The sequence below is a fragment of the Stenotrophomonas beteli genome (assembly GCF_001431665.1).
Lineage (GTDB): Bacteria > Pseudomonadota > Gammaproteobacteria > Xanthomonadales > Xanthomonadaceae > Stenotrophomonas > Stenotrophomonas beteli.
In genome coordinates, this window is sequence record NZ_LLXV01000057.1 from 1 (window position 1) to 57,671 (window position 57,671).

General features: G+C 61.8%; 47 protein-coding genes and 3 pseudogenes (1 of these 50 running past the window's edge). 37 read left to right on the plus strand and 13 right to left on the minus strand.

What is annotated here, in order from left to right; all coding sequences use genetic code 11:
- The 8 genes and pseudogenes from ARC23_RS15315 to ARC23_RS15350 form a co-directional block, all read left to right on the plus strand.
- Window positions 1-439 (plus strand): energy transducer TonB (locus ARC23_RS15315; RefSeq protein ID WP_057497999.1); only part of this gene is annotated, 439 nt, incomplete at its 5' end.
- Window positions 440-532: 93 nt separating this feature from the next.
- Complete coding sequence (gene exbB / locus ARC23_RS15320; protein ID WP_057498000.1) at window positions 533-1,294, plus strand: TonB-system energizer ExbB; 762 nt, start codon at window positions 533-535, stop codon at window positions 1,292-1,294.
- 62 nt (window positions 1,295-1,356) lie between these two features.
- Window positions 1,357-1,782, plus strand: coding sequence for an ExbD/TolR family protein (locus ARC23_RS15325; RefSeq protein WP_005411739.1), 426 nt, complete (start codon window positions 1,357-1,359; stop codon window positions 1,780-1,782).
- A gap of 3 nt (window positions 1,783-1,785) precedes the next feature.
- Window positions 1,786-2,199, plus strand: a complete 414-nt coding sequence (locus tag ARC23_RS15330) for an ExbD/TolR family protein (RefSeq protein ID WP_005411740.1) — start codon at window positions 1,786-1,788, stop codon at window positions 2,197-2,199.
- Between the two features lie 166 nt (window positions 2,200-2,365).
- Window positions 2,366-3,826, plus strand: coding sequence for a cardiolipin synthase (gene cls, locus ARC23_RS15335; RefSeq protein WP_057498001.1), 1,461 nt, complete (start codon window positions 2,366-2,368; stop codon window positions 3,824-3,826).
- 40 nt (window positions 3,827-3,866) lie between these two features.
- Window positions 3,867-4,142: a hypothetical protein gene (locus ARC23_RS15340; RefSeq protein WP_057498002.1), complete on the plus strand. Its 276-nt coding sequence runs from the start codon at window positions 3,867-3,869 to the stop codon at window positions 4,140-4,142.
- Between the two features lie 9 nt (window positions 4,143-4,151).
- On the plus strand, window positions 4,152-4,895 hold the full coding sequence (locus ARC23_RS15345; RefSeq protein WP_057498003.1) for a pyridoxine 5'-phosphate synthase: 744 nt from the start codon (window positions 4,152-4,154) through the stop codon (window positions 4,893-4,895).
- A 78-nt stretch (window positions 4,896-4,973) separates the two neighbouring features.
- Window positions 4,974-5,210: pseudogene (locus tag ARC23_RS15350) on the plus strand (radical SAM protein); the annotation flags it as partial.
- 155 nt (window positions 5,211-5,365) lie between these two features.
- On the opposite strand, the gene ARC23_RS15355 reads toward ARC23_RS15350, so the two are convergent.
- Complete coding sequence (locus ARC23_RS15355; protein ID WP_049412847.1) at window positions 5,366-5,590, minus strand: helix-turn-helix domain-containing protein; 225 nt, start codon at window positions 5,588-5,590, stop codon at window positions 5,366-5,368.
- An 80-nt stretch (window positions 5,591-5,670) separates the two neighbouring features.
- On the opposite strand from ARC23_RS15355, the gene ARC23_RS15360 reads away from it, so the two are divergent.
- From ARC23_RS15360 to ARC23_RS15390, 7 genes are all read left to right on the plus strand, one after another.
- Complete coding sequence (locus ARC23_RS15360) at window positions 5,671-6,006, plus strand: hypothetical protein (RefSeq protein WP_057498004.1); 336 nt, start codon at window positions 5,671-5,673, stop codon at window positions 6,004-6,006.
- A gap of 149 nt (window positions 6,007-6,155) precedes the next feature.
- Window positions 6,156-7,247: a PA0069 family radical SAM protein gene (locus ARC23_RS15365; protein ID WP_057498005.1), complete on the plus strand. Its 1,092-nt coding sequence runs from the start codon at window positions 6,156-6,158 to the stop codon at window positions 7,245-7,247.
- 298 nt (window positions 7,248-7,545) lie between these two features.
- Entirely contained in the window at window positions 7,546-8,334 is a 789-nt protein-coding gene (locus ARC23_RS15370) for a hypothetical protein (RefSeq protein WP_238985253.1), read from the plus strand.
- A gap of 117 nt (window positions 8,335-8,451) precedes the next feature.
- The gene (locus ARC23_RS15375) at window positions 8,452-8,919 is read left to right on the plus strand and encodes an NIF family HAD-type phosphatase (protein ID WP_057498007.1); all 468 of its coding nucleotides are present in this window, start codon (window positions 8,452-8,454) and stop codon (window positions 8,917-8,919) included.
- Between the two features lie 629 nt (window positions 8,920-9,548).
- Window positions 9,549-10,859, plus strand: coding sequence for a tyrosine-type recombinase/integrase (locus ARC23_RS15380; RefSeq protein ID WP_057498008.1), 1,311 nt, complete (start codon window positions 9,549-9,551; stop codon window positions 10,857-10,859).
- Window positions 10,860-10,878: 19 nt separating this feature from the next.
- A complete protein-coding gene (locus ARC23_RS15385) occupies window positions 10,879-12,780 on the plus strand; it encodes a hypothetical protein (protein ID WP_238985254.1) in 1,902 nt (633 codons plus the stop codon).
- 45 nt (window positions 12,781-12,825) lie between these two features.
- Window positions 12,826-14,892: a hypothetical protein gene (locus ARC23_RS15390; RefSeq protein WP_057498009.1), complete on the plus strand. Its 2,067-nt coding sequence runs from the start codon at window positions 12,826-12,828 to the stop codon at window positions 14,890-14,892.
- Here ARC23_RS15390 and ARC23_RS20850 read toward each other — a convergent pair.
- Window positions 14,855-15,280, minus strand: a complete 426-nt coding sequence (locus tag ARC23_RS20850) for a hypothetical protein (RefSeq protein ID WP_152985278.1) — start codon at window positions 15,278-15,280, stop codon at window positions 14,855-14,857. The genes ARC23_RS15390 and ARC23_RS20850 overlap by 38 nt on opposite strands.
- Window positions 15,281-15,564: 284 nt before the next feature.
- On the opposite strand from ARC23_RS20850, the gene ARC23_RS15395 reads away from it, so the two are divergent.
- Entirely contained in the window at window positions 15,565-15,894 is a 330-nt protein-coding gene (locus tag ARC23_RS15395; protein WP_057498010.1) for an SDR family NAD(P)-dependent oxidoreductase, read from the plus strand.
- Here ARC23_RS15395 and ARC23_RS15400 read toward each other — a convergent pair.
- A protein-coding gene (locus tag ARC23_RS15400) for an IS3 family transposase (RefSeq protein ID WP_238985255.1) occupies window positions 15,891-16,996 on the minus strand; the annotation gives its coding sequence in 2 pieces (ribosomal slippage) (window positions 15,891-16,738 and window positions 16,738-16,996; 1,107 coding nt in all). The two genes, ARC23_RS15395 and ARC23_RS15400, sit on opposite strands and share 4 nt — an antisense overlap.
- Before the next feature lie 70 nt (window positions 16,997-17,066).
- On the opposite strand from ARC23_RS15400, the pseudogene ARC23_RS21245 reads away from it, so the two are divergent.
- Together ARC23_RS21245 and ARC23_RS20550 are read left to right on the plus strand one after the other, a co-directional pair.
- Window positions 17,067-17,243, plus strand: a pseudogene (locus ARC23_RS21245) (IS3 family transposase); the annotation flags it as partial.
- 179 nt (window positions 17,244-17,422) lie between these two features.
- On the plus strand, window positions 17,423-18,352 hold the full coding sequence (locus tag ARC23_RS20550) for a PhzF family phenazine biosynthesis protein (RefSeq protein ID WP_080393091.1): 930 nt from the start codon (window positions 17,423-17,425) through the stop codon (window positions 18,350-18,352).
- Window positions 18,353-18,470: 118 nt separating this feature from the next.
- On the opposite strand, the gene ARC23_RS15410 is transcribed toward ARC23_RS20550, so the two are convergent.
- On the minus strand, window positions 18,471-19,112 hold the full coding sequence (locus tag ARC23_RS15410; RefSeq protein WP_057498013.1) for a response regulator: 642 nt from the start codon (window positions 19,110-19,112) through the stop codon (window positions 18,471-18,473).
- Window positions 19,113-19,180: 68 nt separating this feature from the next.
- On the opposite strand from ARC23_RS15410, the gene ARC23_RS15415 reads away from it, so the two are divergent.
- The 5 genes from ARC23_RS15415 (at window position 19,181) to ARC23_RS15435 (ending at window position 30,603) form a co-directional block, all read left to right on the plus strand.
- Complete coding sequence (locus ARC23_RS15415) at window positions 19,181-22,798, plus strand: ATP-binding protein (protein ID WP_057498073.1); 3,618 nt, start codon at window positions 19,181-19,183, stop codon at window positions 22,796-22,798.
- Between the two features lie 93 nt (window positions 22,799-22,891).
- On the plus strand, window positions 22,892-23,212 hold the full coding sequence (locus ARC23_RS15420) for a hypothetical protein (RefSeq protein WP_152985281.1): 321 nt from the start codon (window positions 22,892-22,894) through the stop codon (window positions 23,210-23,212).
- A gap of 137 nt (window positions 23,213-23,349) precedes the next feature.
- The gene (locus ARC23_RS15425; protein ID WP_152985282.1) at window positions 23,350-24,657 is read left to right on the plus strand and encodes a DUF389 domain-containing protein; all 1,308 of its coding nucleotides are present in this window, start codon (window positions 23,350-23,352) and stop codon (window positions 24,655-24,657) included.
- A 98-nt stretch (window positions 24,658-24,755) separates the two neighbouring features.
- On the plus strand, window positions 24,756-26,267 hold the full coding sequence (locus ARC23_RS15430) for a putative bifunctional diguanylate cyclase/phosphodiesterase (protein WP_160321665.1): 1,512 nt from the start codon (window positions 24,756-24,758) through the stop codon (window positions 26,265-26,267).
- A 727-nt stretch (window positions 26,268-26,994) separates the two neighbouring features.
- Window positions 26,995-30,603 carry an autotransporter outer membrane beta-barrel domain-containing protein gene (locus ARC23_RS15435; protein ID WP_080393093.1) on the plus strand — a complete coding sequence of 1,203 codons (3,609 nt, stop codon included), beginning with the start codon at window positions 26,995-26,997 and terminating at the stop codon, window positions 30,601-30,603.
- A gap of 969 nt (window positions 30,604-31,572) precedes the next feature.
- Here ARC23_RS15435 and ARC23_RS15445 read toward each other — a convergent pair.
- Window positions 31,573-32,001, minus strand: a complete 429-nt coding sequence (locus ARC23_RS15445) for a hypothetical protein (protein WP_057498019.1) — start codon at window positions 31,999-32,001, stop codon at window positions 31,573-31,575.
- 262 nt (window positions 32,002-32,263) lie between these two features.
- On the opposite strand from ARC23_RS15445, the gene ARC23_RS15450 reads away from it, so the two are divergent.
- The 8 genes and pseudogenes from ARC23_RS15450 (at window position 32,264) to ARC23_RS15480 (ending at window position 38,842) form a co-directional block, all read left to right on the plus strand.
- Window positions 32,264-33,700, plus strand: coding sequence for an IS1182 family transposase (locus ARC23_RS15450; RefSeq protein WP_057498074.1), 1,437 nt, complete (start codon window positions 32,264-32,266; stop codon window positions 33,698-33,700).
- 602 nt (window positions 33,701-34,302) lie between these two features.
- Window positions 34,303-34,872 (plus strand): cyclin-dependent kinase inhibitor 3 family protein, encoded by a 570-nt coding sequence (locus ARC23_RS15455; RefSeq protein ID WP_057498020.1) that lies wholly within the window; start codon window positions 34,303-34,305, stop codon window positions 34,870-34,872.
- A gap of 138 nt (window positions 34,873-35,010) precedes the next feature.
- Window positions 35,011-35,865 (plus strand): annotated as a pseudogene (locus ARC23_RS15460) (PA0069 family radical SAM protein); the annotation flags it as partial.
- Window positions 35,866-36,046: 181 nt separating this feature from the next.
- Complete coding sequence (locus ARC23_RS15465; RefSeq protein ID WP_057498021.1) at window positions 36,047-36,409, plus strand: hypothetical protein; 363 nt, start codon at window positions 36,047-36,049, stop codon at window positions 36,407-36,409.
- Window positions 36,410-36,764: 355 nt separating this feature from the next.
- On the plus strand, window positions 36,765-37,376 hold the full coding sequence (locus ARC23_RS15470; protein WP_238985256.1) for a hypothetical protein: 612 nt from the start codon (window positions 36,765-36,767) through the stop codon (window positions 37,374-37,376).
- A gap of 62 nt (window positions 37,377-37,438) precedes the next feature.
- Complete coding sequence (locus ARC23_RS15475; protein WP_238985257.1) at window positions 37,439-37,621, plus strand: hypothetical protein; 183 nt, start codon at window positions 37,439-37,441, stop codon at window positions 37,619-37,621.
- A 291-nt stretch (window positions 37,622-37,912) separates the two neighbouring features.
- Window positions 37,913-38,116, plus strand: coding sequence for a hypothetical protein (locus ARC23_RS20855; RefSeq protein ID WP_152985283.1), 204 nt, complete (start codon window positions 37,913-37,915; stop codon window positions 38,114-38,116).
- A gap of 207 nt (window positions 38,117-38,323) precedes the next feature.
- On the plus strand, window positions 38,324-38,842 hold the full coding sequence (locus ARC23_RS15480) for a hypothetical protein (protein ID WP_152985284.1): 519 nt from the start codon (window positions 38,324-38,326) through the stop codon (window positions 38,840-38,842).
- Window positions 38,843-38,938: 96 nt separating this feature from the next.
- Here the strand turns inward: ARC23_RS15480 and ARC23_RS15485 are convergent, their stop codons facing one another.
- The 3 genes from ARC23_RS15485 to ARC23_RS15495 form a co-directional block, all read right to left on the minus strand.
- Window positions 38,939-39,649, minus strand: a complete 711-nt coding sequence (locus tag ARC23_RS15485; protein ID WP_057498024.1) for a 2OG-Fe(II) oxygenase — start codon at window positions 39,647-39,649, stop codon at window positions 38,939-38,941.
- Window positions 39,650-39,757: 108 nt separating this feature from the next.
- The gene (locus ARC23_RS15490) at window positions 39,758-40,774 is read right to left on the minus strand and encodes a class 1 fructose-bisphosphatase (RefSeq protein WP_057498025.1); all 1,017 of its coding nucleotides are present in this window, start codon (window positions 40,772-40,774) and stop codon (window positions 39,758-39,760) included.
- Window positions 40,775-41,112: 338 nt separating this feature from the next.
- Window positions 41,113-42,315, minus strand: coding sequence for an amino acid aminotransferase (locus ARC23_RS15495; protein ID WP_057498026.1), 1,203 nt, complete (start codon window positions 42,313-42,315; stop codon window positions 41,113-41,115).
- 171 nt (window positions 42,316-42,486) lie between these two features.
- Here ARC23_RS15495 and ARC23_RS15500 point away from each other — a divergent pair, with 171 nt between their 5' ends.
- Complete coding sequence (locus tag ARC23_RS15500; protein ID WP_057498027.1) at window positions 42,487-44,577, plus strand: TonB-dependent receptor family protein; 2,091 nt, start codon at window positions 42,487-42,489, stop codon at window positions 44,575-44,577.
- A 79-nt stretch (window positions 44,578-44,656) separates the two neighbouring features.
- Here ARC23_RS15500 and ARC23_RS15505 read toward each other — a convergent pair whose 3' ends face one another.
- Window positions 44,657-45,001 carry a hypothetical protein gene (locus tag ARC23_RS15505; RefSeq protein WP_057498028.1) on the minus strand — a complete coding sequence of 115 codons (345 nt, stop codon included), beginning with the start codon at window positions 44,999-45,001 and terminating at the stop codon, window positions 44,657-44,659.
- A gap of 145 nt (window positions 45,002-45,146) precedes the next feature.
- On the opposite strand from ARC23_RS15505, the gene ARC23_RS15510 reads away from it, so the two are divergent.
- From ARC23_RS15510 to ligD, 3 genes are all read left to right on the plus strand, one after another.
- The gene (locus ARC23_RS15510) at window positions 45,147-45,545 is read left to right on the plus strand and encodes a hypothetical protein (RefSeq protein WP_057498029.1); all 399 of its coding nucleotides are present in this window, start codon (window positions 45,147-45,149) and stop codon (window positions 45,543-45,545) included.
- A gap of 156 nt (window positions 45,546-45,701) precedes the next feature.
- Window positions 45,702-46,622, plus strand: a complete 921-nt coding sequence (gene ku / locus ARC23_RS15515) for a non-homologous end joining protein Ku (protein WP_057498030.1) — start codon at window positions 45,702-45,704, stop codon at window positions 46,620-46,622.
- Window positions 46,623-46,625: 3 nt separating this feature from the next.
- On the plus strand, window positions 46,626-49,106 hold the full coding sequence (gene ligD / locus ARC23_RS15520) for a DNA ligase D (protein ID WP_057498031.1): 2,481 nt from the start codon (window positions 46,626-46,628) through the stop codon (window positions 49,104-49,106).
- A 75-nt stretch (window positions 49,107-49,181) separates the two neighbouring features.
- Here the strand turns inward: ligD and ARC23_RS15525 are convergent, their stop codons facing one another.
- From ARC23_RS15525 to ARC23_RS15540, 4 genes are all read right to left on the minus strand, one after another.
- Window positions 49,182-49,574, minus strand: coding sequence for a hypothetical protein (locus tag ARC23_RS15525; protein ID WP_057498032.1), 393 nt, complete (start codon window positions 49,572-49,574; stop codon window positions 49,182-49,184).
- Between the two features lie 127 nt (window positions 49,575-49,701).
- On the minus strand, window positions 49,702-50,730 hold the full coding sequence (gene adhP / locus ARC23_RS15530) for an alcohol dehydrogenase AdhP (protein WP_057498033.1): 1,029 nt from the start codon (window positions 50,728-50,730) through the stop codon (window positions 49,702-49,704).
- A 96-nt stretch (window positions 50,731-50,826) separates the two neighbouring features.
- Window positions 50,827-51,465, minus strand: coding sequence for a bifunctional 4-hydroxy-2-oxoglutarate aldolase/2-dehydro-3-deoxy-phosphogluconate aldolase (gene eda / locus ARC23_RS15535; RefSeq protein ID WP_057498034.1), 639 nt, complete (start codon window positions 51,463-51,465; stop codon window positions 50,827-50,829).
- Complete coding sequence (locus tag ARC23_RS15540; protein ID WP_080393095.1) at window positions 51,452-52,471, minus strand: sugar kinase; 1,020 nt, start codon at window positions 52,469-52,471, stop codon at window positions 51,452-51,454. Before ARC23_RS15540 ends, eda begins: the two co-directional genes overlap by 14 nt.
- Window positions 52,472-52,755: 284 nt before the next feature.
- Between ARC23_RS15540 and ARC23_RS15545 the strand changes: the two genes are divergently transcribed.
- Together ARC23_RS15545 and ARC23_RS15550 are read left to right on the plus strand one after the other, a co-directional pair.
- A complete protein-coding gene (locus ARC23_RS15545) occupies window positions 52,756-55,506 on the plus strand; it encodes a TonB-dependent receptor (protein WP_057498035.1) in 2,751 nt (916 codons plus the stop codon).
- A gap of 138 nt (window positions 55,507-55,644) precedes the next feature.
- A protein-coding gene (locus tag ARC23_RS15550) for a LamG-like jellyroll fold domain-containing protein (RefSeq protein ID WP_057498036.1) crosses the window boundary here: on the plus strand, window positions 55,645-57,671 show its 5' portion. The gene runs 1,777 nt beyond the window's last position; the window shows 2,027 of its 3,804 coding nt (coding positions 1-2,027); the start codon lies at window positions 55,645-55,647; its stop codon lies beyond the right edge, outside the window.

Genomic DNA, 57,671 nt, shown 5'->3' on the forward strand with positions numbered 1-57,671 from the left:
GACCGATACTCCGCCGCCGCCGGTGAAGAATCTGTCGCCGCCGAAGCCGTCGCCGGTCCCGCCGCCGCCGCAGGCGCCGGTCGTGGACGTGCCGGAACCGCGCCCGAACGACATCGTCACCCCGCCGTCGCCTCCGGCGCCGCCGGCCCCGGCGACCTCGATCGAGGCCAGCGTGGACATCTCCTCGAAGGCCATGAATCCGCCGCGCTACCCGCCGGCAGCCTTCCGCGCTGGTATCCAGGGCGAAGTGATCCTGATCATTGATGTCGATGCCAACGGCAACGTCACCAATGTCACGGTGGAAAAGTCCAGCCGTAACCGCGACCTGGACCGTGCTGCCATGGAAGCAGCTCGCAAGTGGCGCTTCAACGCCGCTGAATCTGGCGGTAAGAAGGCGGCAGGTCGCGTTCGCGTCCCGGTCAACTTTGCGCTGAACTGATGCGTCAGGGTGGCCGCCCGGCCACCCGCGCTCCGGTTCGATTGTTTAGCTTAGCTACACCCTTTATCACCACACACAACAAAGGTAAGCGTCATGCTGCAGGAACTTTTCATCGCCGCTGCTGCCGGGGGCAATCCGTCCAACGCCCTGTCGCAGATGGGCTTCGAGCACCTGATCCACGAAATGACCACCAAGCCGGGTGATTTCGCGGTTTCCTGGGTCGTGCTGCTGACCCTGATCGCGATGTCGGCCATGTCCTGGTACTGGACCGTCATCAACATCTTCCGCGCCACCCGCCTGAAGAGCGCCGCTGATCGCGTCGTCAGCCTGTTCTGGGACACCCCGAACGCGCAGGACGCCATCCGTGCGATGGAAGAGCAGCCGGCTTCGGAGCCGTTCTCGAAGATCGCCCTGGACGCTGCGCAGGCTGCTGCCCACCACCAGCGCGCTGAAGGCGGCGCCACCGGTGGCGTGGGCGAGAACCTGAGCCGTTCGGAGTTCGTCGACCGCGCTCTGCGCCAGGCCGTCACCCGCGAAAGCAACAAGCTGCAATCGGGCATGACCCTGCTGGCCACCGTCGGCGCGACCGCTCCGTTCGTCGGTCTGCTGGGTACCGTGTGGGGCATCTACGGCGCGCTGATCAAGATCGGTGCCACCGGCTCCGCTTCGATCGACGCCGTTGCCGGCCCGGTGGGTGAAGCGCTGATCATGACCGCGATCGGTCTGTTCGTCGCGATCCCGGCCGTGTTCGCCTTCAACTTCTTCAGCAAGATCAACAGCGCGACCATCAGCAAGTTCGATACCTTCGCGCACGACCTGCACGACTTCTTCGCCACCGGCTCGCGCGTCCGCTAATTGCGGCGCGCGTTACCCAGCGACGAACGTAAGTAGTCACCAAGATCTAGACGGAGCCCGTTATGGCTTTCAGTAGTGGTAACAGCGGCGGCCCCATGGCCGACATCAACGTTACGCCCCTCGTGGACGTGATGCTGGTGCTGCTGATCATCTTCATCATCACGGCGCCCCTGATGTCCCACAAGGTCAAGGTGGATCTGCCCGAAGCCAACCTGATCCAGAAGCCGGAAGACGCTGAGAAGCGTTCCGGACCGATCACCCTGGCAGTCAAGGAAGACGGCTCGATCTACTGGAACGACGAAGAAATCAACAAGCAGACTCTCGAGTCGCGCTTGGCGACCGCCGCCCAGCAGACCCCGCAGCCGCCGCTGAACCTGCGTGGTGACCGCACCACCAAGATGCGCGTCATCAACGACCTGACCAAGGTCGCGCAGGAACAGGGCATGTTGGACGTCGGCTTCGTCGCGACCAAAGAAAAGGGGCAATAAGCCATGGCATTCAGTAGTGGTGGTGGCAAGGGCCCCATGGCAGACATCAACGTCACGCCCCTCGTGGACGTGATGCTGGTTCTGCTGATCATCTTCATCGTGACCGCGCCGATCATGACGTACCCGATCGCCGTGGACCTGCCGCAGCGCGTGCTCAACCCACCGCCGCAGCTGGTCGAACCGCCGCCGCCGATCGAACTGAAGATCGACGCCAGCAACCAGGTCTCGTGGAACAACAGCCCGATCAATACCAGCGAGCTGCAGCAGCGGATGGAGCAGGAGGTCCAGCGTGACCCGACCAACCAGCCGGAACTGCGCATCGACGCCAGCCCGGATTCCGAGTACGACGTGATGGCCAAGGTTCTGGCCGCCGCGAAGAACGCTCAGATGAAGAAGATCGGTTTTGTGCAGCAGTAATCGCTACACCGCAACACAACAGTCATGACGCGACTGCAGGCGCCCCTGGAAACAGGGGCGTCTTTTTTTGTTCCCGCCGTGGCGCACCGGTTGCGGGGTCAGATCCCGTTTCCTGCGGAGAGGGATCTGACCCCATCAGGTGGCATGCGCCCGCTATGATCGGCGGATGCTCGCCCTCTTCGACTCCCTGCGGCACTGGCTCGACGGCGTCGCCCATCTGGGCACGATCCTGGCGGTGGCCTATCTGCTGTACCTGCTCGCGCTGACCGGCTGGATCATGCTGCAGAAGCGCGAGCCGGTGGCCACGCTGAGCTGGATCCTGTCGCTGGCACTGCTGCCCTATCTGGGCTTGTTCATCTACTACCTGCTGGGTCCGCAGAAGGTGAAGCGGCAACGCCTGCGCCGCGGACGCGCGCGCTCGGGCATGGAGCACTACAGCGACGTCTGCCCGCCGGATGCGGACTGCACCGAGCTGGCCAAGATCGCCCAGGCCACCACCGGGCTGGCACCGAGTAGTGCCACCGAAGTGACCTGGCTGGTGGATGGCGCCGCCACCTACGCGGCCCTGCTTGAGGCGGTTACGCAGGCACGCGACCACGTGCACCTGGAGTACTACATCTTCAACCCGGACCACGCCGGCACCGCGTTGCGCGACGCGCTGGTCGAGCGCGCCCGTGCCGGCGTGCAGGTGCGCCTGCTGCTGGATGCCGTGGGTTCCTCCGCCCTGCCGCGCCGCTTCCTGCAACCCCTGCTGGACGCCGGTGGCGAAGCGGTATGGTTCCATCCGCGCCAGCTGCTGAAACCCTTCAAGCGGCCCTGGCTGAACCTGCGTACCCACCGCAAGCTGGTGATCGTCGATGGCCGACTGGCCTTCACCGGCGGCATCAACATCACCGACGACGAAGACGAGAGCCGCAAGCCGGACGCCTACCGCGACCTGCACATGCGCATCCGCGGCCACGTGGTGCGCAGCCTGCAGCTGGTGTTCGCCGAGGACTGGCTCTACGCCAGCGGCCAGGATCATTCGCGCCTGGACATCGCACGCCTGTGGCCGGCCGAGATGCCGCTGCGCGCCGATGGCCCGATCAACGCGCAGGTGCTGGTCTCCGGCCCGGATTCGGGCTGGGAAACCATCCACCGCCTGCACGTGGCGGCCATCCAGGAAGCACACGAACGGGTCTGGCTGGTCACGCCCTACTTCGTACCGGGCGAGGCGGCGCGGATGGCACTCACCTCCGCCGCGCTGGGGGGCCTGGACGTGCGCCTGCTGGTGCCGAAGATGAGCGACTCCTGGTTCGTCACCCAGGCCGCCCGCTCCTACTTCGACGAGCTGCTGCATGCCGGGGTGAAGATCTACGAGTACGGCCCGCGCATGCTGCACACCAAGGCCTTCATCGCCGATGACGACGTCTGCATCGTTGGCAGCGCCAACTTCGACCACCGCAGCTTCCGCCTGAACTTCGAACTGTCGATGATGATCAGCGACCGTGACCGGGTGGCCGCCCTGGCCGGGCTGCTGCAGGGTGAATTCGACCGCGCCACGCGTGTGCATGACCAGGCCGGGCGCTCGTTGTGGCTGCACCGCCTGCCCGAGGCATTCGCCCGCCTGGCCTCGCCGCTGCTGTGAGGCAGCGCTACACTGCGGCGATCATCCGGGGAGCCCGACTATGTACTGGTTGTACCTGCTGCTGGCGCTGGGCTGCTTTGCCTTTGCGCTCAAAACCCCGAGTGTCGGTCTGATGACCGCGTGCCTGCTGGCCGCCCTCGCCTTCCTGCTGGCCTGGGTGCGTGGCCGCTACGTGGCCCGGTTCGGCGACCTGCAGCGCGACCCGGCCACCCTGATCGATGCCGACGAGCTGCGCCGCCTGCGCGAACAGGCCGAGGCCCGCCGCACCGGCGGCAGCACCGGCCACGATCACGATCCATCCCCTCTTTCCAAGTAGTTCCGTTCCATGACCCAGCTCAGCGTCAACGTCAACAAGATCGCCGTCCTGCGCAATTCGCGCGGCGGTGCCGAACCGGACGTGGTGCGCGCCGCCCAGGCCTGCCTGGATGCCGGCGCGCACGGCATCACCGTGCACCCGCGGCCGGACCGCCGCCACATCACCGCCGAGGACGTGCTGGCCCTGTCCATGCTGACCCGCACGCGGGGCGTGGAATTCAACATCGAAGGCAACCCGTTCGCACCGCCGCGTGAGGGATACCCGGGGCTGCTGCCGTTGTGCGCGCAGACCCGCCCGGCGCAGGCCACCCTGGTGCCCGACGGTGATGGCCAGATCACCTCCGACCATGGCTTCGACTTCGAACGCGACGGCGAGCGCCTGCGCCCGCTGGTGGCCGAGCTGAAGGCGATGGGCTGCCGGGTCAGCCTGTTCGTCGATGCCGGCAATCCGCTGCTGGAGCAGGCGGCAGCCGTGGGTGCCGACCGCATCGAGCTGTACACCGGCCCGTACGCCGAGGCGCATGCGGCCGGCGATGCCACTGCGATGCTGGCGTTGTTCGCCACCGCGGCGCGGCGCGCGCAGGCCGTGGGGCTGGGTGTGAATGCCGGCCATGACCTGTCACAGGACAACCTGCGCGACTTCCTGGCCCAGGTGCCGGATGTGCTGGAAGTGTCGATCGGTCATGCGCTGATCGGCGAGGCGCTGTATGACGGGCTGGACGCCACGGTGCGGGGCTACCTGGCCCTGCTGTGACCGCTCGACTCTACAAGGGGCTGAACCCTTCAGGCGGCCGTCGCAGCCCTTGAGACAGCCCCGGCATACGCTGCCGGTATGGGTATCGCGATCAAGGGCCGAGGTTCCACGTCCCACCTTGCCGGGCGTTTTGAAAGCACCGTCAGCGAGGCGGTGGATGATGGCTGGGCGGTCGACGAGAGCGAGGAGTTCCTCGCCCCGCGCCTGCGCACCGAAGTGCGCGCCGAGACCGCACGCAGCATCATCAGCCGCAACACCTCGCCGGACGTGGGCTTCAGCCAGTCGGTGAATCCGTACCGCGGTTGCGAGCATGGTATCAATACCCCCTGATTGTTGACTAGACAAATGGATATAGATCAATAGTTTAGAGGAGTATCAGTAAACACATCGGCTTGGCAGGAGCGCGCGCAGCAACGGCCAGCTCGCCCTTCTCGGACGAGCTGGCCCTCGCTCTTTAGCTGCGAAGAAAGTTAGAGACCTGCGGCGCGTAGCAAGGCTGACATCGACGTGCCCAGACCATCAGCCACGCGCTCCAAGGTAGCGAGAGTGACGTTCTTTTCGCCACGTTCGATCTTGCTGTAGTAGGCGCGGTGCATTTCGATGTGGTCAGCAAAGACTTCCTGGCTGACACCCAGAGCAATACGATGCGCGCGGATCACATCTGCAAGTTTCGCTTGATTCGTATGCTCGACCATACGAAGCAGCTTGTGGTCCCGGTACTTTAAAGACTACGCCTCTAAAGGTAGTCTACTTAAAAGTACTAATTGCCCATCTCATGAACTTTTACCTCGTATGTCCGGAACTGGAGTTCACGCTCGAGGTTCCCTTCTCGCCCATGGGCAGGGAGCAAGTTGCAAAGCAGGTGCGTCGGATGCAGGAGGAGGAAGGGCAAGGCAGGGGCTTCGAATGTCGCCTGGCGGCAGAGCTGTCAAAGCTCATCCCGCAGCTCACCGATTGGGACATCAAGCCACCCACGGGTGCCCAGATGGCATACGCGACTTCACTCTGCGCGCAGTTGGGTATTCAACTGCCTGCAGCAACCCGTCGATCGCGTGCATTGATGCAAACGTTTTTGGCTGAAGCCAAAGCGCTCCACGGCCAACGTGGATGACAAAGGCTCCACAGGCCGACGTTGTGGATAAGCTTGGGTAAAACCTTTTCGCCAGATTACCGAATGGCCTACAGCTAGCTGAATTCCAGGGTGTTGCGGCGGCTGTGGTTAGCAATAATACTAACAACTGACCTTCCCAAGTTGTTGCCATGGAACAGGATGCTCGCAAGGCCCAAGTTCCCCTCAAAGGTAGAGGGGCCGCATCGCGTGTCGCGAGCCGTTTCGATACCACTGCAACAGTGGGAATCGACGATGGCTGGGAATCGGTCTACCAGGAGATGGAAGACGCGCCGCAGTTGAGAACTCAGGTACAGGAAGAGCGAGCGCGAACGGTGATCAGCCGCAACACATCCCCCGACGTTGGCTTCAGCGCGTCGGTAAATCCGTACCGCGGCTGCGAGCATGGGTGCGTTTACTGCTTTGCCCGCCCCTCCCATTCCTACTTGAGCCTTTCACCGGGCTTGGACTTCGAGACGCGCCTATTTGCAAAGACGAATGCCCCGGAGCGGCTCAGAGCGGAAATTAGCAAGTCGAACTACAAGTGCGCCCCGATTGCTCTGGGAATAAACACAGACGGCTATCAGCCGATTGAAAGGAACTACCAAATTACACGCCAATGCCTTGAGGTGCTTGCTGATGCCAAGCATCCGGCGAGCTTCGTCACCAAGAGCGCCCTGATCACCAAGGACATCGAACTGCTGGCGTCGATGGCCAAGGACAGGTTGGTTACGGTCTACTTCTCGGTCACTACGCTCGACAGGAAGCTATCGGCAAAGCTGGAACCGCGAGCTGCCGCTCCCCACGCCAGGCTGCGAGCAATGAATCAGCTGCACGATGCAGGGGTCCCGGTTGGGGTTCTGATCGCGCCTGTCATACCCATGATCACGGACCATGACCTAGAAGCTATCCTTCAGGCCGCTCACGAACACGGTGCCCGGGCCGCTGGCTACGTGCTTCTCCGGTTACCTAACGAGATCAAAGAGATCTGGAGAGAATGGCTCGAGCTGCACTACCCTGATCGGGCCGCGCACGTGCTTAGCTTGATGCGACAGATGCATGGGGGGAAGGAGTACGACGCCAGCTTCGGCACCAGAATGTCCGGAACTGGACCGGTGGCGGACTTGATCCGTAAGCGATTTGAAAAAAAGTATCGTGAGCTCGGTTTCACAAGGCTGCCTGCACTAGCCACTCATCTGTTTCAACCTCCCCAGGAGAAGTCGCCACAAGGTCAACTTTTCTAACCAGACGGAAAGCGTGGTAGCAGCAGTTACGAGCGAAGGATCCAGTCGGAGCGGTGCTTACAGGGACAAGGAGTAACAGGCTCCCGAGTGCTGATACCATCTCCCCGAAACTGAACTAGCCCCTCCTGCGTAGTAAGCTCAGACGGCTCTCTAAACGTATTTGGTTATCCCGCTTCCTCATGACAAGGACTAGCGTATGCCCAAGCAAGTGAGAGGTTTATCAGTCTACCGAAGTACGATTGAGCGATTGCCACAATTTCGTCTCCTTAGCAGCCCACTCACAGAGGACCAGGCGGCGATGCTGGGATTTGACGGCGTTCCGCTAGCGGGTGCTTCCATTGTGCCAAGCGCCGAAGGACCCGCGACGTTCTTCAATGCCCGGGGCAAAGAGATCGTCAGAAAGGACCTTCCGATGATCACCAAGTCTCGATCGATCAACACGTCGTGGAAGGACTGGCACGGGCAAACCCACCACGGCACTCAGACGAGATCTTACGAAACCTATCCCCGGGAACACATTGCACCACCTGGTGAATTCCTCACCGCCGTGGAGACAGAAGGTGGTATCGCAATGGCTACGAGGATCATTGATCGGACGGAGCCAGAAGAGAGCATTGCAAATCTCGTCAACCTCTACCTGGAATGCTTCCCACACTTTGAAATCGTTGACCCGAGCCTTGCGGTGCCAGTCAGGGTCGAGAAGGTCAACTGGCGCATTCTTCCTCCTGGGAAGTTCCCGTTCGATCGAGCGATGCAGGTGCTGGATAACTATCTGGAGCAGCTTACCGAAAGCGATCGCGCAGCCGCTAGACAGCGCATCCGGATCATCACTCGTCACGAGCCAGACTTTATGGCAGTAGGACTAGGCGGTTTCAGTGAGTACATCGTCTTCGGGTTCACGCGAAAGAGTCGGTATGTGTTCGAGAGCCCGGAGACAGGCAACGCCACCTACATCTTCAGGAACGAATGGGAGGAGGTGTCTCAGCTCACCAAGCGCCAGATCCTCCAAGAGCAGCTACAGGAGGCCCGGATTATCCACACCTCTCGTTGGGCTATAGAAGTCTCAGAAGCAATCCAGCGGAAGTGAGTGGTCGCGGAATGCTCCAGGATGCGTAAACCGAACCAGCATAATTCGCTCTACGCAGTAGGCAGTCACCTAACGACACGATTACTCTGGGTCGAAAGATCCCAACAGGAACTCCTTATGAAGCCAACCATCCTGGCGTTGGACCTCGAAGGTACGCTCATCTCGAACGCAGTCAGTCAGATCCCTCGCCCAGGCCTATATAGGTTCCTTGAGGATGTCCGATCTCAGTTCGAGGAACTTGTGCTGTTCACCACGGTTCCCGAAGCACTCGCCCGAAGCATTGCGGGACTGCTGGCTACGGAAGGCAGTGTACCGGTATGGTTTTCCGGACTTCGCTACATCCATTGGTCTGGAAAGACAAAGGATCTCTCCTATGTCTCCCCCCACTTGGGCGACGCCCTTCTGCTGGATGACCACGGCCCATACGTGCATGACGGCCAAGAGAGCCTATGGGTCGAGATACCGTTGTTTGGCTCTCCGTACTCGGCGGACGACGACGGGTTGCAGATCGCAACTGCACGCCTGACTGATCGCATTATGCAACTGGAGAGTGCATCCAACCCGGCCCGCAGGACCGAAGGCTAGCTTCAATGACAGCGTCGTCTCGATGGCGCTTCGCAAGAGCACACATGTACGGATGGTTCTCTTCCAAAAATGGAACAGATACGGACCACCATGCGAACAAGCCTCAAGTAGGTCTTCCATAGGGTTCGTCTTGGAGACGCCGGAGACGGCAATCGAGAGGCCGCTCTCAGTGGAGGTGCTGCAGGCCTTCTACGGCACCCCTATCTGCGCCGTCAGAAACTAATGTGGAAGCGCCGCACGCACACGTCGTTCCAGCCGATACGATTCGCCGAAGGATGCGCAGTAGCAGGCGCGTCGTCTCCGATCTGCTCATGCCAACTCACTGCCAGCGCGCTTCGGTAGCCATAGACCGCGTGCTATCGACTGCAGGGTCAAGCGGAGCCCCAAGTTGGTAGCGAAAGCGAAAATCTCGAGTACGCGATGACCGAATCCGCTGGGCTTTTGCGCACTTCGCCCCCGCTAGAGTTTGGGCTGTCCTTCACATCAAGCGTACCAGAAGGCTCACGATCAGGCGTAAACCACTGAATCAAAGACACTAAAAAACAGATCTGATTCTCATTCCATTTGTTAATGTACCGTAAGGCTCACGCGCCAGAAAATTTGTCGCGTACCTGATAGGTTTCGGCGCCATGGCCTACGACGTCGAAATCTGCACCGCGCATGCGATCACTTCACCAGCGACGGTGACAACGGGTGAGCAAGGCGTGCCCTTGCCCGAGGGCTTCTGCTTTCTAATCAGCAGGTCGGACGGATCGCTTGTTCAGCCTGCTTTTGAGTTCTTTGCAGATTCTCATCTGACCATTGACCGGAATCCGAAGCTTGCATGCAGCAAGAATACGACGGCAGCAGTAGCGGCTGACCTCACCGACTTTCACCACTTTCTGGACGCAAGGAAAAAGCGCGTCTCGGACGTAGACGAGCAGCTTCTCAAAGCCTACGCGGACACATTGACGGACCTGGACTCCGCGGTGACCCTCGAGAAGTTTGCCGCCGCGACCATCCACCGAAGATGGTCGACCGTGACTAAGCTAGTCGCCTTCTGTGTGAAACGGGGCTATCTAAGGAAGCCGCCAGCGCTGCTGAGCAAGCAGACAAAGCGAGGAACTGTTCAAGTTCTCGATGTTGACGTGAATCTGCCCGGGCTGAACGACGCTGACGAGCTCATTACTGCGCTGCATCCCGAGACGGTCGTAGGCGTTCTCGACGAACTAGGCCCTAACACCGTGGTCGAAAGAAACGGTCTCGTTGAACTGGCGCTCGCGACCACGGCGCAGCGATTGATGGCTGAGCTGTGCTACCACGCCGGGTTGAGGCGGTCTGAAGTGTGCGATCTGCATGCGATCACCGTCCTTAAGACGCGCACCGAAGGGCGCGATCCGCTTTCCGCAGTTGCCATCCCAGTGGTCGGAAAGGGCAACAAGAAGCGCAATGTTCCCGTACCAGTTTGGCTACTAGAGGCGCTGAAATGCTATGCCAAGGGTACTCGGCAGGCCCTCATTGACCTCCGACTGCGGTACCGCAAGCTGGAGGATCACGGCGCACTATTCGTTCTCGACGTAAACGACCGCAGGCATGCGGGTAGTCCGATAACTCCCCAGACGTTCGATCGCCATTTCGCTCTCGCCAAAGACAGGTTGCTTAAGCGCCTTTCCAAAGAGCCCGACCTGGCGCGCTATGAATCAACGCAGCGAGAGCGGATAACCATCCACGCGCTTCGGCACACATTCGCCCTGTACACGTACATGGAGAAGCGCGCAAACGGCGACATGGATGCGATCAAGTATGTTCAGTCAGTACTAGGACACAGCCTCAGGGAGACGACCGAGTCCATCTACCTGAGAAGCGCGAATGCCTTCGAGAGCGAAACCAGAGAGTCCATCAGGCTGCACATTGAAGGTCAATCGTTTATGCAACTAGGCGTAGCGGGCGAATCGGCTTGAGTGCAGAGTTCCTCCGTTAATGGACGAGCATGACCTCACATGCAAACGACCAACCCACGCAGAAAGAATCGAATACGGAGGAGAGCAAAACGTGGCAGGAAGAAGGACCGCTCAACTCCGGCACGCCTTGGGAGATGAGGACAAGGTCAGCGCAACGAAGAAATGGGATGTACGCGAGACCGCTGATCGCCTGGAAGCGGCGTTCAGACGCGCCGGAGACCAACGCGACAACATCGTCAACCTTAGCCGGTGGAAGAGCATAGGTGCAGCGGCACCGATCTTCGCCGAAGCGTTCTGCAGAGCCCACAAAAATAGCAGAGAGACAAGTAGATCCTCTTCAGCTAACAACATGGTGAGTGGCCTGGGGCAGTACCTAGCCGCAACAAGAGTGGAGATAAACGGTCCAGATGACGTTCCGATGGACCTGGGCGAATCGTTTCTAACCTATCTGAAAGGAAAGGATGCCACGCACCCGATCACGCTCGCGGTGCAGACACAGCGTCACTACTACGGGACCTTCAAGAAGGTCGTCCTTGCGCTGCACGAGATGGATCCACGCTGGCAGGTGATCCGTATTCCCACAAAGCCGTTCGCAGGCCTGCCACGTAAGAGCAATCCTAAAGAGCTTGACCGTGCGGCTTGGGCCAACGTCATGAAGGCCGCTGTTGAAGAATGCATCTCGACAATGGATGAAGTATGGCCGCTTCTGGACAGGGTACACAGTGCTATTGCTAAGAAGAGTAAGGGCGACGCTGTATCGCTAAGCGACCCGGCGGAGGCGATTGCGCAGATCCTGGCAAACTTTGACGGTCACTTTCCTCGCCAAGCGGAGGTTCGCCAGCTCCCTGGGGTAGGAAAGATCAGTGAAAGTGAGTACTTCAGTCTGAGGAGACTTGCGCACCCCATCGGTGGTGATCTGATCCCATTCTTCCTGGTACTGGCCATGCACTCGGGGTTCAACGAGCAGCCACTTAGAACACTCACTCTGGATGGCATATCGGAGCACTACCCGCTTGGACGGAAACGAACGGTGATCAAGTCATCCAAGCACAGGGCTGGGGAGAGCGATCAGGGGGCACCACAGCGAGCGGCCTTCCCCGCCAGCGATCACCCGCTAGCCCCGGAAAGATTGATACGTTTCGTCATAGCTTGGACCAGACGAATCAGAGACTACGCTGATGGCGAGCTTGCCAATGACTTCTTCCTGCACGCAGTATCCGAAGGTGGGCGCCACAAGCGCCGAGGAATGCTCATCGATTCCTACTCATGCAGAACCGACGATGTAAACACGCGCGTGACCGGTTACATCACGCTGTTCTGCAAACGAAGGGGGCTCAAGTACTCCGGCTCACGCGCAAATAGGCTTGCGTTCTCTGAAGTGGTTGATGGACTGACCGACGGCGACGCCTTCGAGCTCCGAGCAATGCTGGGCCATCGGCTGCTGTCAACTGGTCAAGACAGCTATCAGACAACCACGATGCAGCGTCGGCAAAAGGAACAGATGGCAGGAGCCATGGCGGCCCAGGAGCGCTGGGTGACTTCAAATGGAAATATTGATACGCGCTCAACCCGGAGTGACCGTGAGCACACGGCAGCCACGCAGGGCTTCTGCTGCGCAGATCCATTCCAAAGTCCGCAACCGGGTCAGCGCCCGGGCAAACTCTGCACCAGCTATGGAGCTTGCCCTGCGTGCCCGCTCGCAGTAGCTGACTCAAACGAAGCCTACGCGCTCGCCCGCTTCCTCCAACTGCAGGAGCTATACGAAGAAGCTAGGGCAGAGCTTGGCAGCGAGATATGGCGGCGAAAGTTCGAGAACGCTTACCTAGCGATCCGCGACTCATGGATTCCCGCTGTTAGCACAAATGCGAATCGACAAGCAGCGGCGATGATCATGCTGACGTCGCTCCCCACACTTGAATAGTTCGGACCGCAGCGTTAGCAGAGCGTCCACTCTAGAGGTAAGGCTATGCCTGCAGTAAGAAAGATCAAATCAGCGCAGGCGGCAACCCTGCATCCTTCATTCCAGGTGGACTATGACAGTAATGTCTGGACGTTCGCTCAAACCACTGTCGGCCAACAGAGGGAGTTCGTCACCGTTGATTGGGCAATCCCGGTTTCGCGCGGGGAATTACTCACAGACTACAAACACAGGGGACTGCTGGATGAACTGAAGTGCTACCTCAAGACCTCCATCGTCGATGACACGGTACGCATGACGGTTGGATCTATCCCTTCTACCTACATGGGCGTGAGGGAGCTGGTGAAGTTCATGGGGGAGCGGGAAATCCGCACGCTTTTCGACATATCCACAGCTGTGAGTTGGGAGTATGTCGAAGGTCTCGAAGAGCAATACATCATGGCCGGAGGTGATGTCGGTCGAGATAGATCGTGGACGCATTCCACTGCCTACAAGCTTATTCACCCACTTACACAGATCTACGAGCTCGCGGACAGCTTGCGCGCCAGAGGTGGACAAGCACCCTGCGAAGCACCGTTTGATGGAAGAAAGACCTATGACGTTGTGACCGGGCCGCTTGGGCTCGCTCGAACGGGTGGATTGCTGCCTATCCCGGACGAGATCTCGTTGCCAATCCTCACCTACGCATATGAATGGATCGAACACGGCTCGGAAGATGTGATCAGACTTCAGGCTGAGATCATCCCGATGCTCATCGACGCAAGGAGCGCGAAGGGACCAAGACGAATCATATGTCTTCGTGAGATCAAACGGCACATCGAGGAGTTCCAGATGAGTCCGATCCCTGGAACACTAACGCCTTGGCATGAGCCGCTGCTCGCAACGGATCGGATTGATGACGCTGGGGACGAGCGCGAAATTAGCGGAACTCAGGCCCTCAGACGCCTAATCCTGATGACTCAAAGCGCATGTAGTACGTTGCTGCAGGCATGCACTGGGATTCGAGCTCATGAGCTGATAGGCCTATCCTTGGACCACGATCCGACGCTGCAGCACGGTGTGATCAAGTCAGTGACTTCTCTAGACGGACTGATGGAGGTCTTCTCCATCTGCGGCATTTCAGCCAAAAGGGAAGCGACTCGCCATGAGTGGACAGCCGGACTGCGTCCGTTGGGTACAAAGCACATGCCGATCGTTCTGAAGTCCATCGAAGTGTTGGTTCGGCTAATGGAGCCTTGGAGAGCTCTTTCTGGCAGCAGCACGCTGATGCTCAGCTTCTCCCACGCCAAGTCCCTTCCATCCGGTGCTGATGGAATTGGCCGAATGACAGCCAACCGAAACTCTCTCCTGCAGCGCGAGTTCGCCGTTGAGGCCCTCACTAAGAAGCGTGGAATCGAGATGACGCAAGCTATCTACGAGGTGAGATCCCTCCGCCCACAGCGATGGAGGATCACCTTTGCGCACTACGTCTTCCGATCCAAGCCGGAGCTTATGCCTGCACTTCGGACCCACTTCCGTCACATGAGCGAGCAGATCACGGATCAAGGGTACATCGGCAACGACGCAGCGCTGCTCGAGAATCTGGAAGGAGAGAGAGTCATGGAGACCTCCAGGTTCCTCGTTCAAATCACTCTTGGCAAGCCGATTGGGGGAGGACCGGCACAGCGGCTTCTCATGCAGCATGCCGAATCAATGGCCAAGGCACTGTCAATGATGGACGGAGAAACACTGATTGATAAGGCCGTAGCATACGTGAAGCTCACCGACCTGCGGATATGGACAGGGACGTACGCGAGTTGTCTGATCGATATGGTGCCTGATCGCTCCAGCTGCAATCCACACGCAAGCCTGCTCACCGTCCGCGCCTCGCCAGACTTCGGCGTACGATCGCCCGGCCTGTGTGCGGGGTGCAAGTGCTGCATCATCCTCCCAGAGCATCGGGACTTCTGGGAGGATCGACTTCTGAAGAATCAGGCCATTGTCCAAGCAGATCGGATCAACTCTAAAGACCAGCGATCAAAGATTGCCATGAGTCGTATCGTTCAGAGTCGAGCAGTTCTGAAGATGATATCCAAGGCTACCGGGGACGCCTCCGATCGTTCCGGCGGAAGTTGACAACATTGGCCGCTTCATCCCTGTTGGCACTTCTCTTCTGAAGCCGGGACACTGCGAGCTGAAGGGAAGCGTTGTGGATATTTGTCTTGTACAAAAGAGCCTTCAACCTTGTGTTCTCGGCTCTAAGCTTGGTGAGCTCTTCAGTCACTGAGCCGCGCTTCTCCTCCTCAGCTAGTTCTTGAATTTTGAGCCAGACATGCCCGAGTCGAGCGTGCCTTGATCCAAAGCTTCCTCTATTTACGCCCGCCTCCGCCGCGACCGAAGTTGGCGTGATGATCCGATGACCTGCGGCCATCTTTGCTTTCAGCAATTCATTCGTTGGGCGTCGCTTCACCAGACGGTCAAGAGCGGCCAACGCTTTGTCCTCTACTGAGTTGGGTCTGCTCATGCTGCTTTCCGATGATTCGTCGTAGCCAGTACATAGCCTACGCCAAATGCGCCGCCGAATCAGCTGGATGAAATCCGTCATCTCAGGTTTTTCTGCAAACAGCGATTACCAAACTACAGAAGCTGATTAGGGCAGCGTTCGCTACTCTATCCTCTACGCTCTGTTTCGACTTGCAGAAGACATCCTCCTGGATCCTACGCAACTAGCTCCCCAATACACCACGTTTAGCACGTAGATGCTTTGATTGTCAGTTCTAACGCAACAGGAGAGCGCTTACCGTGTCCATGAAGGGAAAGGTGGCATTAGTCACTGGCGGCCGCTCTGGCATTGGATTGGCGATCGCACAAAAGCTCTCAGCAGACGGTGCTCGCGTCTTCACCGCCCAGCGTCGTGCAGACACCGTCTCTGAAGGCATTGAAGCGGATTTCGCGGATCCAGCCTCTGCACAACGCGTCGTCTCAACCGTGATTGACTATGCAGGGCGTCTGGACGTTCTCATCAACAACGCGGGCGTCATGGGGGAAGCGCTTGTCGAAGAGATGTCCTTTGAGGCCTGGAACCGTACGCTGGCGGTCAACCGACGTCCCCCCGCCTTCAGTAGCGGGACTGTTTAGAGTCCGGGTTTCATCGTAGCGACTTTGGCCGCCAGCTGTTTGGCATAGGCGGCCGGGGTCAGCCCGCCCAGTGCCTTCTTCGGTCGCTCCTCGTTGTATTCGCGTCGCCAGGTCTCGATCTCGGTACGGGCGTGCAGCAGTGTCGGGAACCAGTGCTCGTTGAGGCATTCGTCGCGCAGGCGACCGTTGAAGCTCTCGATGTAGGCGTTCTGGTTCGGTTTGCCAGGCTGGATCAGGCGCAGCTGCACACCTCGCTCGTGCGCCCACGTCACCATCGTCTTGCCGCAGAACTCCTTGCCGTTCTCGGTCCGGATCACCTGCGGCAGACCGCGGGTCAGCGCCAGCCGGTCCAGCACCCGCGCCACGCCGTGGCCGGAAATTGCCCGCTCCACCTCGATGGCCACTGCCTCATGCGTGGCATCGTCAACGATGGTCAAGGCCTTGAGCACACGACCCTCGGCGGTGCGATCGAACACGAAGTCCATCGACCACACCTGGTTGGCTGCTTCGGGCCGCAGCAACGGCTGCCGATCGCCCAGGGCAACCTTCTTGCGCTTGCGCCGCCGCACCTGCAGCCGGGCCTCCTGATACAACCGTTCCACCCGCTTATAGTTCACCGGCCACCGCTCCTGCCGCAGCTTCAAATAGATCATCCCGACGCCGTAACGCTTGTGTCGCTGCGCCAGCGCCAGGATCCGCTCGCGCAGCTCGACGTTGCGGTCCGGACGCGGCTCGTAACGCAGCGCGCTGGCGCTCATCCGCACCGCCGCCAGCGCGCGCCGCTCGCTCAGGCCTCGCTCCACCAGATGCCGCACCAGCGTCCTGCGCGCCGGTGCGGTCACCACTTTTTTCGCAAGGCATCCTTGATGACGTCGTTCTCGAACAGCTGCTCGGCCAGCAACTTCTTCAGCCGGGTGTTCTCCGCCTCCAAATCCTTCAGGCGTTTGGCCTCCGGCACGGTCATCCCGCCGAACTTGCTGCGCCACAGGTAGTACGAGGCCTCGCTGAAGCCGTGCGTGCGGCACAGATCCTTGACCGGAAGTCCGGCCTCGGCCTCACGCAGGAAGCCAATGATCTGTTCTTCGGAAAAGCGCTTCTTCACGTCCAATCTCCGTCTCGTGGGGGAATGGACTCCACATCGACCTGCTACTCAAAACTGGGGGAACGTCGGTTTGAAAAAAGAACGGATTAAGAAGCAAATCTACGCAAATCTTGACGTGGCAACCTCGGACATATCCGACTACATCGATCGGTTTTACAATCCAAAAAGCCGCCACAGCCATCTAGGCGGGGTCAGTCCTGACGAGTTCGAAGCAGCGCATCGCCGCCCTCGATCAGGTGTCCACTAAAAGGTGGGAACTCCATCCTGACGAAATTTGCAAAAAGTTGTATGGATATCGGCCGCCTATAGGCCCTACCGTGGTCTCTACGACTTTACTGAACCCACAGTCCAGTTTTGACCTAAAGCTTCGTCACGGACATCGTCAGCACGAAGTCCTGTTTCCTTACACTTCGGTTTCTACCAGTCATGCTCAAGCTGCAGTACACCCAAGTTGATGTATTTTCAGCACAACCAATGCGCGGCAATCCTGTTGCGATAGTCCACTGCAATGAATTGCTCCCCGACCATTGCATGTTGGAGGTTGCCAGGTGGCTTGGTCTTAGTGAGACCGTATTCCTGCTTCCCCCCGTCGATCCCAGGGCGGACTACCGGGTACGTATCTGGTCGACTCTAGGAGAGCTTCCGTTCGCTGGCCATCCCACCCTGGGCGCTTGCCATGCTTGGCTTGAATCAGGCGGAGTACCGCGTGGTGCGCGCATTTTGCAGGAGTGCGGTGCTGGACTAGTGCATATTCGCCATGAGCAGCGGCGGCGGAAAGATATGAGCGGATGCCACCCGGAGCCAACTACCCTCAGCAAGCTGTCAGCGCAGCTGGCCTTCAAGGCTCCCCCCCTACTAAGGAACGGCCCGCTGGAGCCGGGTCTCCTGCCTCGTGTTTGCGAGGGTCTTGGTTTGGCTCCTGGGGAAGTCTTGGATGCGGCTTGGGTAGACAATGGTGCAGGTTGGCTGGCCCTCCGTCTTCGAAGTGACAGGGACGTATTGGCGGTGGTCCCGGACTACTCCAAGCTGATGGGTCTGGCGGTAGGTATTATTGCTCCTGCTCAGAATCAACCAATTACAGATGCAACGCGGTTCGAATCGCGCGCTTTCATTGCCGGCGACGCGGTGCCCGAGGACCCGGCAACCGGGAGTCTACAAGCCGGAATTGGCTGCTGGTTTGCTCAACTTGGTCTTGGCGCGGACCGATACATTGTTCAGCAAGGAACATGTTTGGGTCGCGCAGGCAGGATCTTTGTCCATCGGGAGCAGGACGAAATATGGATAGGAGGACACACCACAACCTGCATTAGTGGGGCCATTAGCTTGAACCCGCATCACATGCCGAATGAAATATAGGTGCTGCGGTAATTCTGAATGCGCTTTTATTGCACTAACGCCAACGCTTCAGGGCATGCAGAGACAATGGCTCCTAATGCACTTATATGACGGCATCAAACATCAAAAATGCGGGCGATCAGTTGGAGATGCCTTCATCGCGCAGGAACTCGAACAACTCGGCGTCATTGCTGATACCCAACTTGCGCATGGCATCGGTCTTTTGGCGGCTGATAGTAGTCTTACTGCGGTTCAGATGCATCGCTATCTCGGTAACTGACAGGCCTGAGGCCAGCAGGCGGAGTACCTCGCCCTCGCGTGGTGATGGCTGCTTGCCGCCGGCTGCCACGGTTTCGCTGCCGAGTTCGGCGATGCGTTTTTTCAATCCCTTGCTGACATATGGCGCACCGCGATGCACGACCTGCAGCGCCTGCGGCAGTTCATCAAGCGAGGAGGCCTTGTCAATTAGTCCCAATACCCTAGTGGAGACCACCATCCGCAGGATGCCCAGGTTGTTGGCCATGCTCAGGAGCAGGATTGGCAGGTTGGGGTGTCTGCGCCGGATCAACTCCAGCATCGCGAAGCCATCAGGCTGTTGACTCCCAGGCATGGAAAAATCGGTCACCAGGACGTCACAGGAATGGTCTTCCAATGCCTGCAGTAGTTCGCCCGGGTTGTTGGCCTCAGCGATCACCTCACCTACGCCACTGCCCTCAATTAGCGCCCGTGCACCGATGCGGACGATGGGGTGATCATCAGCAAGAATGACGCGAAGTCGCATGGGCTAGTATCGGATCAATAGGTGGATGGATGGGACGGACTGCTGTGGGGATTTCGTGCTGGGTGAATATGCATTTTTACCTCCGTGGTTTCTTGCTGTGCCTGGCCGCAGCGCTGGCCGTGCCTGCGCTCGCCCAAGAGGAAGCCTTGCCGTTGTCGCCGTCGCAACGCGCTTGGCTCAAGGCCCATCCCACGGTGACAGTCGGATTATACGACAACCTCTGGCTGCCTTTTGAGCGAGTTGAGGATGGCCAACCGGAGGGTCTGACCTACGATTACCTCGTCGAGGCGACCAACCAGCTGGGGCTCAAAGTGACCACCCGTCGCTACGCCAGTTGGGGCGACGTGCTGCGGGCCGCCTGCTCAGGCGAGGTGGATATTGTGATGGATGTCGCACTTACCGCCGAGCGCACGCGGTGCATGGTCTTCACCCGCGAGTACGCCGAAGCTCCTGTCGCGCTAGTAAGCCGCCTTCAGGACAGTCGCGCTGCACGAGATGCCGGCCTGGAGGGTCTGCGGGTAGTGACCGAAGGCGATTTTGCGTTCTCAGACAGCGCTCGGGAGCGATACCCAGCCGCCAAGCATGTGCAGGCCCAGACGACTTCGGAGGCGCTACAGATGGTCTCCGATGGTCAGGCCGACGTGTACTTGGGCAATGCTTATGTGGCTACCGCGCTGATCGCAGAGCTCGGTATTCCCCGTATCGGTCTGCTGCGGCCGAGCGATATGCCGCTGGATTCGCTGCACTTTGGCGTACCCAATGCCAAGCAGACGCTAGCCGAGGTGTTGGACCTGGCACTGACATCAATCCCGGAGGCGCGTAGTCACGCAATCCGAGCGCAATGGCTGCCTTCGTTGAGTTGGCTCGGCAGTGGAAAGCTGGCCCTGACGGCCAGTGAGCGTAAGGCATTGGCGCAACCACTGTTTATCGGCTTCGCATCGAAGTGGGCGCCCATCTCCTTCATTGATGAGGAGGGCCAGCCTAGCGGCATTGCCGGTGAGTATCTGCAATCTTTCCATGCCATTGGCGCTGACAAACTCAAGCTGTTGCCGTTGGATAGCTGGCGATCTATCCGCGATGCCATGCGCGATGGTCGGCTCGATGCGGTGATCGGTGTACCCAATGACACCACGGCATTCGGCGCCGACTGGGTGTTCAGCCAGCCGTTTCTGACCGTGTCCAATGTGATCGTTGTGAGAGATAGCAGCGGTCGCGTGTTGGATATGAGCGATCTCAATGAGCGCCGGGTGGCGCTTTCTGACCCAGAGAGACTGGGTTCCTTGTTGCGGGCGCAGGCACCCGATGTAGTCGTCGTGGAAGTTGCCACAGCCCAGGATGGCTTGGAACGGGTGCGCTCGGGACGGGCAGATGCGTACATCGGCAACCTCGCGGTGGTGGACCGATTCCTGCGGGACCGATACTCAGGCGAACTGCATATTGCGGCACCGGCAGGGGTCGAGGATCGGCTGGCATTGGCGGTGCGGCCGCAGCATGCAGCGCTTGCTTCGGCATTTGACCGCATGCTGATGAGCATGACGCCACGCGAGCGCGAGGCCATCCGGACCGACTGGATGGCGGTGGAGTATCGAACGGGGTTCGATTGGCAGATCTTCTTGAAGTGGGCCATCCCGCTGGTGCTAGTGCTGCTGACTGCCGGTGCAGTACACGCCGTAGGACACATACGCCTGCGGCGGGAGGTGGAGCAGCGGAGGTTGATCGAGAAGCGACTGGCAGAGGTCACCGGAAACCTGCCGGCCGTGGTCTATCAGGTCCAGCGCAGTCCAGAGGGGCAACTTTCGTTTTCATATATCGCAGGCGACATGCCATCGCTGTTTGGTCTTGAGGTGGAACAGGCGATACGCAATGAGCGCGAGCTTTTTTCGCGCGTGCACCCAGAAGATCAGCCGCTGCTTGCGACAGAGGTGGAGCGTGCAGCGGCGGCGGTCGATAACATTGTTTTGGATTTCCGAGTGCGCTCCGAAGATGGCTGGCGTTGGATCCGTTCGCGCGCCCGGCCACACCATGCCGACGACGGCGGTTTGCAGTGGAGTGGCTACTGGATTGATGTCACCCAGGTCCGCGCACAAGCGCAGGCGCTTGAAGCCGCCAAAGCCTCGGCCGAACAGGCCACAGAAGCCAAGGCAAGCTTTCTGGCCACCATGAGCCATGAAATTCGCACGCCGATGAGTGGTGTCCTGGGGATGCTTGAGATTCTTGCCCATACCGGGCTCGACAGCGAGCAACGCCGTGTGCTGGCAATTATTGAGGATTCAGCACAGATGCTGCGGCAGATCCTCGACGACATTTTGGATTTCTCCAAGATGGAGGCCGGCGCGTTGGTGTTGGAGGCCACGCCGATCAGTCTGCGGCGGACGATCGATAATACTCAGCAGATGCTGATTACGCAGGCAACCGCTAAAGGACTGCTGCTGAGCAACCGCATCGATTCACGCGTGGCTCATCAGCACATGGCCGATGGCATCCGCCTGCGCCAAGTGCTGTTCAATCTGCTGAGCAATGCGATCAAGTTCACTGCGCAGGGTCGAGTCAGCGTTCTGCTCGACCTGCTGGAGGACCGGCCGCGAGCGCAACGCATACGACTGACGGTACGGGACACCGGTATCGGTATCTCGGAGGAGCAGCGGACGTATCTGTTCAGTCCCTTCATGCAGGCTGAGGCATCTACCACCCGTCGCTATGGTGGTACCGGTTTGGGCTTGAGCATCTGCCAACGATTGGCTGAGTTGATGGATGGACAGTTGGAACTTCGGAGTGCGCTGGGTGAAGGAACCGAAGTGTCGCTGACCGTGTGGCTGCCTACTGCAGCAGCCGATGCCGATGTCGCCGCTACCGCAGTGCCGAGCGAGACCGTGCTATTGCCACTGGCATTGCGTCAGCAGAATGTCCTGATCGTGGAAGACCATCCTACCAATCAGGATCTGATGCGCTGGCGGATGCAGCAATTGGGCCTCAAGCACGAGATTGCAGGTGATGGTTTGGCCGCGCTGGCGATATTGGCCAAAGGCAATTTCGATCTGATCATCACCGATTGCCGCATGCCGGGCATGGATGGCTACGAGATGACACGTGAGATTCGTCGCATGGAAGCCAGCAGCCCACATCGCAAACGCATGCCGATCATCGCGCTCACTGCCAGTGCACTTGATGAGGAAGCGCGGTGCTGCCGAGAGGCTGGGATGGATGATTTCCTTGCCAAGCCCGTGCCGCTGGTGACGCTGCGGCAGGCGCTGATCCGCTGGCTGCAGAATGGTTCCGAGCACGCCGGCGATCACCGTGATGAAGGGCTGGGCGACGATTTACCCGGGCAGGTGAAAGTGCCCGACTCGCGTGCGCCTGTTGTGCAAACAATCTCCGTGCGCGAGGCGCTGATTGCTAGGTTTGGCTCGATGCAGGTGGCGGATCGCATGATCGTCAGCATCGTTGCCACCACGCTGGAGGATCTGCAGGCGATGGATGTAGCGATAGCCGCGCAGGATGACGCGACCTGTGCGGACCGTCTACATCGCATTGCTGGTGGACTGGGGGCTGTAGGGGCTGAAGATGATGCGGACTGGGCGCGCGAGTTGCAGGCGGCAATTGAAGCAGACGGCATCGTTGCCCACGACGAGGAATGGACTACGTTCCGTATGGCGGTCATGCAGTATCTGAAGGAGCTGCAAAGTTGAGCAATTTCGTACTTGTTGTATAGGACAACCGCCTCGGCGACGGCAAAGTCTAACTTCCGTCCCACAGCGCCATAGGCGCAGGCGAGAGTCCTCATGAACAACGTGTTCGCGCTCCGAAGCGCCGCTTCTACTAGTGCTTCCACTTCCAAGGAAGTGACTGCTGCACCTCGTCGCGCCGCGTTGGCCCAGCTCTTGAGGGATTCGGCACGCATCGAGGGCGAGGTGCTCTACCCATTGCTGGCAGTGTTGTTGGAAGCCCACCTGGACCACGGCCATGATGACTGTCGTGGCAACGCGAGCATTCGTGACGGTTTGGACAACTTGGAGGTGCTGCTCGCATTGGATATCGAACGGATGGGGTTGCGACGGTCTCCCAAGACACCTTGTACGACGTTGCCGCGCTCGCGTAGCTAGCGCGCAGCGCAAGATGCACTCGCTGGTATGGCTGGCGCCGACACGATCGATGGAGCGACGCTCCTTCCCACACCTTCAGACCGATCGATGCCCCACCTGGTGAGGCGTCGATGCTTTCGCATGTGAGCCTCCCCCCGATGTCCCGATTCCAGACCCCTCTGATATCCCTGGCCAGCAAGTGGCGGGGCGATCACATCATCAATCGTGTCGAACACAATGCGGTCATGGCCGATGTACTTGAGGGCGGGGCTGCAACCCCGCGTTATCTGTTCATGGCTACGATGTCCTGCGGTATCGCGATCCTTGGACTTCTGCAGTCCTCGGCAGCGGTTGTGATCGGCGCGATGCTTATCTCCCCGCTGATGGGGCCGATCATGCAGCTGGGCTTCTCGTTGTGTGTCATCGATTTCCGGATGATGCGTCGTGCGTTGATCGCGCTCGTGATCGGTACGCTCGTTGCGTTGCTGATGTCCTACCTGATTGTGAAGGCCTCACCCATTCGCGAAGCTACCAGTGAAATTCTGGCGCGGACGCGGCCCACCCTATTTGACTTGATGGTTGCCGTTTTCTCCGGGCTGGCGGGAGCCTACGCGGCCATTACCCGCAAAGGCGAAACCATCGTGGGCGTGGCCATCGCTACTGCGCTGATGCCGCCATTGGCGGTGGTGGGCTATGGCTTGGCCGTCGGCAGTATGGCCATTGCAGGCAACGCTTTTTTCCTGTTCATGACCAATCTGTTGGCCATTGCCTTGAGTGTCACACTGGTCGCCAAGTGGTACGGTTTTGGGATGCAGAACTCTTCACAGAGTACGGCCTGGCAGGCGGTATTGATCGCAATGACATTCCTGGTACTTGCCGTTCCGCTGGGTATCGCGCTGCGGGACATTGCGGCGTCTACGTGGATAGGCAATGGCGGCAGGGTCGAGACGGAGGCCTATCTTTCTCGCAACGGTGGTGCCATTGACAGTTTCCATGTGGACCACAGCGGGCAGGTACCGATCTTCAATGTCGTGGCTTTCGTGCCGCATTACCTGCCAATGGCAAAAATCGAAATTCAGAAGCAGATTCAGGCCAAGCTCGGTAGGGAAGTGCAGGTTGAGCTGCATCAAAGCCTGGAAGCCAATGACAGCATCCAGAACGGCATGGCCGATATCGATCGCATCCGCAGGCAGGTCGCATCCATCGAAGCACGCTTGAGCGCCGATGCCCAACGCACCGTCCTGGAGCAGGCCAGCACGGATGCCATCACGCAGCAGCTACTCGCGAATCTGGTGTCGGTGGAGGTTGCCGAGCACGAGCATATCGTCGTGGTGCGACCCCATGGCCCACTCATGCCGGAACAGAAAGCAATCCTGACGCTGGAGGCCCATCTTCAGGGTCAGATGCCCGGATGGACGGTAGTGGTACGTGCGCAGGAGGAGTCCCCCATCACTGTCGCCAACTGACATGGGAGCGGGGTTTCGTACTTGTTGTATTCAGCTCCGCGCTGCCAGGCGGAACAATGAACCCCAATCCAATACGGATGGTCCAGCGGGACGTCAAGATGAATGCGAATTTCACGTATAGCCTCATACCGACGCTCGACAGCGGATTGCTGGCGATGCTTGCCAGCAGCCTGGTATTCACGCTTGTGCGGGGCTTCCCGTTGTTCCTGATGTATCTGCGGCGCACTGCACAGCTTGAGCAGTGCGCCGTGCTCATGGGAGTATCATCGAAACAACCCATGCAGGCACAGGTACCTGTACCTGGGGCCATGCAAGATCGTTTGACCGCATTGCCGGGGCGCCTTCTGCTGGAGCAGCAATTACGTGGGTCGCGCGGTCAGGGGGCGTACAAGGCCGTGCTGGTGATCGGCGTGGATGGCTTCAGCGCCATCAACCAACTCTATGGCCATGCTTTTGGCGATGAACTTCTGAAGGCCATTGCCGTGCGCATCCGGTCCGCTGTCCGCACCGAGAATATGGTGGTACGGCTGGCCGGTGACGAATTCGCGATCATCGCAGAGGTCGAAGAGCTCGGACAGGCAAAGACCATTGCCAAGCGCCTGATGCAAGAGATGCGCCGGGCGTTTGTCATGAATGACAAAGAGGTCGAAATTTCCGTGAGCGTCGGTGTTGCCATGGAAACCATCGCTGGCGGTCAACGTAGTCGCTTGCTGACCCAGGCCGCCGCAGCCATGGCGGACGCCAAGGATCTAGGGCGCAACCGCTACGCGGTGTTCGACGTGCTGATGGGGGCGAGTGTTTCGGAAGTCGAGTTGATGGTGGGGGACCTGCGTCGCGCATTGCGCGAGAACGAGTTCTTCCTGCTGTACCAGCCAAAACTGGATCTTCAGAGCGGGCGGGTGATGGGCCTGGAGGCGCTGTTGCGCTGGAACCATCCTGAGCACGGGCAGGTACCTCCGGATCATTTCATCTCGTTGGCCGAGAAGACGGGAATGATTGTGGATATCGGGCGCTGGGTGCTCAACGAGGCGTGCAGTCAGATGCAGCAATGGCGAAGTGAGGGTGTGGTGGATTGGTGCGTCTCGGTGAATGCTTCCGTCTTCCAGATCAACGCAGCCTCGTTCTACGTGGATGTGCTTGACGCTTTGGAGCGAAACGATCTGGATCCAGAAGATCTGTATATCGAGATCACCGAATCTGGTGCCATGCGCAACGCAGAATTGAGCCTGATGACGTTGCGCAAGCTTTCTGCTGCCGGTGTGCGGATCTCGCTGGATGACTTCGGTGTCGGTTACTCGAGCCTGTCGCACCTGAAACGCTTCCCTGTTCAGGAGTTGAAGGTGGACCGTAGCTTCATCAGCGATATTGCCGAGTGTTCGGAGAGCGAGGCCATTGTCAGGGCAATCATTGGCCTGGCCAAAGCGGTGGGATTACAGGTAGTTGCAGAAGGCGTCGAAACCGAAGAACAACAAGCGCTCTTGGCCGAGATGGATTGTGATGTAATCCAAGGCTATCTGATCAGTCGCCCGGTACGGGCGATTGAGGTGCCGGCACTGATCGCCAAGCATAACGAAGCAAATGACGTATTGAATCGGCTGTTGGAGAGCTGATGTAGTCGCAGTGCGATGTCTTCCGGTAGCTGCCGTACATCGCCAAACATCTAGATAAGATTACATCGCGCTAGTCGGCGATGCTTACCCTTTGCGTTGCGGGACTCCCCTTACCCGCAGCGTGCCGGCCGTCAGTGAATATTCCTGGCGCGAGACGCCCGCAAGGCTCGTCGTGATCCGGCCCTTGATGTCAGAAAAACGAGCGGATGAGAGAGCTGAGATCCGTGCTGGTTCAATGCAGCAGCTCCTTCATAACCCATGGGGGAAAGCAGCGACTGTCAGAACACAAGTGGCCGGGGTCGCTAAGGTCATCAAGCTGAACAGGGTGTGGCGCGGAGCACAGCGCCGCAGTTCCCCAGCATGAGTTGGACTCGATCCTGAGCAAGTAGGCCGCCCTTCGGCATCTTTATGGCCGGGGATAAGCGAGTAGTGGCCAGTCAGAGAAAGCAGACTTCGTGGTCGATCAGGGCAGCAACAAAGCTGCCCGAAATAGGCAGTGCTTGCGAATCAGGACATGCGTACCTGAGCTGTCCGTACGCGACATGAACAAGTATCAATTAACCGCGAAATTTGAAACTTGTTGCATGTGAGCGCTGGGGCTGAATCCGTAGATTTTCCCGGGCCAGCATGACGTCGTGCGCTTATCAAAGTGACGCTGAGCATAGCGACCCGACTCTGTTCCCTGCGGCAGTCGGAAGCGCCCATTCTTCTTTAGGTGAATCATTAAATGAATAAGACTTTGCCCCCTCTTCTCTCTCGCCATACCCTTTCGCTGGCGATAGCCGGTGCATTGAGCATGTCGTTGGCTACCGCTCATGCTGCTGATTCAGATCGGCTGTTGGCTGATGGCATTCGGTTGGATGTCTCCTCTGGTCGCATTGAGTCCTTCGGCAACTTAGCCCACGTAATGGTGGCCACCAATGGTGGCAGTATTGTTGCCAATGACATGGACATTTCCTCCATGGGAACCACTGCGGTTGGTCTGATTGCCAATCGCAGTGGCACGGTGGTGTTCAATGGCGGCCGGATCAGTACCAGCGGTTTAAATAGCGATGGTGCAGTTGCCCGCAACGGCGGTCACCTGGACATTGGTCGTGATGCAAATGGTGTAGGCACACTGATCCAGCTTGGTGGCGACAATGCACGCGGCGTGTCGATCTCCAGCGCCACCGCCCGCATTGACGGCGCGACCATCGAAATAAACGGTGGTCGCGGTACTGGTGTGGTTGGTGCGGCCGGTGTGGTCACTTCGCAGGGTGGCGATGCTCTTGTCACCGATACTGCCATCATCACCAGTGGCTTGGGGGCCGATGGCCTGAACGTGGAAGGCGATTCCAGCATGACAGTGCGCGATAGCAGCGTGCTTACCACGGGTGATAGCGCCAAGGGCGCGGTCGCCTACGACGGCAACGGCAGCCTGTTGCTGGACAACGTGAGTATCCGCACCGAGGGTGCAGGTGCTCGCGGAGTGGTTTCCAGTGGCGTTAGTGCTGGTGTGTCATCGAGTGTGACGATGCACGGCGGCAGCATCACCACCACGGGTGCGGGGAGCATAGGTGCACAATCTGCAGCCGGCGCCGTCATGCAATTGAGCCAACTCAGCATCGATGCAACTGCTACGGGCGTACAAGCGATTGGTGCGGGCCGGGTCGATATGTCCGACGTTGATATCCTGACTCACGAAGGCTACGCACATGCGGTGGAGGCGACCGGTAGCGGCGCAGTGGTGACGGGCAGCAATATCCGCGCCACCACTCTTGGGCAGCATGCCTACGGCCTCCGGGCGAACGAAGGTGGCTGGGTTGACGTTGGCAATGTGATAGTCGATACCAACGGCGTGTATGCGCATGGTGCGGTAGCCGATACAGCAGGTTCGAACCTGACCCTGGCCTCCGCAGACATCACTACCCAAGGGGAAGTGGCAATGGGGGCGCGCGCATATGGCGGCGGCGTAGTCGCTCTCACTGATGTCCGCCTGACGACCCACGGCAACGGGGCTTACGGGTTGGACGCGATGGGAGCTGGTTCGCAACTGCGGGCTGACAATGTCTTGGTGGAGACCTTCGGCGCCAATTCCGGCGGCACCACCGCGTCAGCCGTCGTTGCCGAGTGGGGTGGCCAGTTGGATATTCACAACAGCCAGGTCAAGACGCATGGTGCCTCGGCCATGGGCCTGCTGTCGCAGGTGGCCGGGGACCTGGGCGATACGGATACTGTGCTGAATGCTGTTGGCGTTCAGGTGCTGACCGTAGGCGACAATGCGTTCGGCGCGATGGCATGTTCACTGATCGTGGGCGCCGGTGACGCTTGTGCCAGTCCGAATTATTCGGGTGCAGCGATGGAGGGGGCAAACGCCTTTCTCAACATCGATGACAGCCGCATCGAAACCAACGGTATCGGTAGCCATGGGCTGTACGCTTACGGTCCGGCAGGTGCAAGCATCGTCGCCAATGGCAGTGCGGTACTGACGACCGGCGAAGGAGCGCATGGTGTCGTTGCGGAGTTTGGCGCGGATGTGCAGCTCAATGACTCGCACGTGCGTGCTGAAGGTGCAGGTGCGGTTGGCGCTCTCGTGATTGACAGTACCCTGAGCATGGCTGGCGGCACCCTGAGCAGTTCGCAGGACAGTGCTATCCGCAGCGACGCAGGGGATATCTCCTTGTCCGCTGGCGCCCAGATCATCGGTGGTAATGGCGTATTCGTTGAACAGATTGGCAACGCCGGAAACCGTGTGCAGATGAGTGATCGTGCAATCGCCATGGGTGACGTTGTATTCGGGAATGGTGCCAGTACGGCGGCCACTTCGTTGAGCCTTGATGATGCTTCTGTTTGGATTGGCAAGACCAATGGTGTGGTCGATGTCCTGCAAGTCGCTGGCGGTTCAACATGGCAGATGACGGGGGACTCGACGGTAGGCCAGCTTTCACTGAACGACGGTGTGATTGCTTTCCAGGCACCGAGCACGAATGACTTCAAGACACTGACTGTGACTGGCGACTTTGTCGGCAACGGCGGTACCTTGCTGATGAATACCGTCTTGGGGGACGATCACTCCGCCACTGACAAGCTCCATGTATTGGGCGATACCTCCGGCCAGGCATATGTAGCGGTGAACAACGTTGGCGGGGCCGGCGCGCAAACACTGGATGGTATCCAGATCGTCGAAGTGAATGGCGCTTCAAACGCCGAGTTCAACCTGTCCGGTCGAGCTGTGGGTGGTCAGTACGAATACTTCCTGTTCAAGGGAGGCAAAGCCGATCCTAACGATGGCGATTGGTACTTGCGTTCGGAGTTGCCGCCTATCGTGCAGCCGGATCCATGCGAGTTGGATCCGAGTGCTCCGGGCTGCATTGACCCGATTGATCCGACCGATCCGCCGGCGCCCGTCCTGCGGCCGGAGATTGGCGCGTACCTGGCTAACCAGTCGGTGGCAGTCGGTATGTTCCAGCATGCCATGCATGATCGTTTGGGTGAGCCCAACTTGGCCGAACGACTGAAGGACGACGACAAGCTGGGTAGCGTATGGGCTCGGGTGACTCGTAATCAGGTCGACTACGGTGTGGGTGAAGGTCAGATCGATGTCAGTAGCGATAGTTCTTTGTTGCAGATCGGCTCCGATATCGCCCGGTGGGGGCAGACTAGTCGTGGCCAGGTCGGTTTCATGGCCGCCGCCGGTCAAGCGAACAGCACCGCAACCTCTGCACTGACCGGATATGCGGCCAAGGGAAAAGTGGATGGCGTCGCGCTGGGCGTTTATGGCAATTGGTTTGCGCGTCCGGATGAAGCTGTCGGCACGTACGTCGATGCCTGGCTGCAGGCTGGTCGCTATAAGAACAGCGTGCATGGCGATGGTTTGGTTGAGGAGCGCTACGACGCACAGACTCTGACAGGGTCGGTGGAGATCGGCTATGCATGGAAGGTATTTGCCAACGAAGCCAGGGCCTTCTATCTGGAGCCGCAGGCTCAATTCATCTATACCGACTATCGCAGCGATGACCACATGGAAGCCAACGGTACGGTGGTATCAGCGGAGCAAGGCGGCGGTCTGACGACCCGTGTGGGCCTGCGCGCCTACGGCCATGCGATCAACATGGACGGCAATCGAGTGCAGCCATTTGTGACGGCGAACTGGTATCACCAGTCCAACATCAATTCAGTTGCCTTTGACGGCGAGGCACTGGAGGGCGGAACTCCGAAGGATCGGTACGAGTTGAAGGTAGGTGCCCAGCTGCAACTGGGCAGCGGCTGGACCGGTTGGGGCCATTTGAGTGGACAGTCCGGTAAGGATAGCTACCGCGACATTGGCGGTCAGGTCGGCTTGAAATATAGCTGGTAATTCATGACGGATTCGACCGATTAGGTAACAGGCCGCCCCAGCTACTGGGGCGGTTTTTTTGGTACTAACCCACCCAGTTTGCAATGGCACAATCCCCGTCAACCTCTACTTCTGAATGACTCGAAGAAACAGAGAAACTTCATCGGTGAAGCGTTCTCGTTTCTTCGGTCCAATTTGAAGTGGAGTTCCCCATGTCGTTATTCAATCAACTAGATCGCGTCTCGCGCGAGCATATGTTCGATCACTCTTCTCAGACTCTAGGGCGATCGCTTCCTTCACGAGCACTCGGATGCGCGCGTGATCTGGGGCGTCCGCCATCCTCTCTCGTACCACTTCGCTCAGAATCTTTGCAGATGGGCTATTCAGGTGCTGTCGATGAAACCAAGCAATATCAGCCTCGATCACCTTACGACGGTTTTCAGCACTGCCACTCAGAGTGGGCAATGAGGTGTGACAGCTCTTACTAATCTTCATAGAGGAGCTCCTCAATTCGCACGGGGGTGAGAACTGTTAGCATTTGTCTCAAAGCATTCTCTCTCCTCGCGTGCTAACTCGCAAACGCGACCGCTATCCCCAGCCATACTGTATGGGTTTCAAGAGCGGCGTGAGCGCTATCCCCGCTGAAAATTCGCTGCGCGTCGAAATCGAAGATGTGTGTGAGCAGTGCGAATGCCAACTCTGGGGTTTTCAGGAGGCCTGCGGCGAGGCACTGCTTCAGATCTTCACAGGGCACTCCAAAGCGGGCAAATGCAAGCGCGCTCTGACTCTTGGTTTCCCGCTTCGTGCACGCCAGCAGGATATCCAGATCTCTAACTCTGGCGCTGCCTAGTCGCAACTGAGGCCAGTTGGCGTGCCATTTCAATCACACCACGCCTGAACTCCGCACTGAACTTCCTTGCTTGGACGTGAACACTCGCGCTCCAGTGCATTAGAAGATAGAGCGCGGAAAAGCGGGGCAGGGTAGGCCGGCTACTTTGGCTTGCGCAGCGGAAGCGACTCCACCGTCGCTTCCGGCAGCGCGCCCAACTGCGCCAGCTGATCCCTCGAGCCGCGGTACGACTCATAGAACTGCGCCCACTTGCTGAAGCCGCCCAGTTCGCCGACGGCGCGGATCATCGCGACCTGGGATTCGAGCTCGGCGATGCGCACGTCGCGATCTGTCAATGCGCTGGCCGCAGCGCCACCGGAGAGCTTGCCCGGCCTGCCACGCCAACGACGGTACTCGGCTTGTCGCTCTTGGTACTTGGCCAGAAGGCGGCTGCGCTCTCTGCTGCGGGTGATCGATGACGCGGCATTGATCCGCGGATGCAATCGAGCAACCACCCGCGCGGTGATGTCCTCGTCGCGCGAGAGCAGTTCGTCGGGATGATCCGACTCGCTATTGCCTCGATGGTGCATTGGGATGGAATAATTCCGACATCGCTTCCTTTCTCCATGCGGGACTGAGTTGCCTCGAGTGGAGTCCGGAGCCACAAGAGGTTGCGTGGAAGACATTCGCGGATTTTCTCTACTGCGGGAAGGTCGTCGAGTAGCTGGCCCAGCTCCGTTGCAGTCCCTCACGCTGTATCCGCTACCGAGCCTTCGTCCGCTTCTGGCCGAGGCTGTATGAAAACCCCTGCATCGCTGGCAAGATCGAAGCACTCCTCGATTGGTGCTGATCATGAAGCGATTCGTCGATGGCGTGGATCGGACGCAGGCGCTTCTCCTGCCTGATCGGCTCGAAGACTACGTCCACCAGGACAATCCTGTTCGCCTCGTCGACGCCTTCGTGGATGCGCTGGATCTCCGGTCGCTGGGCTTCGATTCCGCCAGCCGCGCCGCCGGTGGTCGACCCGCTTATCACCCGGGGGCACTGCTGAAGATCTACATCTATGGTTACCTCAACCGGGTGCAGTCCAGTCGCCGGCTGGAGCGCGAGGCACAGCGCAACCTGGAGGTGATCTGGCTGACGGGAAGGCTGGCACCCGACTTCAAGACAATCGCCGACTTCCGCAAGGACAACGGCGCCGCCATCGTGGCGGTATGCAGCCGCTTCACCGCGCTTTGCCGCAGAATGAAGGTCTTCTCGCATGCCGTGGTTGCGATCGACGGCAGCAAGTTCAAGGCGGTCAACAGCCGCGATCGCAACTTCACCATTGGCAAGATCAAGGCGCGACGTAGCCAGCTCGACGAGAGCGTGACCCGCTATCTGGCCGAACTGGATCGCGCCGATCGCGACCCGGCGATGCTGCCTGAGGCGCGCGTCCCGCAGCTGCGTGACAAGCTGGCCAAGGTGCGAGAGCGGATGGCGGCGCTGGATCGCATCGAAGAGCAGTTGCAGGAAGAGCCCGATCGCCAGATCTCGCTGACCGATCCCGATGCTAGGTCGATGACCTCGACGGGGCGCGCCACCGGCACGGTGGGCTATAACCTGCAGGCCGCGGTCGATGCCGAGCACCACCTGATCGTGGCCCACGAGGTCACCAACATCGGAAATGATCGGACGCAGCTTGCGCCCATGGCGCTCAAGGCCAAAGACGCGTTGGGCACCGACCACCTGACCGCACTGGCCGATCGTGGTTATTACAACGCTCCACAGATCTTGGCCTGCGAGCAAAACGGGATCATCCCGCTCGTGCTTAAGCCGCTGACCTCGAACAGCAAAGCCGAAGGGCGCTTCGACAAGCGGGACTTCGTTTACGAGCCGGCGCTGGATGCCTATCGTTGCCCGGCCGGCGAGCAGGGCACGCATCGCTTCACCAGCGAAGAAAACGGTCTGACGCTGCGCAAATATTGGTCATCCGCCTGTCCAGACTGCTCAATGCGAGACCAGTGCACCACGGCACGTTACCGGAGGATCAGCCGCTGGGAGCACGAACACGTGCTTGAGGCGATGCAATTGCGACTCGACGCCAGGCCGCAGGTCGCCGTTGCGCGACGGCAGACGGTGGAGCACGTCTTCGGCACCCTCAAGGCGTGGTTGGGCACTACGCCGCTACTAACCAAGACGTTGCCGAAGGTCAGAGCAGAGATCAGCTTGGCCGTGCTGGCCTACAACATGAAACGGATGATCAAGATCATCGGTATGCCTGGCATGTTGAAGGCGATCGCGGCCTGAGAATCGCATGCCATCATCTGCACGAACATAGGGCGGGCATCGACGACCCGCCTGCCATCAGCCTTCAGACGTTTGTACACAGCCTCGGCCGAAAGCGGACATCGACGACGCCGATAGCTGACGTGAGCGCCGAGCCGGCAGTCATATCCGGGCGCGAATGTCCGCCCATTGCCGAGAGTGGAGATTGTCAGGGTGAGGGCGCTGCACAGGCATTCCGCAGCGTGAGGCCAAATCCATCCGATAAGGGGGCTGCAACTTTGTACGCCAGCAAAAGAAGTAGCGGGTCCCGGTCGAAGTCGTCGCTGTTGATACTCGGCCTTCGGTCCGCTTAGCGGTGGCACGCATATCACCAGTAATAGAGGATCCCGAGGCGCACTGACGCCTTACATGGCCTCAATGCCCCTTGGAAGACTGGCGTGCGCGAGCCTTCCAATGGCCGAAGACGGATTCGGCTTCCCTCGCCGGAATTGGACGATAGTGTTCTTGTTCTGGCGTTCCACTAGACCTCGGTCGCACTACTAGGCTCACAGATGGACATTGAGATCAAAAGGGCGCAGCGTTTGCTTCTCGCCCCCAAGGGCTATTGATTTCGGAGAGCGCAAATGAGCAGAACAAGTATCTCCCATCCACTGAAGATTGCCACCTTGCCTGTCGGCACGAACGGCGGCGGGATCGGCGTCACCTTTGCACCAGGAAAACATCAGGACGTCGCAATGACTGGCTCTTGGGCTCGGGACCTGGACGTCGACCTTACGTCGATCACGGAGTGGGGAGCACAGCATCTGATCACGTTAATTGAGCCGTGGGAGTTCGAGGAGCTGCGAATCACCTCTTTGGCGGAACGTGCCAGAGCGCACGGTTTGATGTGGCACGGCCTGCCAATTACAGATGGTGCGGCTCCCGACGCGCGACTGCTTGAGCCATGGCGATCCCTAGGACCACAGTTCGCAGCCAAGCTCTTGTCTGGAACCAGGATCGTGGTGCATTGCAAAGGCGGGCTGGGTCGGGCCGGTACCGTGGCGTCGATGCTCCTCATTCAAACCGGCTGCGCTTCAGACGGCATCGATGCAATTGCGAAAGTGCGCTCGGTGCGGCCTGGTGCGGTGGAGACCGCGGAGCAGGAGGAATTCATCCTGAACTGGTCTGATCAGGGAGCCACGAGTCTGAGGTAGTCGCAAAGCCCCGCTAACCTACCCGTCATTGCCTTGGGCTGGAGCACAAGACGCCTGTATTACGCAGCTAGTCTGAAGAGGACTCCTCTCCAAGGTGCGAAACGCTGAACACTTTTCTCCAAACACATATAGTGCTGCTGCTCGTACTGCTTCGCGCGACCCTCGCACGCCTATCTGAACCTGTCGCCAGGCCTGGACTTCGAAACCAAGCTGTTCGCCAAGACCAATGCGCCGCAGCTGCTGCGCAAGGAACTGTCGAAGCCGGGCTACGTGCCGCAACCGATCGCACTGGGCATCAACACCGATGCGTACCAGCCGATCGAGCGCAAGTTCAAGCTGACCCGCCAGCTGATTGAAGTGATGCTGGAGACCAAGCATCCGTTCTCGCTGATCACCAAGAACGCACTGGTCGAACGCGATATCGATCTGCTGGCACCGCTGGCGGCGGAGAACCTGGTCAGCGTGCATTTCTCGGTGACCTCGCTGGACCCGCATCTTTCCGCAAAGCTGGAACCACGCGCATCGGCACCGCACGCACGGCTGCGCGCGATGAAGCGCCTGCATGAGGCGGGCATTCCGGTGGGTGTGATGGTGGCGCCGGTGATCCCATGGATCAACGACAGCGAACTGGAAGCGGTGCTGGAAGCCGCGCACGACGCCGGTGCAAGCACCGCCGGTTACGTGCTGCTGCGCCTGCCGCTGGAAGTGGCGCCGCTGTTCCGCGATTGGCTGGACACCCATCATCCTGATCGCGCCGCGCATGTGATGAGCACCATTCAACAGCTGCGCGGCGGCAAGGACTACGACAGCCAGTTCGGTACGCGCATGCGTGGCCAGGGCGTGTATGCGGAGCTGTTGAGCAACCGCTTCAAGCTGGCACGCAAGCGGTTGGGTTTCAATGCGCAGAACAGCCATTGGCCGAAACTGGATTGCAGCCGGTTCGTGAAGCCGCTGCCGCCGAAGAAGGATTCGCCGCAGGGGTCGTTGTTCTGAGGTAGCAAGGCGTCTGGATGACGCCATTGGGCGCCGTGAGTCGCGCGTCGCACTGTTCAACCTGCCGGAGGTCGGACTACCCTATTCACTTGTGGACGTGCCGCCCTGGCGCGCAGCACGGATTGAAGAGCGGCGCAATCCCCATGGAACGCCTGCAGTGACAGGCTGAGGAATGCGATGAATGGACAAGTGGCTTCTTGTAGCAATGAGCGCTCTGGTGATGTCCGGATGCAGCGCCATGGGCGGTGACATGATCATCCGTGTTTCAGGGGCGTTGCCGGCAACCACCGACATGGCCGGGCGCGAGGACGCCTGTCAGCTGCACATGGTGTTCGCAGAGACCGGTGAACACCTGAATGCCAGAGAGATTCGGGGTGAATTCTCCACGACGATGATGGTTGTCTCAGCCCCGGCGCCGACGCACTACTTTTTCGTTGCTGACTGCACCGACGGTCGCAGCTTCAATTCCAGGACAATCAGCATCAGCAGCCGCCGCTCACACAGCAGAACTTTCGATCTTGGAACGCTTGGTGAAAGCCAGTGAGCCTGGGGAAAAGTGTGGATAGAACCAGACTCTGGGAGATGGCCCTCTCAATAGCACATGCGGCCAGTGTCGAAGCGATGGTCCACTCCTGCAACAAGGCGTCGCCGTTCTGCCGACGTGTGAGATAGTGCTGGATTGCGTGGACGATACTTCTGCGTTCGAGTACTGCAAGGACTGCCTTTGTGAATCGTGCGTCGTCGGTTGAAGACAGATGCCTTGAAGTTCATACGAGAAGCTTGCCCTTCTCCTGCAATAGGATTTCTGAAGGCATGCAAACGCCAGTCACCGTGAAAGAGTTTGAGTGTAGCTGGAACGCCGACCGGTCGAGTTCTTCAGAACTGACGGTGGTACTTCCTTGAGTGCTCTGCGCACAATGAAGCTGTCTATCCATGTGGCCTGTTCCTGTCTCATTCTCGCGCTCGGAGCGCAGCGGGTCCACGCACGTCAGTTGCACGAATGCATCGTCGTTCCGCAAGCCACGGTCGTCACGGACATGCCGGCTGGCCTGGACGAGTTCGAACAGCGTCTGTGGGAAGCAAATACAGGTCAGAGGGTGCGCAAGGGCTCGGACACCCTCCTTCTACTGCGTATCTTCTCGGAGTCGCCGGGCGTGATCGATTCCCAGCATTACATCAAGATCACAGGCAGCCTGAAGCGATACATGCCTTCGGAGGAGGCGGTGCCGGAGGTAGTTGATGCAAGCTTGACCAGTGGAGGTGCGGGCTTCGCATACAAGGGAGACTACTGGTTGTCCGATTCAGCGGAGGTCGAACTACATAGGCCGCACGAGCGCGATAGCCGGATGGAAATCAAAGTGACGGCTGCCGGATGGAACAGTTATCGAAAAGAAGGCCGTTCCTTCTATCTCCAGTTCACCTGTCACCTCAAGGACATCCCCGTCGAGAAGCTCAGTGCCTGGCAAGGCGGCAGCGGCAACCTCTGGCGATCCTTTGGACCGGCCAGATAACCGAGCGGATCAACCTTTACCCACCGCTGGCTTGATTCGATGTATCTGGAACAATGCGATAAATGAAGATCATCCACTGGCTCGGCATCGCGTTCCTTTGGATGCTTCCGTTGAACTTTCTTCTGCTGACGACTGCCAAGTTGATGTCTGGCAACGCGCTTGGGAACGAAGAACTCGTGGGCTTCGGCGTCGCCCTCTTTGGTCTGATGGCGGGAGGGATTCTCTATCGCCGCCGCCCTCGGTAGAGGCGCGTTCGTTCGACCGTGGTCCAGGTCCAGTGCTGAGAAAGCATTGACTGAGGGTCCTGGCACGGCAGCCTTGAAGAGTGGCGGAGCTCTCCGGGGCATCACGGAGCCAAGGCGGTCAGCATCATTTCTGACTGGACGACCGCTCGCGGCGGATTCAAAGGCACTGGGTACATCATCCGCGGTAAGGCGACTGTGCGAGGTACTTATGGCACCGCGAAAAAGCAGGAAAAGAGATCCAGGAATGCCAGTCGTCCAGCACTGGTTTGTGCGATCGCGATTTGGAGAGTGATGAAGATTCTACTTTGGGTACCTGTTGTTGTATTTGCTTTGCTGTCATTGAGAGCAATCGCGTTCGTCGCCTATCAAGGGCTAAATGGAACTGCCCTCGAGGAAGAGGAAATCATTGTCGCGGGGATCGGATTGGTCTGCGGCTGGATCGCCTGGGTCATGCACAAGACTTTGATCAGGCCAGGTGGAAAGCCGAGACCCTGATTCTGAGCCGGTGGTTCCGGGGCGAGCTGGTCGGTGTCGACCGGCGTGGGTACGACGCGAGCGATGTAAGCATTCGCACCGCACGAATAGATGTTTCTGGGGAGCGGGACTGTGCGAACGAGGTTGTCGGTTGTGCTTGTTCTAGGCTTGAGCTGCAGCGGGTGCGCGTCGCTGCTTCCTGGCAGCCATAAGATCAGCGCCTTCTACGTGTCTGACGCCAACTCTGATGTGACTGCCTGCGAGAGGTCTGACCACAGGGAAATTTCACTTGCGTGCCACCGGATTGTTGATGGCGACCATGTCGTAGTGGCATTGCGCGAGTACACAGCGACCAAGATTGAAAACGAAAGATACAGGAAGCTGACATTGATCCTTCCGCCGAATCTGGCGGAGGGAGATGTCTTCAGTTTGACGGCGGGTGATATCAGGGCGTTCTACAGCACTGGCCTTAGCCTGAGACCTGGCAGCACTGGATGCTACGGAAAGGCAGTTTCAGGTGGCGTCGAGATCCTCAGGAAATCCAATGATCTGATGCAGCTTCGCATCAACGCGCGCTTTGATCTCGACAGCCCCGCGGGCTGGAAGGACCACTGCAGGATGCGCGAGCTCAGCTATGAACTGAATGCCATCCGGAGGCCGCTCGGCCAGCTGGGCGCATGGGAAGGCGTGCCAGCCTCTGGAGATTCTTTTATCAGCGAGGGCAGCCCCGGTGGTGGTCTGCCTTAGGAGATAACACTAACCGCTCGCACCACAGCACAGGATCTCGGGGGCCTGCCCCATGACCCGGACAAGATGCTGAGAACGTCGAGTGACCAGCTTGCTTCACCCTCCCCCAAACAACTTCTGCGCACTCTGGAACAGGATCCAACTCGTCGCGATGAACTTGTCACCACCCTGCGGCCTGTTGCCACGATGGGTATGGGTAAACGCCGTCGGCGCGATCAACAGACTGCCGGTACGTGGCGCGATCTTCCGCCCCTGGAACAGGAACTCGGTTTCCCCCTCTTCGAAGTCGTCATTGAGGTACAGCGTCCACAGCACGTGCCGGTGCAGGGTCTCGGCCTGCGCATCCTTCGGGTACAGCTCGCAGTGCCAGTACGGGTAGCCGCCCTCGCCCGCCGCATACCACTGCAGGTTGATCGCACCCGGGCGCAGGCAGGTGCGGGCCAGGTCGGCCAGCTGCTGCTGGGGCATGTCGGGGAAGTCCTCGGCAGACAGGCGTCGCGGTTGGCCGTTGCTGTCCTGGATCTGCAACATCAGCGGAGCGATCAACGCCTGTGGATAACGGCGTAGATAAGTCAGCAGGCCGTTGAACACCGCAATCTGCAGCTGCTGGTCGACGTCCTGCCAGCCGTCCAGGCCACTGATGCGAAGATCCTTGCTGTGCTTGAGCTCGGGGAATACACCACTGCCCACGGCACCCGGCAGCAGGCCGCGCGTGGCACGCATGCGCTCGACGATCGCCGCGCAGACCTCGCTGGGGACGGCGTTGTGGATGACTTCGATGAAATCGACCGGGCCCTGCTCGTGCATGCGTGCATTCCTTAGGCGGCAACGGCTTGATGGTGCCGTTTGCCGCCCTCGGTGTCACCCCACGGTCATGTCATCGCGCTGCCATGACCGCTGTCAGGCGATAGGCCGTCAGCCCTGCGCCTCGTCGTGCGCGTGGTGGTAGCGAACGGCTTCGGATACTTCTTCGCGCGAGCCGAGGAACACCGGCACGCGCTGGTGCAGCTGGTCGGGCTGGATGTCGAGGATGCGCTCGCGGCCGGTCCAGGCGGCGCCGCCGGCCTGTTCGACCAGCAGGCCCATCGGGTTGGCTTCGTACATCAGGCGCAGCTTGCCGGCCTTGGACGGGTCCTTCCTGTCCCACGGGTAGATGAAGATGCCGCCGCGGGTCAGGATGCGGTGCACGTCGGCCACCATGCTGGCGATCCAGCGCATGTTGAAGTTCTTGCCGCGCGCGCCTTCCTTGCCCGCCAGCAGGTCGCCCACGTAGGCCTGCATCGGCGCTTCCCAGTGGCGCTGGTTGGACATGTTGATGGCGAATTCCTGGGTGGCCGCCGGAATCTGCATGTTCTCGGTGGTCAGCACGAACTCGCCCTTCTCGCGGTCCAGGGTGAAGGCGTGGGTGCCATGGCCGACGGTCAGCACCAGCTGGGTGCTGGGCCCGTAGATGCAGTAGCCGGCGGCGATCTGCTTGCTGCCCGGCTGCAGGAAGGCGTCATCGCCCGGCAGCTCGACGTTGGTCGGGCAACGCAGCACCGAGAAGATGGTGCCGACGGAGACGTTGACGTCGATGTTGGAGCTGCCATCGAGGGGATCGAACAGCAGCAGGAAATCGCCGCGCGGGTAGATGTCCGGCACCGGCTGGCTGTGGTCCATTTCCTCCGAGGCGCACGCGGCGAGATGGCCACCCCAGGCGTTGGCCTCCAGCAGGATCTCGTTGCTGATGACGTCCAGCTTCTTCTGCGCTTCGCCCTGCACGTTGCCGGTGCCGGCGTCGCCGAGCACGCCACCGAGGGCGCCCTTGCTGACGGCGATGGAGATGCTGGTGCAGGCGCGGGCGACCACGGCGATCAGCTGGCGCAGGTCGGCATTGATGCGGCCGGCGTGCTGTTCCTGGATCAGGAAGCGGGTCAACGAAGTACGGGACATGGGCGGGCAGGTCTCGGCAGCGGGAAAACGCCTATTGTCGCCCGTCTGGCGGGGGCGTGCGTGAGCGCGGGAAGGCGTAATCGTTTCCAGATGCGTTGCGCTCGTGGCGCCTTCCTTTCGTCGAGGCTCGTAGGAGGGGGAGGCGATGCAGGACACGCTGCAAGTACGTCCATGTAAGCTCGATGCCGCCATCCATGGCGACAACGGTCCTGCATCGCCTCCCCCTCCCACGCGCTTCAGGGTTCGCCGCGAGCGCGGAGGGTGTGGCAAAGGCAAAGCAGGAGGAAAAACAAAGGCGCCTTTCGGCGCCTTTGTCTTCAAGCGACTGCAGCGTTGTTTCAGCCCTTGGCGACGGTGGCCACGGCCTTGGCGACGTATTCCAGGTTGTTCTGGTTCAGCGCGGCCACGCAGATGCGGCCGGTGCCGACGGCGTAGATGCCGAACTCGTCGCGCAGGCGCTCGACCTGCTCGCGGCTCAGGCCGGAGTAGGAGAACATGCCGGCCTGCTCGTTGATGAAACCGAACTGCGGCGCACCGGCTGCGGCCAACTTCTCGACCAGGCCCTGGCGCAGTGCATGGATGCGCTCGCGCATCTCGGTCAGCTCCTGCTCCCACATCGCGCGCAGTTCCGGATTGGTCAGCACGCCGGCCACCAGCGCAGCACCGTGGGTGGACGGGCTGGAGTAGATGGTGCGGATCACGCGCTTGACCTGCGACTGCACGGCCTTGGCGTCAGCGGCGGTCGGCGCCACCATCGACAGCGCACCCACGCGCTCGCCATACAGCGAGAACGACTTGGAGTACGAGTTGGCGACGATGAAGCTGTCGATGCCGGCTTCGGCGATGATGCGCACCGCTGCGCCGTCCTGCTCGATGCCCTTGTCGAAGCCCTGGTAGGCCATGTCGATGAAGGGGAACAGCTGCTTGTCCTTCAGCAGCTGGGCGACCTGCGTCCACTGGGTGACCGTGAGGTCGGCGCCGGTGGGGTTGTGGCAGCAGGCGTGCAGCAGCACCACGGTGCCCGCTTCCAGCTTGCCGAGGTCGGCCAGCATGCCGTCGAAATCAACGCCATGGGTGGTCGGGTCGAAATAGGTGTAATCCAGCACCTCGAAGCCGGCGGCGCTGAACACGGCGCGGTGGTTTTCCCAGCTCGGGTTGCTCAGTGCAACGGTGGCGTGCGGCAGCAGCTTCTTCAGCACGTCGGCGCCGACGCGCAGCGCACCGCTGCCACCGACGGTCTGTGCGGTGGTGACGCGGCCGGCGGCCAGCAGCGGCGAGTCCTTGCCGAACACCAGCTCACGCGTGGCCTGCGTATAGGCCGGCAGGCCATCGATCGGCAGGTAGCCGCGCGGTTTGGCTTCGGCGGCAAGCTGCTGCTCGATCTGCTTGACGGCGCGCAGCAGCGGAATGCGGCCGCTCTCGTCGTAGTAGATGCCCACACCCAGGTTGACCTTGGTCGGGCGGCTGTCGGCGTTGTACGCCTCGGTCAGGCCCAGGATCGGGTCGCCTGGGACCAGTTCCACGTTTGCAAAGAAGGACACGGCGGTACTCGTTCGGTAGACGGAAAGGGGGAGGAAGTGCGCTACGCGGCTTGCGGCCGTTCGGCCGGAAACAGCCCATCGTAACAAAGCCTGCCGGGGCTGGCCGCCGCCATCGTCATCCGCGGCCCCGTACCATGGCGTGCGTTGCCGCCCGATCCATCAACCTGAATCATGAATCCTGCCGCGCGTCGTCCCTCCCTGCCGCTGATCGCCGTGCTGCTGTGGCCCTGGCCGGCGCTGGCCGAACCGCCTGCTACGGCCCTGCCCGCCGTGCAGGTGCAGGCCGCACGCGTGCCCGGCATCGACCCGTTCGCGTTGCCGGCCAGCCAGGATACGGTCTGGATCGATGCCGGACGCGCCGGGGCCAATGCCCAGCTGCCGGAGGCACTGGCCGGGGTGCCGGGGCTGCTGGCGCGCGACCGGCAGAACTTCGCCCAGGACACCCAGCTGTCGATCCGCGGCTTCGGCGCGCGCTCCACCTTCGGCGTGCGTGGAGTGCGGGTGCTGGTCGATGGAGTGCCCGCCACCATGCCCGATGGCCAAGGCCAGCTGTCGCACGCCAGCCTGCTGGGCGCCGAGCGTATCGAGGTGCTGCGCGGGCCGTTCTCCGCGCTGTACGGCAATTCCTCCGGGGGCGTGCTGCAGGTGTGGAGTGCACAGGGCCAGGCCGATGATCCGTGGCGGCTGCGGCTCAACGCCGGTGCCGACACTACGCTCAGCATCGGAGCGCAACTGAAGGGTGCAGGCCGTGCGCTGGACTACAACATTGCCGCGAACCACTTCCGTACCGATGGCTGGCGCGACCACAGCCGTGCGCGCCGTGAATCGCTCAATGCGCGCATCGGCGGCGAGCTGGGCGGTGGCCGGCTCGAGCTGCTGCTCAATGCACTGGATGCCCCGGACGCGCAGGACCCGCTGGGGCTGACCCGCGCCCAGGTGGCGGCCGACCCGCGCCAGGCCACCGCCGTCGCGCACCAGTACAACACCCGCAAATCGGTGCGGCAGCAGCAGGCCGGCCTGCGCTGGAGCCGCGAAACCGGCACGCAGCGCTGGCAGGTGATGGGCTATGCCGGCCAGCGCACGGTGAGCCAGTACCTGCCGATCCCGCCGGGCGCGCAGGCCAACCCGCTGCACGCCGGTGGCGTGATCGACCTGGACGCCGGCTACGGTGGGCTGGATGCGCGCTGGGGCTGGCACGGTGATCTTGCCGGTCGCCCGCTGGACCTGGTGGCCGGGCTCAGCGCCGACCGCCAGCGCCAGCATCGCACCGGCTACGAGAACTTCGTGGGCAGCACGCTGGGCGTGCGTGGAGGCCTGCGCCGCGACCAGATCGATACCGTGCAGAACGTGGATCAGTTCGCGCAGGCATGGTGGCAGTGGAGCCCGCGCTGGTCGCTGCTGGCGGGCGTGCGCCACAGTACCGTGCGATTCGAATCGGATGACCGCTACATCACCGGCCGCAACCCGGACGACAGTGGCCACCGCCGCTACCAGGCCACCACGCCGGTGGCGGGCATCAGCTTCGAGGCGAGCCCGCAGTGGCGGCTGCACGCCGCTGTAGGTCGTGGCTTCGAGACCCCCACCTTCAACGAACTGGGCTATCGCGCCGACGGCCAGGCCGGGCTGGCGCTGGATCTGGCCGCCGCCCGCAGCCACAGCGTGGAGGCCGGCAGCAAATGGCACGCGCAGGACGGAACCCAGCTGGATGTCAGCGTGTTCCGTGCAGATACCGACGACGAGCTGGCCGTTGCCAGCAACATCGGCGGCCGCAGCACCTACCGCAACATCGGCCGCACCCGCCGCCAGGGCGTGGAACTGCAGTACCGCCAGCCGCTGGCCGAGCAGCTGGAACTGCAGCTGGCCTGGACCTGGCTGCAGGCGCAGGTGCGCTCGCCCTACCTGACCGCGAACAACACGGTGGCTGCGGGCAGCCGCCTCCCCGGCGTGCCCCGCCAGCAGGGCTTTGCCCGGCTGCAGTGGACGCCGGCCGACTGGCAGTGGGCGCTGGAGGCCATCGCCAGCAGCGATACCGTGGTCAACGATGTGGCCACCGAGCGCGCGCCGGGCTTTGCCTTGCTGCACTTGGAAGGTGGGCGCCGCTGGACGCTGCCGGGCGGGGAACTGCGCGCGTTCGCGCGGCTGGAGAACGTGCTGGACCAGGCCTACATCGGCTCGGTGATCGTCAACGACGGCAATGGCCGTTACTACGAGCCGGGGCCGGGACGGCGGGCCAGCGTCGGGCTGCAGTGGTCGTGGCGCTGAAGGAGTAGTGCCGGCCGCTGGCCGGCATCGCTTCGTGCAGGACGCCAGAAGGCTGCCGGCCAGCAGGCGGCACGACCGGTCAGTCGGGGGCCTTGGCCGGCACGAACGGCGAGGTGGGGTCGCTGGCCGGGAACGTCTCCTCCAGCGCCTCATCCTGGTTGTCACTGGCATGCTGCTTGCGCTCACGGCGCCGGAGCGGGCTTTCCTGGCCGCCGCGATGACGGTCGCCGCCGTCCTTGCGGTCCTGGGCCGCCTGTTCAGCCTGATGCTTCACCGGCAGGTGCTCGCCACCCTCGGCGGCGTCGAAGAAGGGCGCACCCGTGCCGCGGTAGTCGGCAGTGTCGGCGTCGTGCTTGCCGCGCTGCTCGCCGGGAATCGGCGGGTGGTTTGCGCGCAGCGGGTCGCGGGAGGTTTCTCGGCTCATGGTCTGGCTACCTGCGCTTGGGGGTTCCACTACAGCGCCGGGCAGGTAAAGCCGCTGCGAACCTGGCGTCATGAACATCTCGCTCACCCCCCGGTAACGGCACCGCGCGTATTCCTGCCCACCCGCCCCACTGCAGGAGCCGGCCATGCCCCGTCTTGAACGAGCCGCACCGTCCGTGTTCAACGCCCTGCTCGACCCGCTTGGCCAGCGCACCGCGCAGCGCCGGGCACGCCGCCAGGAAGACCCGCAGGCGGTGGCGCAGGACTACCTGCAATACATGCTCAGCGACTACGAGGAGCGCCGCGGCCAGAACCACCGCAACTGGCGCGATCTGTGCCCAGTGTATGCCTTCGCGTTGACCACCCACGCCGCCGACTGGCCGCGTGGTGATGCGGCCGATACCTGCGAGGAACTGGCCGAGCACTGGGAACAGATGCGCGGCCAGTCACGGCTGGGCTGGTCGCAGGCGCGGCCGGTGGTGGAGGATGCCTGGCGCGCGCTGGACCACATTCCGGCTGCGGCGGTGAGGCCGCTGCTGCAGTAGTGCAGAGGTTCGGTATGCGCGCTGGGATGTCCTGTGGTTGCCGGCCAGCGGCCGGCACTACCGCATCTGCGTAGAACCCACCTGCACGGCACCGACACGGCTGATTTACACCGCCGGATTGAAGCTGGGCGTCCCTGCCCCGTCACAGGTGTCCCCATGGCCCGCCCCATCTGGACCGGTACGCTGTCGTTCGGCCTGCTCAACGTGCCGGTGTCGCTGATGTCCGGCGAACGAAAAGTCGATCTGCAGTTCCGCATGCTCGATTCGCGCGATCGCAAACCGATCCGCTTCGAGCGCGTCAACGCCGATACCGGCGAGGAAGTGCCCTGGAAAGACATCGTCAAAGCCTACGAGTACGACAAGGGCAGTTACGTTGTGCTGGAGGAAGGTGATATCCGCTCGGCCGCGCCGGAAAGCCACGAAGCGGTGGAAGTGGAATCGTTCGTGGATGCGGCGCAGATCGACCCGCGCTACTACGAGAAGCCGTACCTGCTGGTACCCGGCAAGAAGGCCGAGAAGGGCTATGTGCTGCTGCGCGAAACGCTGCGCAGCACCGGCAAGGTGGGCATCGCGCGGGTGGTGGTGCGCACGCGTGAATACCTGTGCGCGGTGATGCCGCATGAGGACGCGCTGGTGCTGATGATCCTGCGCTATCCGCAGGAACTGGTGGATCCTGAGGACTACAAGCTGCCCACCGGCAAGCTGTCCGACTACCGCATCACCAGCAAGGAAACGGCGATGGCCGAACAGCTGATCGAGTCGATGGCCGGCGACTGGGATCCGTCGCAGTACCACGATGAATTCCGCGAGCGCCTGCAGCAGGTGCTGAACAAGCGCATCAAGTCCAAGGGCGGCACCACCCGGGTGGAGGATGAGCCGGCGCCGCGTGAGGATGCCAGTACCAATGTGGTCGATTTCATGGCACTGCTGCAGAAGAGCCTGGATGCGAACAAGCGCACGCCGGCGAAGAAGGCCGCGACGCGCAAGGCAGCCGCAAAGTCGACAGCAAAGAAGGCCGCAAAGAAGACAACGAAGAAAGCTGCAAAGAAGTCCGCACCCCGGCGCAAGGCAGGTTGAGCCATGTCGCTGCACCAGTACCGGCGCAAGCGCCGGCTCGGCGGCGGTGCAGGGCAGACGCCGGAGCCCGACGAAACACCTGAGCGCGTTGACCCGAAGCGGCGGCCGATCTTCGTCATCCAGCTGCACCATGCCAGTTCGCGTCACTACGACTTCCGCCTTGAAATGGACGGCGTACTGAAGAGCTGGGCCGTGCCGAAGGGGCCTTCGCTGCGCGTCGGTGAGAAGCGGCTGGCCGTCGAAGTGGAAGACCATCCACTGTCCTACGCCGGATTCGAAGGAGACATCCCTGAAGGCCACTATGGTGCTGGCCACGTGGAGGTGTTCGATCACGGCACCTGGGCCTGCGCAGGCGATCCACTGCGGGCGCTGGCGGCTGGAAAGATCGACTTCGTGCTGCACGGGCAGCGCCTGGCCGGTGGCTGGAAGCTGGTGCGAACGGCGTTGAAGGGCCGCCAGGTGCAGTGGCTGCTGATCAAGCGCGATGACGATGAAGCACGCGATGCGGAGGCGGATGATCTGCTGGAGGCCCCGGTGCCGAAGCGGGCACCTGCGGCTGGAACGCGCTCGGCGAGGACGGCGGTGCGGGCTGCGCCTGCCGCGCGTACGCGTAAGGCCGATGGCCGTTGGCATGCCCGCGCACTGCAACTGGAGGGCGCTCGCGCAAGGCCCTACCCCCACGACTTCAAGCCACAGCTGACCGACCATCGCGACGCTGCGCCGGACGGCGATCGCTGGCTGCACGAGATCAAGTGGGACGGCTATCGTCTGTTGGCCGATCTGCACGACGGTGAGGTGAAACTGCGCTCACGCAATGGTCTGGACTGGACCGACGATTTTCCCGAGGTGGTACAGGCCGTGCAGGCGCTCCCGGTGCGAGACGCGCGCCTGGATGGCGAGCTGGTAGTGCTGGACCCGGGTGGACGCAGTGACTTCGCCGCGCTGCAGCGGGTGATCGATGGCAGCTCGAAGCAACCGCTGCGCTACATCGTGTTCGATCTGCCAGGTGTTGCGGGGGTCGACATCAGTCGCGTGCCGTTGCTGGAACGCAAGGCGCTGCTGAAAGCACTCATCGGGCCCGCGCCGGGCACCCTGGCCTTCAGCGAGCACGTGATCGACCATGGCCCGCAGGTGTTCGATGCCAGTGGCGATGCTGGCTTCGAGGGCATCATCAGCAAGCAGGTGGATGCGCCGTACGTCAACGCGCGTGCGCGCAGCTGGGTGAAGGTGAAGCACGAGGACACCGACGAGTTCGTGATTGTCGGCCATACCGCACCCAAGGGCTCACGGGTGGGGTTCGGCTCGCTGCTGCTGGCGGCGCCGGGCAAGGAGGGCCTGCGCTATGTGGGCCGCGTCGGTACGGGTTTCGACGATCAGAGCCTGCGCGCGCTGCTCAAGGCACTGCAGCCACTGGCGGTGAAGACGCCGGTGCTGGAACTGCCCGCGCATGTCCCCTTCCGCGCTGCCAGCGTGCGCTGGGTGAAACCGGTGACGGTGGCCGAGGTGGCCTTTCGTGGCTGGGGCAAGGAAGGCCTGCTGCGCCAGGCCAGCTTCAAGCGGCTGCGCAGCGACAAGCAGAAGGAGGACCTGGGAGTGGCCGCATCGAGTGCTGAAGCCGGGAGCGAGGTCAAGATCACTCATCCAGAGCGTGTGGTGTTCCCAAGGCAGAAGCTCAGCAAGGGCGACGTGGCGGACTACTACCAGCGCATGGCCCGCTGGATCCTGCCCGAAATTGCCGGGCGGCCGTTGTCACTGCTGCGCTGCCCGGACGGCGTGGGCAAGGCCTGCTTCTTCCAGAAGCACCATGGCCCCGGCTTGGGCGATGCGGTGCATGCGGTACCGCTGCAGCAGAAGAGTGGCCGCGAGGACTATGTCTATATCGACGATGTGCGGGGCCTGCTGCAACTGGTACAGATGAACACCCTGGAGCTGCATCCGTGGGGTGCGACCGTGGCCGATCCCGAGCATCCGGACCGGCTGGTGTTCGATCTTGACCCGGGCGAAGGCGTGGGCTGGACGCAGGTGAAAGCAGGCGCACGCGCCGTGCGTGACCGGCTGTTGAATGTCGGGCTGAAGAGCTTCGTGCGGCTGTCCGGCGGCAAGGGCGTGCATGTGGTCGTGCCGCTGCAGCCGAAGGCGGACTGGGAACAGGCCAAGGCGTTCTGCGAGGCCTTTGCGCAGGCCATGGCGCTGGAACAACCGGACCGCTACGTGGCGACGATGAGCAAGGCCAAGCGTGGCGGCGTCATCTTCATTGACTGGCTGCGCAACACGCGCGGCGCCACCAGCGTGTGTTCGTGGTCGCTGCGTGCGCGTGACAATGCCGGCGTGGCGGTGCCGCTGCGCTGGGAGGAACTGGCGCGTATCAGCGCGGCCGACGCGTTTCCGATGGCCAAGGCCCTGGCGCGGGCGAAGCGATTGAAGGGTGACCCTTGGCAGGGCATCGAGCGGCTGAAGCAGGCGCTGCCGCGCATGGACCTGTAGAGCCGAGCCCATGCTCGGCTGCCTGTGTCGATGTGCATGAAAGCCGAGCATGGGCTCGGCTCTACAGATGCGGCGCTACGTTGCGTCCCGCGAGGCGCGACGGCCGAACCACCAGCCAACCAGCAGCTGCACCGGCAGCGACGCCAGCAGCGAAATGACGAACCACAGCGGGAAATCCGCACCCACCGTCCACATGGCATAACCGCAGCCCAGCGCGATCAGCGTCCAGATCGAAAAGCCGTGCGAACGCGGCCAGCACGGTGCGTAGTAGGTGGCGAAGGAAATGCCGGCGATGCCACCGAGTACGCTGAAGGCCAGATCCCAGCCCAGTTGCACGCTGTTGTTGTGCGGCGGCATTCCCAGCAGCGGCGGCAGCCAGCTGGCAACGCTGCTGACCAGGGCGAGCGACAGCACGCCGCCGATCAGGGCGACGATGGACAGGAACAGGGTCTTGAGCAGGCCGGGCATGCGCGCATTGTACGGCTGCCACGGCGCGCCAGGGCTGCCGGCCAGCGGCCGGCACTATCGATGAATCGGCATGGCCGCCGCGTCCGTGGGAGAGGGGGACGGAGCGACGACGGCCATGCACAGGTGGTCAGGCTGCGAAGTCGAGTACCACGCGGCCTTCAATGGTGCCGGCGTGCATGCGTGCGAACACGTCGTTGATGTTCTCCAGGCGATCGGTGCTGACCGTGGCGGCGACCTTGCCTTCGGCGGCGAACTGCAGCGACTCCTGCAGGTCCAGCCGGGTGCCGACGATCGAGCCACGCACGGTGATGCCGTTGAGCACCATGCCGAAGATGTCCAGCGGGAAGTTGCCCGGCGGCAGGCCGTTGAGCGAGACGGTGCCGCCACGGCGGACCATGCCCAGTGCCTGTTCGAACGCCTTCGGCGACACCGCGGTGACCAGGGCACCGTGTGCGCCGCCAATTTCCTTCTTCAGGAATGCGGCCGGATCGGTGGTGCGCGCGTTGACGGTAACCTGCGCACCCAGCTGCCGGGCCAGCGCCAGCTTGCTGTCGTCCACATCCACCGCCGCCACGTTCAGGCCCATTGCGCGGGCGTACTGCACGGCCATGTGGCCCAGGCCACCGATGCCGGAAATCACCACCCAGTCACCCGGTTTGGTGTCGGTGACCTTCAGGCCCTTGTAGACGGTCACGCCGGCGCACAGCACCGGTGCGATCTCGACGAAGCCCACGTCCTTCGGAAGCAGGCCGACATAGTTGGCATCGGCCAGTGCGTACTCGGCGAAGCCGCCGTTGACCGAGTAGCCGGTGTTGCGCTGCGTCTCGCACAGCGTTTCCCAGCCGCCCAGGCAGTGTTCGCAATGGCCACACGCCGAGTACAACCAGGGGATGCCGACCCTGTCGCCTTCCTTGACGTGCCCGACCCCGCCACCCACGGCCACGACGTGCCCCACGCCCTCGTGACCGGGGATGAACGGCGGGTTCGGTTTCACCGGCCAGTCGCCCTCGGCGGCGTGCAGGTCGGTGTGGCAGACGCCACAGGCCTCGATCTTGACCAGTACCTCACCCGCCCCCGGGCGTGGTACCGAGACTTCCTCGATCACCAGTGGCTTGCCGAACTCACGCACGACAGCAGCCTTCATGGTCGAATTCATGTTCGGATCTCCGTAGTGCGCTTGCCCACAGAATGACGCCGGCTCGAGGCCGGCGCTTTGATCACGATCAAACCTTTGAAGATCCGTGCGCCGGGTTCAGCTGGCCAGCACCGAGGCCTCGCGGGCGAGGCGCTCGATGGCCTCCCAGTCGCGGGTCTGCAGCAGCGCCGGCGTGGTCAACCACGAGCCACCCACGCACAGCACGTTGGGCAGGTGCAGGAACTGCGGCGCGGTCTGCGCGCTGATGCCGCCGGTCGGGCAGAAGCGCACGTCGGCGAACGGACCGTGCCAGGCCGCCAGCAGTGCAGCGCCACCGGCCTGCACCGCCGGGAAGAACTTGAAGGTGTCGTGGCCATGCTCCAGGCCCAGGATCAGGTCCGAGGCGGTGGCGGCACCAGGCAGGTATGGCAGGTCGGCATCGCGCGCGGCCGCATACAGCGCCGGCGTGGCGCCGGGGGACACCGCGAAACGCGCGCCGGCCTGCTTCGCCGCCTGCATCTGCGTGGCGTTGAGCACGGTGCCCGCGCCGATGACCGCATCGGGCACGGCCTCGACCATCGCCTTGATCGCATCCAGCGCCTGCGGCGTGCGCAGGGTCACTTCGATCACCGGCAGGCCGCCACGGAACAGCGCCTGGGCCACGTTGACCGCTTCGTTCACATCTTCGGGGGTGTACACCGGGATCACCGGTGCCAGCTTCAAGACTGCGCGTACGCGCGGATCAGCGGCGGACATCGAATCGCTCCTCGCCCATCAGGGCCAGCACGTCAGCTTCGCTGACAGGATTGAAATCGCCGGGGATGGAGTGCTTCAGCGCCCCGGCGGCCAGGCCGAACCGCACGGTGGCGTCGGCATCAAGGCCGGACAGGATGCCATGCAGGATGCCGGCCGCGAAGGCATCACCGCCACCGATGCGGTCGACGATGCCCTGCAGATGACGCAGTGGGGCCTGTGCGCGCGTTCCGTCGCAACCCAGCAACACAGCGCCCAGCGCATGGTGGTCCACGCTCAGCACCTGCCGCTGCGTGCAGGCCATCCACTGCAGTTGCGGAAAGGCACTGAAAGCGGCGGCAGCGGCCGCGTCGATCCGCTCCATCAGGTCCGGCTGCGTGAAGCGGGTGCCCAGTACGACCTCCATGTCGCGGTGGTCGGCGAACACGATGTCGGCCTGCGCGAACAGTTCGCGCAATACCGCCTGCGCATCGCCTCCCCAGCGCTGCCAGAGGCGGGGCCGGAAATTGCCGTCGAAGGAGACGCGGACACCGGCCTGCCTTGCCGCGCGCGCCGCCGTCAGCGTGGCCGCCGCCACGTGCGGGCCCAACGCCGGGCTGACACCGGAGACGTGCAGCCACTGCGCGTCCTGCAACAGCGCTGGCCAGTCGTAGTCGGCTGCAGTGCTGCGCGCGAACGCCGAATCCGCGCGGTCGTAGACCACTTCGCTCGCGCGCTGTACCGCGCCGGTGGTGAGGAAGTACAGGCCCATGCGGCCCTCGGCGTCCTCGCGCACACCGCGCGTATCCACGCCGTGCCGCCGCAGTTCACCCAGTACATGCGCCCCCAGCGGATTGCCGGCCACGGTGCTGATCATGGCAACCTGATGTCCAAGCCGGGACAGCGAGACACCCACGTTGGCTTCGGCCCCTCCCACATGAACCTGAAGCTGCGGCGACTGCAGCAGCAGTTCGTTGCCGGGGGCACCCAAGCGCAGCAACAACTCTCCAAAGCACACGATACGACCCATCTCAGCTCCTTCACGCGTGCCACCAGCATGGGACACTGCATGGCGTGTAAGTGGACCACGCGAGGGCGTGGCGATTGGCTAGCGGTGTCATTCTAGACCGAAGACGCCTTGAGGGCGCTTGGGCACTATGTCGAAACCTTTGTCCTGCAAGCGTCTTGGAGACATTGCAAATCTGTTGCGGTGCAAGATGCCCGATCCCGGTGGTGCTGCTAACGTCGGTTTTGACTAGCGGTGTCATTTCGCCGCGCAGCTGCGATACCAGACCTTTGGGAGAGGGGAAAGGCATGCAATCTCGGATCCATGGAAAAAAGACACCGGTTACCTTGCTGGCCCTGGGGGTGGGACTCGCCCTGTCCACCAGCGCGGCCGCCCAGCAGCAGACCGCTACCGACCTGGACACGGTGAACGTCACAGGCTATCGCGCCAGTGTCGAAAAGGCGCTGGACATCAAGCGCGGCGAGGCCGGCGTGGTCGATGCCATCGTCGCCGAAGACATCGGCAAGTTTCCCGACCTCAATCTGGCCGAATCGCTGCAGCGCATTCCGGGCGTGGTGATCACACGCGAAGCCGGCGAAGGCCGCAACATCTCGGTGCGCGGCCTGGGCCCGGATTTCACCCGCGTGCGCATCAATGGGATGGAAGCGCTGACCACCGTCGGCGCCGGTGACCAGAGCGGCGGTACCAACCGCGGCCGCGGTTTCGACTTCAACGTGTTTGCCTCGGACCTGTTCTCGCAGCTGGTGGTGCGCAAGACCGCCTCGGCCGACGTCGAGGAAGGCTCGCTGGGTGCCACGGTCGACCTGCGCACCGCGCGCCCGTTCGACTACGACGGCTTCACCTTCGCCGCAAGCGGCCAGGCCGGCTACAACCAGATGGCCGAAAAGGCCGACCCGCGGCTGGCCGCGCTGGTCTCCAACACCTTCGCTGATGGTACCTTCGGCGCCCTCCTGTCGGTGGCCTACTCCGAGCGCCAGGCGCTGGAGGAAGGCTCCAACACCGGCCGCTGGGCCAACGGCCCGAGCAATGGCAACTTCGCTGCGTCATCGCCGTTCGCCGCCGCACGCGCCGCCGATGTATTCCACCCGCGCTTCCCGCGCTACGTGCAGATGGAACACGAGCAGAAGCGCCTGGGCGTGACCGGCTCGCTGCAGTGGAAGCCGAGCGACGCCAGTGAAATATCGCTGGACATGCTGTACTCGAAGATCGATGCCACCCGCGACGAGCGGTACATCGAAGCGATTTCCTTCAGCCGTGGCAGCAGCAGCACCCCGCGCCTGGTCGGCAAGCCGAGCACCATCGTCAGGAACGGCGAGATCCGCAACGGCGCGCTGCTGTACGGTGAATTCGACAACGTCGACATCCGTACCGAGAACCGCCACGACGAGTGGAGCACCGAGTTCAAGCAGATCAGCCTGAACGGCCAGCACCGTTTCGGCGACGACTTCACCGTGTCCGGCAAGCTGGGCATCTCGCGCTCCAGGCACGAGAACCCGGTGCAGACCACAGTCATCATGGACAAGTACGACGTCAAGGGCTACAGCTACGACTACCGTGGCAACAGCCGCTTCCCGATCCTCAACTACGGCATCGACCCGACCGACCCCAACGGTTGGGAACTGGCGGAAATCCGCCTGCGCCCGCAGTACGTGGACAACGACTTCGATACCGGCCAGATCGACTTCAACTGGAACATCAGCCCCGGCTTCCGCCTGAAGGGCGGCGTGCTGGCCAAGGACTACACGTTCAAGACCACCGAACTGCGCCGTGCCAGCGAACTGGCCGTGCCGACCTTCGCCAGCGGCAGCAGGATCGTGCCCGTGGACATGATCAACCAGGCCGGCCTGAAGGGCATCAATGGCAATCCGTCCAACTGGGTGGTGCCGAACCTGGATGCAATCGCCGACCAGTTCGACATCTACAGCAACAGCGGCATCTATGCCGTCGCGCCGCGCGCCAACAACGTGCGCAGCGTGGAAGAGAAGGACCGTGGTGCCTACCTGATGGGCGAGTTCAGCACCGAAATCGGCTCGCTGCCGCTGTCGGGCAACTTCGGCGTGCGCTACGTGCGCACCAGGCAGACCTCCACCGGGCTGTCGACGCTGGCCAGTGGTACCACCGCCACCACCGCCACCCGAACCTACGATGACACCCTGCCCTCGTTCAACCTGGTGGCCGAAGTCACGCCCGATTTCCTGATCCGCCTGGGTGCGGCCAAGGTCATGACCCGCCCGGGCCTGGGCAGCCTGACGCCGGGTGCAACCGTGGCCGTGGCCGGTGGTGCGCGCACCATCTCCAGCGGCAATCCCAACCTGGACCCGACGCGCGCCACCAATGTCGACCTGGGCTTCGAGTGGTACTTCGCCGAAGGAGCGATGGCGGGCCTGGGCCTGTTCTACAAGGATATCGAGACCTCGGTGCAGACCCTGCGCGAGAACCGCCCGTACACCGACAGCGGCCTGCCTGCCGAACTGCTGACCGGTACCGGCGCCTCGCCCACCGACGACTTCACCTTTACCCGGCCAGTCAATACCCCCGGCGGTGAGCTGTACGGCGCCGAGGCGAACTATACCCAGCCCTTCACTTTCCTGCCGGGCAAGTGGTCGAACCTGGGCGTGCAGCTGAACTACACCTGGGTCGAATCGAAGATCCAGTACATCAACTCGGCTGGCCAGCCGGTGATGAAGAACGATCTGCTGGGCCTGTCCAAGTCGTCATGGAACGCAACGCTGTTCTACGAAGGCGAGACCTTCGCTGGCCGCGTCTCCGCCACCAACCGCGATGACTACCTCACCCAGGTGCCCGGTCAGGAAACCGGCTTCAACCTGGACGGCTACCACGGCATGACCGGCACCACGGTCATTGATGCGTCCATCCGCTACAAGATCAGCGACCAGCTGGAACTGAGCCTGGAAGGCATCAACCTGACCAACGAAGCCTCGGATGAATGGGTGTACTCGCCCGCCACCGGCCGCCTGCCACTCCAGTACACCGAAACCGGCCGCCAGTTCCTGCTGGGCGTGCGCTACAAGTTCTGAGCAACGCCGGCGGCGCGTGCCGATACGCGCCGCGGTTCGCCATGACCGCTGCTGCGCCGCAAGGTGCCGCTGCGGCGTGGCCTTGCTACGGTCCGGCGGCCCGCCGCCGGCCGTCGCCCGTTGAAAGGAAATGTCTCCATGCCGCACCGCACGACCGTGTTCCGCTGCCTGCTGCTGGCAGTGGCCCTGGCTGCAGGCCCCGCGACGGCCGCCGCCGATGTCCCCACCCTGCTCTTCCATGTGGATGCCAATCACGGCCTGCAGGCCGTGACCGCTCACGGTGAGGCCGTAGCGAACTTTCGCGACAAGGTCGCGGTGGTCGACGATGGCGAGCATGGCAAGGCCATCCAATGGGAAGACGACGGCGTGCTTGCCTGGGATGCGCCGGGCAACATTCTGGCCCAGCGCGGCACGCTGGCTTTCGACTGGCGTTCACGCTACGCGGTGGGTGAAGCGCCGTTCGTGATCTTCCGCGTCGGCTACGCCGACCACAGCAGCTGGGACATGGCCTGGCTGCGCATCGACTGGAACGGGCATGGCTTCGATGCCTTCGTCACCGATGCCAACCTGGCACGCACCCGCGTGTCGTTCCGCATGGATGCACTGCCGCGCCCCGACCAGTGGTTGCACCTGGCCTTTGCCTGGGACGAGGACCAGGGCGTGCGCCTGTTCATCGATGGCCGCGAAGTGGCGCGCGCGCAGGCCACCGGCGATTACGATGCCGCGCTGGACCAGCTTGGCCTGGCCGGTCGGGTGATGGCGCCGTACCAGGTGCAGAGCCGCTACAACTTCCTGCGTGGCAGCGATTTCCAGCACATCCGGGTCTACGACCGCATGCTGGATGTGCCAGCGGTGGCAGCGCTGGCTCGCGGGCGCGAACCGGCCAGCGCCGTGGGGGTTGCCGATGGCACGCGCGCCTGGCGCCACCGCTTCGGCTGGGAAGGGGCTGCACCCCCGGCGGTGGCGGCGGGCGGCACCCGCATCCGCAAGATCGAACTCGCCGACACCCGTGACCTGAAGGCGTGGATGTGGAAGGCCACCGATGGCATCGCCGAAACCACCTGGCCGGGCGTCTACAACCGCTCGCGCCTGCCCGGCCGCAATGACTACTTCCAGCTTCCGGACTGGAACACCTATGTGGAAGGCGGCCAGCACCTGGACCTGACCCTGCCGGCCACCGAAACGGTGAACCGGGTGGAGATCCGTGGTGCGGCCTTCGGCACCCTCTCCCACGGGCCCGACGCCGGACATGCCACCGACGTGCTGGTCACGCGCCCGCGCGGCGTGGTGCGCAGCGTCGACGACATTGCCGCACAGCGCGGCGGCGTGCTGCGCTTCAGCAACGTCGAGCAGGAAACACCGATCCAGGAAATCTGGGCCTACCACGTGAGCGAGGGCGGCGAGCCGGAAGGCACGGTGAAGCAGACCTACATCATCGACAGCCACGCGCTGCCCGACTACACCAACCTGGACGCATTGCGCCGCTACATCGATGGACGTTTCCCGGCCGCCGAACGCAGCACGGTGATGGCGCTGCCGAAGGGCGCCGGTTCCCGCCGCCGGGATGCCGGCACCCTGCCTGCGCATCCGCGGCCCATCGTGCACGTGCTGATCCCTTCCGGGGTGGGCGATGCACCCGCCAACCAGCCGCTGATCCGCAGCTGGGCCTACAGCTGGGAGAACATGCACGACGGCCTGGACGGCGTGGCCATCGACCTTCCCGCGCTCAACCTGCCGCCCACCCACGATGGGCTGATCCCGCTGAACATCCGCATCAAGGATCCGATCTGGCCGGCGCGCGACATGATCGACGTATCGGTGTCGGTGCCACCAGGGCAGAAACGCACGCTGTGGCTGGACCTGCGCGATCGCATCCTCACCCCGGACAGCCTGTGGCTGAGCATCGCCTCGGCCGCACCGGGCTTCGATGCCGATGCCCTCGACGGTGCGCAGGTCCGGCTGGTGTTCAAGCCGCGTGCCGACGCGCTGAGGGAGCACGTGGCCGACCGCTTCAACCAGGTCCGCGACAACTGGGGTTTCCTGGTGGAGGAGCACACCACGTCCAAGCGCCAGCGACTGTACGCGCGCGTGTATGCGGACCTGAGCGACCTGCTGCGGGTGGACCCGGACCATGAACTCGGCCGCCTGTACTGGAACTACATCAG

Coding starts and splice junctions, on each gene's coding strand:
- exbB (WP_057498000.1), top strand. CDS start 533: ATGCTGCAGGAACTTTTCATCGCCGCTGCTGCCGGGGGCAATCCGTCC.
- ARC23_RS15325 (WP_005411739.1), top strand. CDS start 1,357: ATGGCTTTCAGTAGTGGTAACAGCGGCGGCCCCATGGCCGACATCAAC.
- ARC23_RS15330 (WP_005411740.1), top strand. CDS start 1,786: ATGGCATTCAGTAGTGGTGGTGGCAAGGGCCCCATGGCAGACATCAAC.
- cls (WP_057498001.1), top strand. CDS start 2,366: ATGCTCGCCCTCTTCGACTCCCTGCGGCACTGGCTCGACGGCGTCGCC.
- ARC23_RS15340 (WP_057498002.1), top strand. CDS start 3,867: ATGTACTGGTTGTACCTGCTGCTGGCGCTGGGCTGCTTTGCCTTTGCG.
- ARC23_RS15345 (WP_057498003.1), top strand. CDS start 4,152: ATGACCCAGCTCAGCGTCAACGTCAACAAGATCGCCGTCCTGCGCAAT.
- ARC23_RS15355 (WP_049412847.1), bottom strand. CDS start 5,590: ATGGTCGAGCATACGAATCAAGCGAAACTTGCAGATGTGATCCGCGCG.
- ARC23_RS15360 (WP_057498004.1), top strand. CDS start 5,671: ATGAACTTTTACCTCGTATGTCCGGAACTGGAGTTCACGCTCGAGGTT.
- ARC23_RS15365 (WP_057498005.1), top strand. CDS start 6,156: ATGGAACAGGATGCTCGCAAGGCCCAAGTTCCCCTCAAAGGTAGAGGG.
- ARC23_RS15370 (WP_238985253.1), top strand. CDS start 7,546: ATGCTGGGATTTGACGGCGTTCCGCTAGCGGGTGCTTCCATTGTGCCA.
- ARC23_RS15375 (WP_057498007.1), top strand. CDS start 8,452: ATGAAGCCAACCATCCTGGCGTTGGACCTCGAAGGTACGCTCATCTCG.
- ARC23_RS15380 (WP_057498008.1), top strand. CDS start 9,549: ATGGCCTACGACGTCGAAATCTGCACCGCGCATGCGATCACTTCACCA.
- ARC23_RS15385 (WP_238985254.1), top strand. CDS start 10,879: ATGGACGAGCATGACCTCACATGCAAACGACCAACCCACGCAGAAAGA.
- ARC23_RS15390 (WP_057498009.1), top strand. CDS start 12,826: ATGCCTGCAGTAAGAAAGATCAAATCAGCGCAGGCGGCAACCCTGCAT.
- ARC23_RS20850 (WP_152985278.1), bottom strand. CDS start 15,280: ATGAGCAGACCCAACTCAGTAGAGGACAAAGCGTTGGCCGCTCTTGAC.
- ARC23_RS15395 (WP_057498010.1), top strand. CDS start 15,565: ATGAAGGGAAAGGTGGCATTAGTCACTGGCGGCCGCTCTGGCATTGGA.
- ARC23_RS20550 (WP_080393091.1), top strand. CDS start 17,423: ATGCTCAAGCTGCAGTACACCCAAGTTGATGTATTTTCAGCACAACCA.
- ARC23_RS15410 (WP_057498013.1), bottom strand. CDS start 19,112: ATGCGACTTCGCGTCATTCTTGCTGATGATCACCCCATCGTCCGCATC.
- ARC23_RS15415 (WP_057498073.1), top strand. CDS start 19,181: ATGCATTTTTACCTCCGTGGTTTCTTGCTGTGCCTGGCCGCAGCGCTG.
- ARC23_RS15420 (WP_152985281.1), top strand. CDS start 22,892: ATGAACAACGTGTTCGCGCTCCGAAGCGCCGCTTCTACTAGTGCTTCC.
- ARC23_RS15425 (WP_152985282.1), top strand. CDS start 23,350: ATGTCCCGATTCCAGACCCCTCTGATATCCCTGGCCAGCAAGTGGCGG.
- ARC23_RS15430 (WP_160321665.1), top strand. CDS start 24,756: ATGAATGCGAATTTCACGTATAGCCTCATACCGACGCTCGACAGCGGA.
- ARC23_RS15435 (WP_080393093.1), top strand. CDS start 26,995: ATGAATAAGACTTTGCCCCCTCTTCTCTCTCGCCATACCCTTTCGCTG.
- ARC23_RS15445 (WP_057498019.1), bottom strand. CDS start 32,001: ATGCACCATCGAGGCAATAGCGAGTCGGATCATCCCGACGAACTGCTC.
- ARC23_RS15450 (WP_057498074.1), top strand. CDS start 32,264: ATGAAGCGATTCGTCGATGGCGTGGATCGGACGCAGGCGCTTCTCCTG.
- ARC23_RS15455 (WP_057498020.1), top strand. CDS start 34,303: ATGAGCAGAACAAGTATCTCCCATCCACTGAAGATTGCCACCTTGCCT.
- ARC23_RS15465 (WP_057498021.1), top strand. CDS start 36,047: ATGGACAAGTGGCTTCTTGTAGCAATGAGCGCTCTGGTGATGTCCGGA.
- ARC23_RS15475 (WP_238985257.1), top strand. CDS start 37,439: ATGAAGATCATCCACTGGCTCGGCATCGCGTTCCTTTGGATGCTTCCG.
- ARC23_RS20855 (WP_152985283.1), top strand. CDS start 37,913: ATGAAGATTCTACTTTGGGTACCTGTTGTTGTATTTGCTTTGCTGTCA.
- ARC23_RS15485 (WP_057498024.1), bottom strand. CDS start 39,649: ATGCACGAGCAGGGCCCGGTCGATTTCATCGAAGTCATCCACAACGCC.
- ARC23_RS15490 (WP_057498025.1), bottom strand. CDS start 40,774: ATGTCCCGTACTTCGTTGACCCGCTTCCTGATCCAGGAACAGCACGCC.
- ARC23_RS15500 (WP_057498027.1), top strand. CDS start 42,487: ATGAATCCTGCCGCGCGTCGTCCCTCCCTGCCGCTGATCGCCGTGCTG.
- ARC23_RS15505 (WP_057498028.1), bottom strand. CDS start 45,001: ATGAGCCGAGAAACCTCCCGCGACCCGCTGCGCGCAAACCACCCGCCG.
- ARC23_RS15510 (WP_057498029.1), top strand. CDS start 45,147: ATGCCCCGTCTTGAACGAGCCGCACCGTCCGTGTTCAACGCCCTGCTC.
- ku (WP_057498030.1), top strand. CDS start 45,702: ATGGCCCGCCCCATCTGGACCGGTACGCTGTCGTTCGGCCTGCTCAAC.
- ligD (WP_057498031.1), top strand. CDS start 46,626: ATGTCGCTGCACCAGTACCGGCGCAAGCGCCGGCTCGGCGGCGGTGCA.
- ARC23_RS15525 (WP_057498032.1), bottom strand. CDS start 49,574: ATGCCCGGCCTGCTCAAGACCCTGTTCCTGTCCATCGTCGCCCTGATC.
- adhP (WP_057498033.1), bottom strand. CDS start 50,730: ATGAATTCGACCATGAAGGCTGCTGTCGTGCGTGAGTTCGGCAAGCCA.
- eda (WP_057498034.1), bottom strand. CDS start 51,465: ATGTCCGCCGCTGATCCGCGCGTACGCGCAGTCTTGAAGCTGGCACCG.
- ARC23_RS15540 (WP_080393095.1), bottom strand. CDS start 52,471: ATGGGTCGTATCGTGTGCTTTGGAGAGTTGTTGCTGCGCTTGGGTGCC.
- ARC23_RS15545 (WP_057498035.1), top strand. CDS start 52,756: ATGCAATCTCGGATCCATGGAAAAAAGACACCGGTTACCTTGCTGGCC.